The 47,369-nt window shown below is 47.1% G+C and carries 35 protein-coding genes and 1 riboswitch; of the genes, 16 read left to right on the top strand and 19 right to left on the bottom strand.

Translation table 11 applies throughout. The features are described from left to right. Positions 1-43 precede the first annotated feature (43 nt). On the bottom strand, positions 44-427 hold the full coding sequence (locus tag ACFQ2O_RS02255; RefSeq protein ID WP_377522579.1) for a hypothetical protein: 384 nt from the start codon (positions 425-427) through the stop codon (positions 44-46). Between the two features lie 199 nt (positions 428-626). Here ACFQ2O_RS02255 and ACFQ2O_RS02250 point away from each other — a divergent pair, with 199 nt between their 5' ends. The 8 genes from ACFQ2O_RS02250 to ppk1 all read left to right on the top strand — a co-directional run bounded on the left by ACFQ2O_RS02250 (position 627) and on the right by ppk1 (position 9,490). Next, complete coding sequence (locus ACFQ2O_RS02250; RefSeq protein WP_377522578.1) at positions 627-1,280, top strand: SIMPL domain-containing protein; 654 nt, start codon at positions 627-629, stop codon at positions 1,278-1,280. 321 nt (positions 1,281-1,601) lie between these two features. Continuing rightward, a complete protein-coding gene (gyrB, locus tag ACFQ2O_RS02245) occupies positions 1,602-3,560 on the top strand; it encodes a DNA topoisomerase (ATP-hydrolyzing) subunit B (protein WP_377522575.1) in 1,959 nt (652 codons plus the stop codon). Positions 3,561-3,856: 296 nt separating this feature from the next. Next, positions 3,857-4,711 (top strand): ABC transporter ATP-binding protein, encoded by an 855-nt coding sequence (locus ACFQ2O_RS02240; RefSeq protein ID WP_377522571.1) that lies wholly within the window; start codon positions 3,857-3,859, stop codon positions 4,709-4,711. Further along, positions 4,695-5,468 (top strand): hypothetical protein, encoded by a 774-nt coding sequence (locus tag ACFQ2O_RS02235; RefSeq protein WP_377522569.1) that lies wholly within the window; start codon positions 4,695-4,697, stop codon positions 5,466-5,468. The genes ACFQ2O_RS02240 and ACFQ2O_RS02235 overlap by 17 nt, the downstream gene beginning before the upstream one ends. 16 nt (positions 5,469-5,484) lie before the next feature. After that, positions 5,485-5,865, top strand: a complete 381-nt coding sequence (locus tag ACFQ2O_RS02230; RefSeq protein WP_377522567.1) for a GntR family transcriptional regulator — start codon at positions 5,485-5,487, stop codon at positions 5,863-5,865. 7 nt (positions 5,866-5,872) lie between these two features. Next, complete coding sequence (locus tag ACFQ2O_RS02225) at positions 5,873-6,613, top strand: hypothetical protein (RefSeq protein WP_377522564.1); 741 nt, start codon at positions 5,873-5,875, stop codon at positions 6,611-6,613. A 45-nt stretch (positions 6,614-6,658) separates the two neighbouring features. Beyond that, positions 6,659-6,958: a hypothetical protein gene (locus tag ACFQ2O_RS02220; RefSeq protein ID WP_377522561.1), complete on the top strand. Its 300-nt coding sequence runs from the start codon at positions 6,659-6,661 to the stop codon at positions 6,956-6,958. Positions 6,959-7,390: 432 nt separating this feature from the next. Continuing rightward, positions 7,391-9,490, top strand: coding sequence for a polyphosphate kinase 1 (gene ppk1 / locus ACFQ2O_RS02215; RefSeq protein ID WP_377522580.1), 2,100 nt, complete (start codon positions 7,391-7,393; stop codon positions 9,488-9,490). Between the two features lie 121 nt (positions 9,491-9,611). Here the strand turns inward: ppk1 and ACFQ2O_RS02210 are convergent, their stop codons facing one another. Continuing rightward, positions 9,612-10,511, bottom strand: coding sequence for a Ppx/GppA phosphatase family protein (locus ACFQ2O_RS02210; RefSeq protein ID WP_377522558.1), 900 nt, complete (start codon positions 10,509-10,511; stop codon positions 9,612-9,614). A 125-nt stretch (positions 10,512-10,636) separates the two neighbouring features. After that, entirely contained in the window at positions 10,637-11,995 is a 1,359-nt protein-coding gene (locus ACFQ2O_RS02205; protein ID WP_377522556.1) for a peptidoglycan DD-metalloendopeptidase family protein, read from the bottom strand. Positions 11,996-12,158: 163 nt separating this feature from the next. Here ACFQ2O_RS02205 and ACFQ2O_RS02200 point away from each other — a divergent pair, with 163 nt between their 5' ends. Beyond that, positions 12,159-12,992, top strand: coding sequence for a murein L,D-transpeptidase catalytic domain family protein (locus ACFQ2O_RS02200; RefSeq protein ID WP_377522553.1), 834 nt, complete (start codon positions 12,159-12,161; stop codon positions 12,990-12,992). Here ACFQ2O_RS02200 and ACFQ2O_RS02195 read toward each other — a convergent pair. The 12 genes from ACFQ2O_RS02195 to treZ form a co-directional block, all read right to left on the bottom strand. Next, positions 12,989-13,546 carry a thioredoxin family protein gene (locus tag ACFQ2O_RS02195; protein WP_377522551.1) on the bottom strand — a complete coding sequence of 186 codons (558 nt, stop codon included), beginning with the start codon at positions 13,544-13,546 and terminating at the stop codon, positions 12,989-12,991. The genes ACFQ2O_RS02200 and ACFQ2O_RS02195 overlap by 4 nt on opposite strands. A 126-nt stretch (positions 13,547-13,672) precedes the next feature. Next, on the bottom strand, positions 13,673-14,587 hold the full coding sequence (locus ACFQ2O_RS02190; protein ID WP_377522549.1) for a pirin family protein: 915 nt from the start codon (positions 14,585-14,587) through the stop codon (positions 13,673-13,675). A 258-nt stretch (positions 14,588-14,845) separates the two neighbouring features. Then, entirely contained in the window at positions 14,846-16,066 is a 1,221-nt protein-coding gene (locus tag ACFQ2O_RS02185; RefSeq protein ID WP_377522547.1) for an outer membrane beta-barrel protein, read from the bottom strand. 85 nt (positions 16,067-16,151) lie between these two features. After that, positions 16,152-17,195, bottom strand: a complete 1,044-nt coding sequence (locus ACFQ2O_RS02180; protein WP_377522546.1) for an alpha/beta hydrolase — start codon at positions 17,193-17,195, stop codon at positions 16,152-16,154. A gap of 170 nt (positions 17,196-17,365) precedes the next feature. After that, entirely contained in the window at positions 17,366-17,965 is a 600-nt protein-coding gene (locus ACFQ2O_RS02175; RefSeq protein ID WP_377522544.1) for a hypothetical protein, read from the bottom strand. A 143-nt stretch (positions 17,966-18,108) separates the two neighbouring features. Continuing rightward, positions 18,109-18,663, bottom strand: coding sequence for a DUF7010 family protein (locus ACFQ2O_RS02170; protein WP_377522542.1), 555 nt, complete (start codon positions 18,661-18,663; stop codon positions 18,109-18,111). A 67-nt stretch (positions 18,664-18,730) separates the two neighbouring features. Beyond that, positions 18,731-19,252 (bottom strand): hypothetical protein, encoded by a 522-nt coding sequence (locus ACFQ2O_RS02165; protein WP_377522540.1) that lies wholly within the window; start codon positions 19,250-19,252, stop codon positions 18,731-18,733. A gap of 84 nt (positions 19,253-19,336) precedes the next feature. Then, positions 19,337-19,786, bottom strand: a complete 450-nt coding sequence (locus ACFQ2O_RS02160) for a hypothetical protein (RefSeq protein WP_377522539.1) — start codon at positions 19,784-19,786, stop codon at positions 19,337-19,339. Positions 19,787-20,005: 219 nt separating this feature from the next. After that, positions 20,006-21,517, bottom strand: a complete 1,512-nt coding sequence (malQ, locus tag ACFQ2O_RS02155; RefSeq protein ID WP_377522538.1) for a 4-alpha-glucanotransferase — start codon at positions 21,515-21,517, stop codon at positions 20,006-20,008. Positions 21,518-21,522: 5 nt separating this feature from the next. Then, positions 21,523-24,222 carry a malto-oligosyltrehalose synthase gene (treY, locus tag ACFQ2O_RS02150; protein WP_377522536.1) on the bottom strand — a complete coding sequence of 900 codons (2,700 nt, stop codon included), beginning with the start codon at positions 24,220-24,222 and terminating at the stop codon, positions 21,523-21,525. Positions 24,223-24,224: 2 nt separating this feature from the next. Beyond that, positions 24,225-26,648 carry a DUF3536 domain-containing protein gene (locus tag ACFQ2O_RS02145; protein WP_377522534.1) on the bottom strand — a complete coding sequence of 808 codons (2,424 nt, stop codon included), beginning with the start codon at positions 26,646-26,648 and terminating at the stop codon, positions 24,225-24,227. 3 nt (positions 26,649-26,651) lie between these two features. Beyond that, entirely contained in the window at positions 26,652-28,490 is a 1,839-nt protein-coding gene (gene treZ / locus ACFQ2O_RS02140) for a malto-oligosyltrehalose trehalohydrolase (RefSeq protein WP_377522533.1), read from the bottom strand. Positions 28,491-28,705: 215 nt separating this feature from the next. Here treZ and ACFQ2O_RS02135 point away from each other — a divergent pair, with 215 nt between their 5' ends. The 3 genes from ACFQ2O_RS02135 to glgB are packed head-to-tail and all read left to right on the top strand — an operon-like array spanning position 28,706 to position 36,389. Then, positions 28,706-30,682, top strand: coding sequence for an alpha-1,4-glucan--maltose-1-phosphate maltosyltransferase (locus ACFQ2O_RS02135; protein WP_377522531.1), 1,977 nt, complete (start codon positions 28,706-28,708; stop codon positions 30,680-30,682). 54 nt (positions 30,683-30,736) lie between these two features. Continuing rightward, positions 30,737-34,072 carry a maltose alpha-D-glucosyltransferase gene (gene treS / locus ACFQ2O_RS02130; protein ID WP_377522528.1) on the top strand — a complete coding sequence of 1,112 codons (3,336 nt, stop codon included), beginning with the start codon at positions 30,737-30,739 and terminating at the stop codon, positions 34,070-34,072. Further along, positions 34,065-36,389 carry a 1,4-alpha-glucan branching protein GlgB gene (glgB, locus tag ACFQ2O_RS02125; RefSeq protein ID WP_377522527.1) on the top strand — a complete coding sequence of 775 codons (2,325 nt, stop codon included), beginning with the start codon at positions 34,065-34,067 and terminating at the stop codon, positions 36,387-36,389. The genes treS and glgB overlap by 8 nt, the downstream gene beginning before the upstream one ends. Positions 36,390-36,596: 207 nt before the next feature. Here the strand turns inward: glgB and ACFQ2O_RS02120 are convergent, their stop codons facing one another. Further along, a complete protein-coding gene (locus tag ACFQ2O_RS02120; RefSeq protein ID WP_377522525.1) occupies positions 36,597-37,196 on the bottom strand; it encodes a DUF2179 domain-containing protein in 600 nt (199 codons plus the stop codon). A gap of 90 nt (positions 37,197-37,286) precedes the next feature. After that, complete coding sequence (locus ACFQ2O_RS02115) at positions 37,287-38,375, bottom strand: mechanosensitive ion channel family protein (RefSeq protein ID WP_377522524.1); 1,089 nt, start codon at positions 38,373-38,375, stop codon at positions 37,287-37,289. 277 nt (positions 38,376-38,652) lie between these two features. Here ACFQ2O_RS02115 and ACFQ2O_RS02110 point away from each other — a divergent pair, with 277 nt between their 5' ends. Continuing rightward, positions 38,653-40,872 (top strand): bifunctional alpha,alpha-trehalose-phosphate synthase (UDP-forming)/trehalose-phosphatase, encoded by a 2,220-nt coding sequence (locus ACFQ2O_RS02110; protein ID WP_377522523.1) that lies wholly within the window; start codon positions 38,653-38,655, stop codon positions 40,870-40,872. A gap of 275 nt (positions 40,873-41,147) precedes the next feature. Here the strand turns inward: ACFQ2O_RS02110 and xseB are convergent, their stop codons facing one another. Further along, positions 41,148-41,411, bottom strand: coding sequence for an exodeoxyribonuclease VII small subunit (gene xseB, locus ACFQ2O_RS02105; protein ID WP_377522521.1), 264 nt, complete (start codon positions 41,409-41,411; stop codon positions 41,148-41,150). Next, positions 41,404-42,963 (bottom strand): exodeoxyribonuclease VII large subunit, encoded by a 1,560-nt coding sequence (gene xseA / locus ACFQ2O_RS02100; protein ID WP_377522520.1) that lies wholly within the window; start codon positions 42,961-42,963, stop codon positions 41,404-41,406. Before xseA ends, xseB begins: the two co-directional genes overlap by 8 nt. Before the next feature lie 298 nt (positions 42,964-43,261). Beyond that, positions 43,262-43,371, top strand: a riboswitch (SAM riboswitch). 311 nt (positions 43,372-43,682) lie between these two features. On the opposite strand from xseA, the gene ACFQ2O_RS02095 reads away from it, so the two are divergent. From ACFQ2O_RS02095 to ACFQ2O_RS02085, 3 genes are read left to right on the top strand one after another with little or no spacing between them, the layout of a single operon-like run. After that, on the top strand, positions 43,683-45,005 hold the full coding sequence (locus tag ACFQ2O_RS02095; RefSeq protein WP_377522518.1) for an O-acetylhomoserine aminocarboxypropyltransferase/cysteine synthase family protein: 1,323 nt from the start codon (positions 43,683-43,685) through the stop codon (positions 45,003-45,005). A 7-nt stretch (positions 45,006-45,012) separates the two neighbouring features. Beyond that, a complete protein-coding gene (gene metX, locus ACFQ2O_RS02090; protein ID WP_377522517.1) occupies positions 45,013-46,074 on the top strand; it encodes a homoserine O-acetyltransferase MetX in 1,062 nt (353 codons plus the stop codon). Next, positions 46,055-47,302: a homoserine dehydrogenase gene (locus ACFQ2O_RS02085; protein ID WP_377522515.1), complete on the top strand. Its 1,248-nt coding sequence runs from the start codon at positions 46,055-46,057 to the stop codon at positions 47,300-47,302. Before metX ends, ACFQ2O_RS02085 begins: the two co-directional genes overlap by 20 nt. The last annotated feature ends 67 nt before the right edge of the window (positions 47,303-47,369 follow it).

Raw genomic sequence — 47,369 nt, 5'->3', positions numbered from 1 at the left:
ATGTATTATAATAAAATATTCAAAGTAGAGTAATAGGCGATTTCTACACCTGAGGCGGATGAAAAGGTGCATCCAAGGCGGCGAAATAAGCTCCCGGCTCATAAAACACAGGAGGGGCCGGAGCAGCAGGTGCAAAGGGCGACAGCAGTATTAAAACTGATAGCGGAACATCTTCTACGGCATGGTAAGAGGAGATCAGGTGCTGTAGTGTCTCTTTTTGTTTATCCAGCGAATAGGTTTGCTCGAGCTGCTTGCGGAGGTGGCATTTGCCGTGGCACTGTAACTGTGGCTTATCCTGATTAATGCAGAGTACTTCAGAAATATATGTATAGTCAAGTTGGTAATACACTACCGGAGCCAGATAGCGGAACGTTGTCATCAGGTAGATGACCAGCATACTGAGGCCGAAGAGGTAGCGTTGCCACATGCTGCAAAGGTAGGGCAGCAGGAATCCTTGTGCAAGTATAAATAAGGGGGCTACTGCTACAGTGCTTCTTTTATGTAACAGCTTCCGGAGAGGCACATTGAAAGGCAGCAAAAGTTAACTTTTCTGTATTTTGAGTAGCCGGCTTCAGGTATGGCATACTTTTCGTTAAGTATCTGCTATATAGAAAAACGCTATAACTATGAAAAGATTATTTAAAGGGCTTGTGCTTGCATCGCTGTTTGTAAGCATTCTCAGTGTTAGTAGTTGCAGCACACCAGCTGGGCAGGAAGAAAATTACCTGCATGTAATTGGCGAGTATGAGCAGCCTATGCCTGATGCCGGTTTTCGTCTCAACCTGTCTTACAATGGCCCAATGGATATGCGGCAGAAATTTAACAAATGGGCTGATTCGCTGCGGCACGAGGTGCCAAGTATGGTACGCACCAACGAGAACATATACCTGAATTATATGCCTGAGCAGATGGGAAAGAAAGTAAACCCCAATATGTTTCAGACTAGCGTAACGTATAATATTATCGTGCCTGATAGTGCCACCTACGGCCGCATTATGCAGGATGCGCTGGACCACCGGTTTTCGTTTAATGTAAATGTTAGCAGTACCTTTATAGATGATGCACAGCGGCAGAAGCTGCAGCAGGAGATGTTGGAGAAAGCACTTGCGAATGCCCGGCTTAAACTGAATAACCTGAGCAGCGGCGAAGGGAGCTACAAGATAGTAGGGATTGAGGAACTGGATAATACGCAACCGTACGGACCGGAATATTATGAATTTAACCGCCGGATGGTAGCACGAATAAAGGTTAAAGCTAGGTTAACGGCGGAGCAGGAGTAAGTAGGGCAAAAGATTTAACTAACAGGAGCCGCAACCAAAGCGGCTTTTTGCATTTAATGCCAAGCTATACTTGTATATAGCAGGATAGAAGATGGGTATGACAGATATTGTTGTAAAAGCTTTTTGTATTTTTTGTAGCTGTTAGTTAGCGCTTTAGGCACCATTGCAGGAGGTATTTTGTTTAAAAATAGGAGCTTATACTTGTGCTATGTCGGCAGCGCTAAACCTACCCTTTGCATACACGCTACACATGGCCCGAAAGTATAGTTAAAATTAAATAAAAGTGGTAACTTTACCTATTCAATTAGCCTATAACACCCAATGAGTGACGTAAAAGATATAGCAAAAGCTAACGATTATTCAGCAAATAGCATTCAGGTACTGGAAGGTCTCGAAGCGGTTCGTAAGCGCCCGGCCATGTACATCGGCGATATCGGCATTAAGGGCCTGCACCACCTGGTGTGGGAGGTAGTAGATAACTCTATTGATGAAGCCCTCGCCGGCCATTGCGACGAGATATCAGTAACCATAAACACAGACAATTCTATCACCGTTTCCGATAACGGACGGGGTATTCCAACTGATTTCCACACCAAAGAAGGCCGCTCTGCCCTGGAGGTGGTAATGACGGTGCTGCACGCGGGTGGTAAGTTTGATAAAGACACTTATAAAGTATCTGGTGGTCTGCACGGCGTAGGTGTTTCCTGCGTGAATGCACTTTCAACGGATTTGCATGTAACAGTGCACCGCAACGGAAAAATATACGAGCAGCATTATAATATAGGCGTGCCGGCTTTCCCGGTGCGTGAGATAGGTGAAACCGATAAAACAGGTACTACTGTTCGCTTTCAGCCGGATGCCTCCATCTTTACCACCACAGAATACAAGTATGACACCATCGCCAGCCGCCTGCGCGAGTTGTCTTTCCTGAACAAGGGGATACGTATTAACCTGCAGGACCTGCGTGAACTAAACGAGGAGGGACAGCCACTTTCTGTTTCTTTTTTGTCTGAAGGTGGTTTGAAGGAGTTTGTTGCTTACCTGGATGAAACCCGTGAGACGCTTATCCCGGAGCCGATTCACGTAGAGAGTGAGAAAAACGGTGTGCCCGTGGAGATTGCCCTGCAGTACAACACTTCTTACACTGAGAACATCTTCTCTTATGTAAATAACATCAACACCATAGAAGGTGGTACGCACGTAGCTGGTTTCCGCCGCGCGCTTACCCGTACCCTTAAGGCTTACGCTGATAAATCAGGTATGCTGGATAAGGTGAAAATTGATATTGCAGGTGATGACTTTAGAGAAGGTTTGACAGCGGTTATCTCTGTGAAAGTGCAGGAGCCACAGTTTGAAGGCCAGACTAAAACCAAACTAGGTAACTCCGAAGTTTCTGGTGCTGTGGACACGGCCGTTGGTGAGATGCTGAATAACTATCTGGAGGAGCATCCGAAAGAGGCGCGTATTATTGTGCAAAAAGTTATACTTGCCGCGCAGGCACGTTTTGCAGCCCGTAAGGCTCGTGAGATGGTACAACGCAAGAGCGTACTGTCCAGCACCAGCCTTCCTGGTAAACTGGCCGACTGCTCTGACAGCAACCCTGAAAACTGCGAAATTTACCTGGTAGAAGGTGACTCAGCAGGTGGGTCTGCTAAGCAGGGGCGTAACCGTAAATTCCAGGCAATTCTGCCGCTTCGTGGTAAAATCCTGAACGTGGAAAAAGCCCAGGAGCACCGTATCTACGAAAACGAAGAGATCAAGAACATGATCACCGCTCTTGGGGTGAGCTTTGGTACGCCAGAGGACGACAAGGCGCTGAACATGGTAAAACTGCGCTACCACAAAGTAATCATCATGACGGATGCGGACGTAGACGGTTCACACATCCGTACCCTGATCCTGACGTTCTTCTTCCGTTACATGAAGGAATTAATAGAGATGGGCTATGTATACATTGCGCTGCCTCCGTTATACCTCGTGAAGAAAGGCAAAGAAGAGCGTTACTGCTGGACTGAGCAAGACCGTCTTGAGGCCATACAGGAGCTAGGAAAAGGCAGAGAAGAAAGCGTGGGCGTACAGCGCTACAAAGGTCTGGGAGAGATGAACCCAGAGCAGCTTTGGAGCACCACCATGGATCCGGACACCCGAAGCCTGAAGCGTGTGGACATTGAATCAGCTGCCGAGGCCGATCACCTGTTCTCCATGCTAATGGGGGATGAAGTAGGTCCTCGCCGCGACTTTATTGAGCGAAATGCCAAGTATGCACGTGTAGACGTGTAAGTACTCATAACTTATATTTTGGAAAGGCCAGCTGTTACAGCTGGCCTTTTTTATTTCCCCAAAGTGTTAGCATACTGGTACTCCCGATGACTAATACGGTAAGCTTTATTGTTATAATGCAGGCTTGTATGCCATAGGAGTGCGCCAGCGGCTATTGTTCCTGATGTTTTGCTAAATGACTGTTTCTTAACTGCTTAATAAGCCTTTGAATTTATTTCCTGGAAATATAGGAAATGTAAATACTGTTGCTACCTTTGTAGTGTACTATGTAACTAATACACTATACAGGTGACGGTATGATACAAATCGAGAATTTAAGTTTTGGCTACTCCAGCAAATCGCTGCTCTTCCAGAACCTGCAGCTCTCACTGCAGCGGGGGCATATTTATGGTTTGCTAGGCAAAAACGGCGCGGGCAAGTCTACGCTGCTGAAGAACATGGTTGGCCTTGCTTTTCCGAGGGAGGGTAGTTGCCTGATTGATGGTAGAAATGCTGCCAGCAGGTCAACGGCTTTGCTGCAGGAGCTCTATTTCCTGCCGGAAGAGATTTATGTACCGTCGCTTACTTCTGCTCAGTATGTGAAAAACACCGCCTGCTTTTACCCAAAGTTTAGCGAAACTGACTTTTATAGATACCTGGCTGAGTTTGAAGTGCCGCGCGAAGCTGTGCTAAACAAGATGTCTTTTGGACAGCAGAAGAAAGCGTTAATTGCTTTTGGTTTAGCTACTAACACAAGCCTGCTAGTAATGGATGAGCCAACCAACGGCTTGGACATACCTTCCAAAGTACAGTTCCGGAAAATAATTGCCTCAGCGCTCACCGAAGACAGGTGCATGATTATCTCCACACACCAAGTCAGAGACCTGGACAGTCTGATAGATACGCTGGTGGTGCTGCACGAGCGCGAAATCGTGCTAAACGCAGACCTTGATACCATTGCTGACAGGCTCACCTTTACCAATCTCTCATCTACCGAAGGTATGGATGTGCTGTATGCAGAAGACGCTCTGAGAGGAAAGCACGTGATCATGCCAAACACAGCAGGTACCTACAGCAAAGTAGATATGGAGTTGCTCTTTAATGCGATCATCAGCGGTGATAAATCACTTTTGAACTTCTTAAATAAACCTGAGTATGCAAAACCATTTTAGCTTTCGCCGTTTTAGTTTGTTGTTTCAGAAGCATACTTCTGAGCATATCAAAAGCTACCTGATGTCGCTGGGGGTACTTTTAGGTATACTTGCCTTGTTTATCGGAGGTGCTGCCTACCTAGATCATCAGCCATTAAGTGAGACGGCGCAGGGGGTATTCTTTGTGTTGTTTCTGTTTGGTGTCGGTACTGTTTTTACGAGTAGTGTCTTTGCGAACTTGGGCGATAAAAATAAGTCTATTGCCTTCCTGACGCTACCAGCCTCACACTTTGAGAAGTATCTGGTAGGCTGGGTATACTCTTTTCTGCTCTTTGTGTTAGTTTATTTAGCCTGTTTTTATCTGGTTGACTATGTGGTGCTAAGTATGGAAGCTGGCGGTGAAACACCTCGCTTACTCAATGTGTTTTCAACGAAAGAGGGGATGTATATGGCTTTTGTTTATTACGCCCTACTGCATGGGCTGGCAATTTGGGGAAGTACATTCTTCCAAAAAGGACATTTCATCAAAACCGCATTTGCCTTTATAGTAGTAGCAGGTGTTCTGATTATACTAAACGAGCAGCTGATGCAGCTGGTGTGGGGGCGCGATATAAACGGGGCAATGCCTTTTACAAGTATATCTTTTAAAGAAGGGGAGGAACAAGCGAGTGTAGCATTTCCGGAAGCGTATTCAACCCTCTTAAGTTTTATACCATTGGTGTTGGCAGCTCTTTTCTGGGCGGCGTCTTACAAGCTGCTGCAGGAAAAGCAAGTATAGGTAAAGAAGAAAAAGTATGGAATTTAGAAATAATGAAGCGATCTATTTGCAGATAGCATCCTATGTCAGCGAAAACATTCTGCTGGGCAAATGGGCACCAGAAGATAAAATACCCTCGGTACGGGAGCTGGCAGTAGAGCTGGAGGTAAACCCTAACACTGTGATGCGCACCTATGAATTTTTGCAGAACCAGGAGGTAATCTATAATAAGCGAGGCATTGGCTTTTTTGTAGCACCAGATGGGCTAAAGAAAATCATTGCCTACCGAAAGCTAAACTTTCTGCAGCAGGACCTACCCGAGTTTTTCAGGAGCATCTACCTCTTAGAAATCAGCCTGGAGGAGGTGCAGGAAAAATATGAGCAGTTTATTACAGAAAATTACGAACTAAACCAGTAAAGGCATCATGAAAGCAAGTAGCAAATTACTTTTAACAGCTTTATTGTTCTTTATAGCTACAGTGGTGGCCTATAACGCAGTTCTTACAAAGGAGTATAAAAAAGGAACTTACAAAGACCCTTACCAGAACTACAGCAGCTTAGACCATACAGGTTTTACAGCTATTGATGTTCGCGGAGCCAACTACATGCGTGTTAAAATCATACCGGGCGAGTATAAAGTATGGGTGCATAAAAGTGCAAAAGACTTTATCAAGGTAAAGCAAGAGCAGGATCGGTTGCTGGTAGGTATGGCGTTTGATGAAGAAGTTCGTAATGTAAGCGCCCCATACTACGTAATTATATCAACGCCTGATCTTAAACACCTGCAAACGGATGCTTCTTACACAGTAAATGGCAAAGAGCTGTATATGGATACTGTGGGTGATGGAAAATTTAATGGCGTTACAGTCTACGTGCAGGACTTAAGCATGGATAGCCTGAATCTAGTGCAGAGCCGTGCCAGCAAAGTTATGTTATCTAATAATAAGCTCGGAGCTTTGAAGGCAACTGTAGGAGAGCAGGATGGCAGCCAGTCTATACTTGAGCTTAGCGGAAGCAACCAGGTACAGCAGGCAAACCTTGACATCAAAAACAGAAGCGAACTGCACCTGGAGAACGTGCGCATCCCAAAGCTAACTTATACTTTCTCTGACAACACGAAAGTAACTGTTTCAGGCGCTTCACTGGCTTCTGTGCTGAAGAATTAAGTATCGCATTCGACAAATGAACTGCCATTAGTACAATCTAATATTATGAAGAAATATTTTATACTTACCTGCTTAGCTACTTTTGCTGTGTTGGCTGCTGTAATAGGTTACCAGCCAGAGAAAAGGAGCATAGCAGAGCCTGCAGTTACTAAACCAGTCAGCAACAAATCACTTACTTTGGAGGAGCAACTGACGGAGCTATGGGATGCAACAGCGGAGAGTTTAGTTGTTGTAAGGGCTTTGCCCTACTACCTGCTTCTGGACAGCGAAGATAGAGAGACAAACGAAGACACACCTAAGATAACGTCGGAGGATGTGATTGATTTTCTGAAAGCTGTTTTGTAGCAGCATGATTGATGTTTCAGTACAGTTGCCCTCTTTCCAAGTATAGGTTTGGTTTACTTATCAATAAAATAGAAAAAAGCAGCAGTTTTAGACATAAAGGGTGGATAGCGGTTAGAGCCGCTGCCTGCCCTTTTGCTTTTTCTGTGCAAGCTAAACTTTATATAGTGCTTTGCTTGCCTACAGCTTTACGGCTGCGAGTTTAAGTTTGGAAACTCGCTATAGATTTCTTCCTTTGGAGCTCTTATATTTTTACCTTTGTATGCCCTTGAGGTAAGTATAAGTAGGCACAGCGCAGGAAACCAAGCCCTGAATTAATTTTTGCCGTAATATGAAGGAATAGCTATACTTTCTCCTTATATTTTGAGTTTGAGAAGTAGGCGGGTTTAAAGTACAATTTCTGTGCTTCCTAAACCCTTGAAAACACCAGAGAACATGCTGATTAATAAGGTTTCTGACCAGATAAAGAGAAGTAAATACATTAGTCGCGACCTTAGCTGGCTGCGCTTTAATTACCGCGTACTTGACCAAGCCCGCGACACTGACAAATGTCTGTTCGACAGGCTGAAGTTCCTGGCTATTACCTCCTCTAACCTCGACGAATTCTTCATGATCCGGGTGGGGAGTTTGTACAATTATCTCGACTATGGCAAAGAGCGGCTTGACTATTCAGGCCTTCGCGAACTGCCGTTTCGGAAGAAGCTGCTCGACTATGCCCATCGGTTTGTGAACGACCAGTACCTGACGTTTAACAATGAGCTGAAGCCGCTTTTCGCTGCAAACGGATGCGACATCCAGAAGCCGGGCGAATTGACCGAATTAGAACAGAAGAAGGTAGATTCCTACTTTAAGAATACCATCTATCCGATGCTCACGCCCATGGTGTTTGATAACTACCATGGCTTTCCGCTGCTGATGAACCAGCTGCTTACGTTTGGGGTGGTTACCAGAACCACTGATGAAGGCAAGCCGCAGGACCGCGTTACGTTTGTACAGATACCGCAAAACTTAACCCGCTTTTACGAGATTAACCGCAAAGACAAAATTGTATTTGTGCCGATAGAGGATATCGTGCGGTGGAAGATCAAGAAACTTTTCCGTAACGTGGAGATTGTATCGGTTAACCTGTTCCGCATCACACGAAACGGAGATTATACACTGGAGGAGTCGGATGACCTGGAGGCAGATTTTGTGCAGGAGATAAAGTCAAAGCTAAAAACGCGCAAAAAGGGGCGTGTAGTGCGGCTGGAGGTAGAGCGTAATCCGTCTCAGTTTATGATGCGGATATTAAAGGAACGCTGGACGATTGATAATGCCAACGTGTTCACGATTAACAGCCTGCTGGACCTGCGCTGCTTGTGGCAAATTATCAACCACCGGCACTTTAGAAACAGAGGTTTTAAGCAACCTGCTTCCATTTCTCCACGAAGCCTGCCCAATGACGGAGTAGATCTTTTTGAGTATTTGAAGGAGCACGATGTTTTGCTGCATCACCCTTACAACAGCATGGAGCCAGTGGTAAACCTACTGGAGCGAGCCGCTGAAGACCCAACAGTGCTAGGAATTAAGCAGACTATTTACCGCCTGGCAGATCAGTCGCGTGTAACAGCCGCATTGCTGAAAGCCGCTGAGAATGGAAAGCACGTATCGGTGCTGTTCGAAGTAAAAGCTCGCTTTGACGAAGAAAGGAACATAAAAGAGGGGGAGAGGCTGGAAAAGGCGGGCTGCTTTGTAATCTACGGCATCAGCAAGTATAAAACACATACAAAAATGCTGATGATCATCCGGAAAGAAGGCGAAAAAGTGACGCGTTATGTACACATTGGTAGCGGAAACTATAATGAGTCTACCGCACGCCTTTATACGGACGTGAGCCTGCTCACCACCAATGAGATCTATGCGCATGATGTGTCGGAGTTTTTTAATGTGATTACCGGGCATTCGCGCCCGAACGATTACAAGTACCTGATGACCTCACCCAAAAACATGCGTAATCAGCTGATTGAGTTGATTCGGCAGGAGGCACGCAATGCAAAGAAAGGGTTGAAGAGTGGCATTGTCATTAAGATAAACTCCCTGGAAGACCGTGAGGTGATTGATGAGTTTTATAAAGCATCGAAGGCTGGTGTTCCGATTAAGCTGATTGTGAGAGGGATTTGCTGTCTGCGCCCCGGCCGAGAGGATCTGAGCGAAAACATATCCGTTAAAAGTATAGTGGGAGAGTATCTGGAGCACGCACGCCTGTATTACTTCCACAGCAACGGAGCTCCTAAAGTATACAGCGGAAGTGCCGATTGTATGGTGCGTAGCTTTGATCGCCGCATAGAGGCTCTGTTCCTGATTACGAATGAAGAACTGAAACGCGAGGCAATCAGAATCCTATACTATAACCTGCAGGACAACCAGAACTCGTATACCATGCGCGAGGACGGGACTTATATTAAGCGCCGGAATGGAGCTAACGAAGATGCTGTAGACCTACACAAGCTATTCTACAGTAAAAACGCTACAGAAGAAGAAGTGGAGTTATTTTAATGGCTGAAGATAAAAGGCGGAGGCCGGAGTAGAATAAACTGCTCCGGCCTCCGCCTTTATGGTTTTTTATTGAGCTATAAGTAGCGACAGATCAGGTTTAAGAGGAGGCAGGTTTTTGCCTCTAGCTAATCTTTGTAATCACGAATCTCTCCGGATGATACTGCTCATAAAGTGCATGCAGCATGCCATCCTTCAAACCTACTGCAGGCACAACCATGGTTTCCACTTTGGCCCATTTCATGGCGGAGAGGTAGATTTCTGAGGCAGGCACAATCACATCAGCACGATCAGGATTGAGCATCAGATCTGTGATACGCTCGTTCATGCTCAGGTTAGATAAGCGTGTGGCTACTTCTTCTATCTGCTTTCTGAAAATAGGCTTTCCTGCTGTTTTTCCAGCTAATTCAAATAGCTTATTGATATTGCCTCCGGTACCTATAGCACGGGCTATATGATACTTTTTAGCGTTGGTTTCAATCCAAAGCTTCATTTTATCCCATAACTCACTGGAGTCACGGCCATGCATGTGGCGTATAGAACCTTGCTCAAAAGATTGAGAAGCCATCTTCTCACGATTAACATAGATGTTGAATTCGGTACTGCCACCCCCCACGTCTATGTGCAGGTAATTGCGCTCATCCAGAAAGCTGAAGATAACCTTGTTGATCAGGAAAGCTTCCGTTTCTCCATCAATAACCTGTATTTCCAAGCCAGTTTCCTGCTTCACGTGCTCAATAATCTCTGGGGCATTAAGTGCTGAACGCATGGCAGAGGTAGCGCAAATCATGTAATGGTCTACATCATGCACATCCAGCAGCAGCTGGAAAGCCTTTAAGAGTTTTACAAATTTATTTACCTTAACATCACTGATATAACCGGTGTTAAACACATCCTCGCCAAAGCGGATAGGATAGCGCACATATTCTACCTTTTTAAAGAAAACATTTCCGTTCTGGTTCAGCACGCTGGAGATCTGGCATCTCACTGCGTTAGACCCAATGTCAATAGCAGCTAACTTCAATTTTTACAGAGTTTGGTTTTTTCTTACGTGTAAATATAACAATAAATAAGTAGCAGGCAGCAGGAGTTGGTGACAGATAAACGCACCTAGTGTAGATCATCTCTGCTGTTCAAAAGTGCCTGCTTCTACCGAAGGCTCATGGTAGGCGTAAGGTTTATCCAACCAAGCTGGCCATCGGCATTTCGCACAAGCTCAAAGCCGTTGTAAGTACCAAGTATAGCAACGCTGGTTCCAGCGCTGATGCTGTCTTTGGCAGCAGCCTGTGCGTGTGCCTCATCCAGTAAGTCAGTATCAGAGGTTAGCTTTACCAGGCGAACAGGCTTTGTGGCAGGCTCTGTAATGCTGTTGGCAATATAGGCTTCAGATCCGTTTGGCAGCTGTACCCGGTACCAACTGGCTGTGCCTCCTGTTACCAGCAACGGGGTGTGCTGCGGCAACTGCAAATATACTTCAGAGCTTGTGCTGGGCTGTAACCTGATGTTGGCGTTTTTAGTTGCCACCCGAATCCAGTGGCTTATCTGAGTGGCATCAATCCTTACCGGAGGCAGCTTTTCAGCGGACTGGTATACGTAAGGGTAAGGGTTAGTGGCCCCCTGCCCATAGCGGTAAATACCAAAGTGCAGGTGTGGGCCTGTTGTTCTGGCATTGCCTGTATTGCCGATTAAACCGATGGTGTCACCGGCCTGCACGCGCTGACCTGCCTGCACTAATTGGCTGTCGAGGTGCGCGTAGTATAAGCTTTGCCTGCGGTCTGAATCAGTTAGCCACACCACTTTGCCGCCTCTTGGTGTCGTGTTTACCTGCCGGATAACGCCGTCTGTAGCTGCAATAGCGGGTGCGCCTCTTTTGGCAAACACATCTATGCCTTCGTGGCGGCGTGCGCCTGCATCGCGTGGGTCGCCCCAGATGCTGGCTATGTTCCGGCTGCTTTTACCTGCCACCGGAAAAGCGAGTGTTGGTTCTGATTGTATGGTGAGGGTGTACTGGCCGCTACGAAGAAGTTCCGGTTGTACCCGCAGCAGATGTTGTTGCTCGTCTTTTACCTCGTAAGCCAGCGTGGCCGAGGTAGAGTCTGCAAAAGCTACATGAGAGATATTTCCGTTACCGGTTTCGTACAAATCCATAAAAACCTGTAACTGCTCCCGCGCCTTTACCTCCAGGTTTACAACCAGGCGTTGCCCTCGTTGTGTCTCTACACGATAAGCCAAAGCACGGGGTTTGTCGGCTGCAAAATAACCTGTCTCCTTGAAGGGTAAAGTAACTGTGATAGAATCTTGTAACGCCTGTTGCCCTGCCTGCAGCCACTGCTTGCCCAAGGCTGTCTCATCCAGTTTCGCGTCTTTCAATTTAGTAGCATACTTCTCGTACGGCGTCTGGTTTCTAAAAACACCTCTTAAGGTTTGTTCTTTACCACAACCAGCCAATAGCAAAAGCAGCAAAGTGTAAAATATATAGTTGATGAAGCTGTTTCTTTTTGTAGTCATAGTAGGAGCTATACTTGGTTTTATACTTACTCTAAAAGGTTTATAGTCAAAAATGATGCCCTTTATCTTTCTTTTATACGTTCTGAATGAGCATCGTATGAATTTGTATTAAACCGTGGCAGCTGCAGTCCGTAAACTAAAGGGTAAACAAACTTATTACCTGATGAGAAAGCCAAGATGGAGATACATGCGCAAAAAATTGAGCAGAGGTCTGTTGCCATTGTTTGCACCACTCGTGCTTACACCTTTGGCTACGCCAGTAAATACCGGGTCTTCCATGCCTTTGCCTAACGCAGATCAGCTACAGAAAAGAATCACGAACCTTAAACTGTTAAAGTTTAACCAGGTGTCTTACAACCTGTATGCCCATATGAAGTTGCAGGACGAAGGCTTGCGTTTTGAAGTGTTTGATAAAGCCCTTACCGGCTATTATAACATGAAACGCAACGGGGAAGTGGCAGACAAGCCTTATATTACCATCGTTGATTTTACAAAATCATCAAATACCAAACGCCTGTGGGTGGTGGATGTGGAAAAGAAAGAGCTACTGTTTAATACCTATGTATCGCATGGGCGTAATTCGGGCCAGGAGTTTGCCGAAAGCTTCTCAAACGATAACGAATCCTTTATGAGCAGCATCGGCTTCTATGTAACCGAAAACACCTATTACGGTAAGCACGGTTTATCATTGAAACTAGAGGGACTTGATAAAGGCTTTAATACCAATGCAAAAGACCGTTGCATTGTGATGCACGGTGCAGAATATGCTACAGAAGAGTTTATAGAGCAGGCCGGTCGCTTAGGGCGTAGCCTGGGTTGCCCTGCCATACCTATGGAAGAGCACGAAGACATTATAAAAGTAGTGCAGGGTGGTACGGCCATGTATGTACACGCGGCATACGATCAATACACATCACAGTACCTGGACCACATGACGGCTATGGCAGAGCTGGTTAATGAAAACAAGAAAGACTTACCACCTCTGAACCAAGGTTAGTTAACACGCCATTTAATGCCACAACCTATAGCCGGTACCTGATGCGCTTGCACGGGTTGGTTAGCTAAGAGTGCATCCAGCGCAGCGCTTAAATCTTTGCCAGTTACAGGTGTATCTTTGCCAGGTCTGGCATCGTCAAACTGGCCGTGGTAGGTGAGGGAGAGGTTGCCGTCATAAACAAAAAACTCTGGCGTGCATTCTGCTCCATAGGTGCGGGCTACCTGCTGTGTCTGGTCATATAAGTATGGGAAAGGAAGTTTAAGTTCATTTGCCAGTTCTTTCATCTGCTGCGGCCCGTCTTGCGGTGCAAGGGTAGCATCATTGGCATTTATGGCTACAAATTTTACTCCTTTTGCCTGATAGTTTTCAGCGAGCTGTATTAAACCTGGCAGTATATGCTGCACGTATGGGCAATGATTGCAGATAAACGCGATGACTGTCGCTTTTGTTGAGGCCACATCTTGCAGCGAGAAAAGCTTATCCGAGACGGTATCGAGAAGAGCAAAATTATGCGCTTTAGTGCCTAAGGCTACCTGTGTTGTCTGCTGTGCCATAGTTCCGGGCTTTTAGAAGGTGAACTGCTACGATACTACTTCAACTAAGATAAGGCTTTACCCTGGCATAACAAAAATTAGGCTGGTAGATTAGCTTAAGTTTTATACAAGTGGAGCTGCATCTACCTAAGAAAGTGCCTGAGGTGAAGGGCTACCTGCCGGCTTTGAACGATCTTCTGGCAAGGGCACAAACTCTTCGTTATCGGATGGAGGAAGAAGTATACGGCCTGCTTTCCAATCCGCTTTAGCCTGCTCTATCCGCTCTTTTCGGGAGGAGACAAAATTCCACCAGATGAATCTTTCTCCTAGTGGTTCGCCACCCAGCATCATAAGTGTGGATGCTTCTTTAGCAAGTATAACCGGATCTACGCCTTTGGTGAAAACAAGCATTTGACCAGCTGTATAGGTGCGGCCAGAAACCTCTATACTTCCTTTAGCCACATAGATGCCTCTTTCTGTGTGGCCTGTAGGTAAGCCAAAGCGGCCGCCTGGCTCCAGTACCACATGCAGGTAAAACAAGGGCGAGTGCGTCTTTACTTTATTGTTCAGGCCAAAGGCATCACCTGCAATCAATCGCATCCATACACCTGTGTCTGTAAAAATGGGGAGCTGCTCTGGTTTATAGTTGTCAAAAGATGGGGTAGCCTCTTCGTCTTCTTCAGGCAAAGCAACCCATGTCTGTATCATTTCCAGCTGACCACCAGCCAGTGTAGCCGGGTCTTCAAACCGCTCTGAATGTGCAATGCCGCTTCCTGCTGTCATCCAGTTTACTTCGCCAGGGCGAATGACCTGCTGCACCCCCAGGCTATCGCGGTGCGTAACCTGGCCTCCAAATAAGTAGCTTACCGTTGATAAACCAATGTGCGGGTGAGGCAGCACATCCATAGAACTGGCCTGCTGCGGCTCAATGTTTACCGGGCCGGCGTGATCCATAAAAATGAAAGGCCCTACCATTCTTTTAAGGCGAAACGGAAGGATTCGCTGCACACGCATACCTGGTCCGATAGATGCTCCCCTGGCCTCAATAACAATATCTAGCATGGCTTATCCTGTTAAGTTTTTATGTTTAACGAAGAATACAATAGTTCGGGTAGCATATAATTACCGATTGAGGTTCAGGTCATGCTACGGTCAAACTTCTTTATTTCCCCGAATTAAATTACAGTTATACTACAAGCAACCACTGTGCTCTTTTAAATTAATTAAAATGACACTTCTAACACTTTTTTAAAACTGCTACCAATAACGTACTGCTGTTAGTTTGTTAAAGTGATGTAGGGTAAAAAAGCAGGCATAAATTTAGAATTGCAACCCTACCTGCAGTAGCACATCAGATCGTTGGCCTTCTAGCTGTCCGAAGCCATAGTCATACATGGCACCTACGGATACAAGCTTTTTACCAAACTTTATATCTACACCAGCGCCTGCAGTAAAATAAAACTTCATGCGTTCAAACTTAATACTTGTGTCCACCGGCTGCGTGTAAACAATCTCCTGAGATGATGTCTCTGATAAAAGAGCAGAACGATAGGTATAGGTGCCTTTCTGACTTAAGTAAATGGCGCTACCAGGACCAAACTTAAAGAATGGCAGCACTGAACGCTCTTTGCTGTAAAAAGAGTACTTATATAACACAGGAACCTTAAGCGCTGTGTGTTTTACGTTCATCTTATATGTGTATAGCAGGGGAAAAATGGAGCGCTCTGTATAAGAGTCATATTCTACAAAGTTTAAGGAGGGGGCTAGTTGCAACACATGTTTATTTTCCCCTATAAAGTTTAAGTGCAAATTAAGTACAGCTCCGATTTCATAGGTAAAGCTTGTGCTGAAGTCAAGCGATTTTACAACATCATAATCGCTGATATACATGTTGTAAGGCGGCGAACTAAGATTTGAAATTCCTGCTGAGGCGAACACGCCAAACGAAGTGGTGATATCTGGTAACGTCTTTTCCTCGAACAACACATATGTTTGAGATGGAGCACTGAGCTTTTGGTAAGCTATGGCAAGGGCTACTAAATCTTTTCTGCTATAAGCCATCTTATCTATTTTAGAAAGTAAAGATGGTTGGTCTTTGAGCAAGAACTTTAACTGCCTTTTATACACTTGTGGCTTTGCCAGCTCTATGGCTACAGTGTCTTTTGAGATCACATAGTAGTCTTTTGTATCATCTTTATAGTAAAACAGGCTCACCGGTCCTTTCAAAACACACTCTACAAACGTTTGGCTGCCAAAGTCAAAATTTACTGCAGTGCCAGATACGTAGTACTTTCCCTCATCAAAGCGATATGCTTTAATTTGATCAGGGCTATACGTTACTTTCTGCTGGTCAGCTTCTTGTTTGAAAATGCAGCTTCTGGCGTTAGCGGCATCTCGTCTATAGTTCAACAATCCCTGGATGGTATCATTTTGCTGCGTTATGATATAGCCTGGCCTGAAATCGGACTGGGCTTTGGCTTCCAGAAAGATGAATAGAAATAAAAACAGCGCAATGAGTCGGGTGGGTATTAAGTTGTTCATAAGTAGTTGTAGGAATCTGACGTTGGAAGGAGTGTGTAGTTAGCCTTGTATACTTTTTGGCTACGTAAAGAACTTGTCGATTTTACTAAAGGACTTTCAAAGCCTTTTTAACTGCTTTATACTGCGCGTCAATCACAGCTTGGTTATGGCCATGTGCAGCACCCGGCACAAGTATAAACTCTTTCTTTGGGGCTTTTACCTTATCAAAATATGCTTTGGTGAGTTCTTTGGGAGTTAAAATGTCTTCCTCTCCCTGGATGAAGTATACCGGGACTTTATAGTGCAGCCCATCCTGCATGAAATTTACCCCAGCCCCCATGGATTTAATCCCCATGGCTTTATGGCCAGCAAAGTAGAGGAAGGAATAATCGTCTCCGTTATACCTGTCTTGCGCGTCCTTTTCGTTGTCGTAAGCACTTGTCAGCTTCCACCAGGAGGCGGGGGCAGGAGTTGCATTCTCTCGCTCATACTTTTTGATGATGCGCATAAGCTGGCCTGATTTCCTGGCCTCTCCGTAGGGAGGAGGACCCAGACTCTCTAACTTGTCCAAGGATTCCTGGTCTTTGGCGGACTGCGCTAGTTTAGATACCGTGTTGAACGCATGCAGGAATCCTGCTTCCTCATTTACTATTTGCGAGTGGCCTACATAGGCAGAAAAAAGATCCGGACGGCTTAGAGCCATTTTTGCACCTAGTATTGATCCCCAGGAGGTGCCTACAAGAGTTATTTTCTGCTTCCCCAGATGCTTGACCAGGTACTCAGAAAGCGCAATTCCGTCGGCTGTCATTTGCTCCACAGTTAGTGGGTTCTCTATCCAGTAATCTTCCGTTACTGTTTCAGGGGCGTTTTTACCAAAGGTTCTTCCTGCGCCTCGCTGGTCCCAATACACCAGCACAAAATCCTTTTTCCAGTAGCCGTAGATGGCATCGTCATACTGGCTCATGGTACTACCCGGCCCCCCATGCAGAAACAGGATAATAGGTTTGGTTTTGTCTTGCCCACTGATGGTTACCCACTGCTCTATGCCGCCAATGGAAATAAAGCCTTCCTCGTTTATGGCTTTTGTTTGTGCGGCTAACCTGCCCGACACGAAAGTGAGAAGTAGAATGAGTAAAAGTTTCTGCTTCATATTGCGTTAAAAGTAAGGAAGATGATTAAAACTATGTTTTTAGTGCTGGTAACGGTTTACTTGCATGTGCAGTAACTGATTAAATGAACTTTCCTGTCTGACTTGAATCAAGTTCTTTAGAGGCAAAGAACTTCGGTCTACCACTACACCCGCTATTGCCCATACCATAGTTAGCGGTTTAGGCTTTTATTTAACTTACTTATTAATTTCATTGCCAGCATTATCATCACCGGTTTGATGAATCTATAGATAAGGAGTCCAATAGCTGCCAATATAAGTATAAAAAGGGTTGGCAATATTGCTCCAAAGGTATAGGTCATGCCAAGAATAAAGCCCAATATAAATTCAGAGTAATATATGGGAATAATTAGGCTGAGCATTAATATAATGTATGGAACATTGTCTAAAAAGGGGCTGTATCCATTAGCGAATGAAACTGCTATCAAAACTCCTAATGCTAAACCTGTTATAAAAAGCTTTAAAACATAGCTTTGTAGAATGTTCGTTTGATATCCTTGTGAAGATTTTTTGTCAAATCTCTTTTCTGTTCTACCTAAAAGAAGCCAAGTAAGAATAGGAAGTAATAATCCGCTCCACCAGTTGGAAATTACAGGTAGGTTTTGTTGTTGTAGAATATGATGACTGGCAACACCACCATGAAGATGCTCCCAAAAAAGGAAAAAGAGAATAAAAACAGTTACAGTGCCTGTAATAAGTGCCTTATTTTTTGACCTGTTTCGTCTTTGAAGGGTCTCATGATTTAACATCATTCTCTATCTCTTATGATTGTCTGTTTGACTTCCAACAGTGCTCGGCTATGAGCAGTTAGGGATTTTACACCCATACTTTTAGGTTTAGCAGTGAACTTTGATTTATGTGTAGTTTTTTGAGCAATCATCCAAATACTAATTGCTTATGACTCATGTCGTGGTGTTGTTTTTCTTGTTTTGAGAATTAATAAGGTCAATATGTATATGAGTACAATTGCGAATGGTATTGCTATAAATCTATATTCTGGCAAAAGATACCAAAGAGCTACAATTGCTATAGTTCTTGTCATTGCATGGAAAATGCCCGCCCAATGCTGTATTATCCATGAAAAGGGCAACCACATTAAGCCAGTCAAAATTCCTACAGTCATTGGAAGAGAAGAATAGTCAACGAGGAAAAAGGGTATAGCTATCGAGTAGACTAGAATGGCTTGTCCAGCGGTAAAAAGGAAAAGTGCATCGAACTCATTTTTTGGTTTACTTTTATCCAGAAAATTTTCACCCGTGAATTTGGAGAGAAACAGGCCTAAATATACGATGCTGCCGGTTCCAATGAAGATTGCCCAAACCGCTACGAAATCCGAAAAGAAAATTCCGGTAAATCCAATAATAGCCCAAACACTTAACCCAGCTAAAGGCGTGGCGAGAAATCTTTGATTGGAAAACTCAATTCGCTGTTCTTCAAGTGTTCTTTTCATTGGTCCAGTTTTTTCAAATGCCCTATAATGGTCTTGAACAGGCTAAGGGTGAGGCGTCAGCCGAAGCCTATACTTTGTTTCCTGAACGAGATTCTTGTTTTATTTCTAGTAGGATACTGCTTTGTGTTGTAAAATACATACTCACCCAATCTCCAACTTCAAATCTGCCATATACTTCTTCTTCTACCTGTATTCTTTGATTGTCTACTACTATAAAATGTTCAATAAGCTTTGGCTGTGAAGAGGAATCAGCCGCAGGATTACCATGCCACCCCCAGTTAGTATTTGTAGGCTTATCTGTTATCTGTCCTGAATATGTTCTCTTTGAATCATTCTTTAGGTCTTGCAGATAGGCCTTAAGCGCATGATATAAAAAGGCAGCAAATCCAGAGACAACGACTAAAAGTAAAATAGAGACCGCTGTACTCTTTACAATAAGTTGTCTGTCACTCATTTGTATGTATATGATAGAAGCACCGATTATTATGGCTATGATGATACCTACGGCTAAAAAACTTATTATAACTTGTTTCATCTCAAGCTTTATTCTGCTTTTGTCAGTACTATTTAGTTTTTCTTCTTCTATCATTTTTATGACAGCTAACGTCTTGTATAAACGACGAGGAGGCTATCGGCCGCTTTGGCGTTTATACCTTGTTGTAGTGCGTTGTTTTTATAGTATGTTGCTCGTATACTTCCCTATACCATTCAAATTAGCAACCCCTTCTTCTCTTTCCGCAAGAGATTTTAATTCCTTGCAAAAGTTGTCTATTGCATTTGGCTCTACAATCAACTCCATGGAGAGTTTGTCTTTTTCTTCTTTTCTATATTCAGTTGCGACATTCTCTTCCATCGTTATAAGCACGCCACATTTCCCTGTTGGACCAATTTTATAGAAGTCCATTTCAAAGAAAGCATAGCTATCCTTTTCTCCACATGAATGAGTTACTCTGTCCTTATTGAAAGGAAATCCATCAAGTTCATTTGCAAACTTGAGCAATGAATCGGACACTTCGTAGACTTCTGTTATCCCCGAATATCGTCCGTTGCTTGCAGATGCACGCAACTCAATCAAATGCTCGTCTTCCCAGACTACTTCAAGTGTTAAATTATTTTCTTTCATTACTTTCCAATGTTACCTAACTACTGTATATAAGGAGCTGTTCCGGTTATTGGCCCTTTAGCTGGAGTGAATAAACCCTGTTTGCTACTTTATGTAAATTGCGGTAGGAGCTTCGACTTCTCTTCTATACATTTCAAAGTCAATATATAACTTTCCTTTAAAAACAAAAAAGTATAGCCCACGCATGAGCTATACTTTTGCTGTTATATTTATCAAAAATTACCTGCCGAAAAGCTCGGTCATTTCTTTTAGCTCCTGTACATGCTCTTTGGTAAACTGCCCTGGTTGCAGGCGCCATTCCCAGTTTCCGGAGCTGGTGGAGGGCTTGTTCATAGTGGCATCTTTGCCCAGGCCCAGCACATCCTGTACCGGCACTACAGCCAGTTGCGCCACCGACATGTAAGCCATCCATACCATTACCTTGTGTACATTATCTTCGGTAATTTTATGGAGGCTATATTTGCTGAGTAGCTCCAGGTCTTTCTTATCGGCATCTTTGTACCAGGCAAGCACGGTGCTATTGTCGTGGGTGCCGGTGTATACTATACTTTTGCGGGTGTGATTGTGCGGCATAAAAGAACTTTCAAAGGCTTTCTCGTCGCCCACAAATGCAAAGAGCAGCACCAGCATGCCCGGCAGGTCAAATTCTTTGATCAGGTCGCGCACAGGCTGGTCTATCTCACCCAGGTCTTCGGCGATAATCGGCATCTTCGGGTACTTCTCCTGCACCAGGCTCAGTATCTCATGCCCCGGCGACTGCTTCCATTCTCCGTTTACAGCAGTTTCATCACTGGCAGGTACTTCCCAATAGGCCGAGAAAGCACGGAAATGGTCGAGGCGCAGCACACCGAAGAGGAGTAGGTTATGGTCGATGCGGTCTATCCACCAGCCATACTTTTGCTTGGCCAGCGCTTCCCAATCGTATACAGGTGTGCCCCACAACTGTCCTGTTTCGCTGAAAAAATCCGGTGGCACACCCGATACGGCAGTGGATTTACCTTCTTCATCCAGCTTAAACAGCTGCGGGTGGCTCCAAACATCGGCACTGTCGTGGCTCACGTAAAAAGGCATATCCCCAAAAAAGGTGATGCCTTTGCTGTTGCAGTATTGCTTCAGTTTTTCCCATTGGCGATAGAAGATAAACTGCAGGAACATTTCAAACTCAACCTCCTCGCTCAGTTCTTCGGCCAGTTCATTTATAGCCTGCTTATCACGCTGCTTTATTTTCTCGGGCCACTCCACCCAGCTTTTATGCTCGTAATTTTTCTTGAAAGCCACAAAGTGTGCAAAATCCTGCAGCCAGAGTTTGTGCTCTTTCTGGAAATCGGCAAAGTCTTTCCACAGCTTGTCAGGCAGCTCGTCGCTAAAGTTGTTATACGCTTGCTGCAGCAGGTTCAGTTTATACTTGCTCACTTTGGCAAAGTCTACGCGGGCATCATCAAACTGCTCGTCGTGCTCCAAGTCTCTGTCGTGCAGAAGCCCTTCTTTTACCAGTAGCTCGGGGCTGATGAGCAGCGGGTTTCCAGCAAAGGCGGAGTGGCTGCTGTACGGTGAGTTACCATAGCCTTCTTCAGTTGGGTTTAGCGGCAGTATTTGCCAATAGCGTTGCCCTGCCTCCTGCAACTGGTCAGCAAAAGCATAGGCTTCCGGGCCTAGGTCGCCGATGCCAAAGGGGGAGGGGAGGGAGGTTATATGGAGCAGGATGCCTGCACTTCGTTTTTCAATAATCATACTTCTTAAGCAATTAAAAGTGCGACAGGGAATGTCTTTAGTACTTCTGCTACGGGCACGGTGCCGGAGGCGTTTAGTTTGTCCTGCCCGAGTACGTTTTGCCATTGCTGCGGCGCGTTTTCCGGCAGCACGATGGCGGTGTCACCCCATACGTCCTGGCCCAGCGGCAGGTCGTGGCTTTCGACGAGACCTACAAGTAAAAGCGGCACAGCTACCAGCACCCACTGCCCCTGGTAGTGGCGGGCAAAAGCCAGCAAGTGGTTCTTTTTCTCGCCATGTACCTGCAGCGGAATGTAGTCCCCTTTGTCAAACACAGTCTGTAAATCGCGTTTTGTTACCAGTGCTTTGTGCAGCAAGTATAACTTAACCCGCGCGTCTTCCGGGTGATGCAACAGCTGCTCGTGCAGTTGACTTGTACCTTCTTTATCTTGCTGTTTTAGCTCCTGCAGGTAGCGCAGGCGTTGGTCATAGTCTACAGGGCGACGGTTATCCGGGTCAACCAGGCTCAGGTCCCAGAACTCCGTGCCCTGGTACACGTCTGGTACACCGGGGCTGGTCACTTTCAGTAGCGTCTGGCAGAGAGAATAGATCCACCCATAGTGCGCCAGCTTCAGGAAGAAAGGCTGAAAGGAGTGCATAAAGTCTTCATCTTCCATTAGCAGTTGCCTTACCAAATCCTGCATGGCCTGTTCATAGCCCTCGTTCGGTGCCGACCAATCTGTATTTACCTTTGCTTCGCGCAGAGCTTTTTGAAGGTACTCCTGCACACGTTCAATCAGCGTATCGTCTACCTCACCGCCAATCGGTAGCACACCAATCAGCGTCTGGAACAGGAAGTATAAATCATTGGTGGTAGGCTCGGAAGTATACTTCTTCGTGATCTTTAACCATAGCTGTACTTTTTCATCCCATTCTTCCGGCACCTCGCTCAGCACGTTCAGGCGCATCCGGGCACCTTCGCCCCGTTTGGTGTCGTGGGTGGCGGTGGTGTTAATAGAGTGCGGGTACGTGCGCTGCCTGTGCTGCATGCGTTCATGGTAATCATCTGCTTCCAGGTGGAATATATCCGGGCTGTTGCCCACTTCGTTCAGCGAGATCAGGCGGTTGTAGTTATAGAAGGTGGTGTCTTCCACACCCTTTGCTGCCAACGGACCTGTAAACTGCTGGCTACGCATCACAAAGTATAGCTTGTTATTTTTTGTTTCGTCAGTATCGTCTGGGGTAGCGGTAAAGAGCGTGTGCAGGTGGTTCAGCTTTTCTTCTGATGCAGGGGCCAATTTAAGTGCCTCCGAAAATGCCTCATCCACTACTTTCATTTCGTGCTGAGAGAGCGGGAGTTTGTTCCCGTAGATGCAGTATACCGGCCAGGCAACCAACAGCGCAGACAGTGCCTTGCGCCATGCCTCTTCCTGCTCCAGCGGTATCAGCTGGCGCTCCTGCAGTATGCGCAGTAAGTTCTCTCGTTCACCCTGCATGTAGTTTTTCAGGATGAACATTTTTTTATCATACACCAACTGCTCATAGTTGGTAGGCGCGTTCGGCACCAGGCGGCGGTAAATCTCGGTGAGTTTGCGTCGGCCTTTGCCCGAAGTATACAAGTTGCTCACCCAGGCCAGAAAATCGTATCCGCTATTACCTTCTATTGGCCAGCGCTCCGGCATATGTTCTTCACCTTCCAATATTTTCTCCACCACCAGGTACTGCTCTGGTCCCACCAGCGCGCGCAGGCGCTTCAGGTAAGTATTTGGGTCGAAGAGGCCATCTACATGGTCTACGCGCAGGCCCTGTACAAGCCCCTGCTCGCACAGCTGCTTTATAAACTGGTGATACTGCTCAAACACCTCCGGCCGTTCCATGCTCAGGCAGATCAGGTCGTTCACGGTAAAGAAGCGGCGGAAGTTGATCACCTTCTCCGTTTCCTGCCAGTGGCAAAGTATAAAATGCTGTTTGTTCAGCAGCTCCTGTAGCCTGGTTTTATCCTGATTTATACCTTGGATTTGCGCTTCTACTGCCTGGCGAAGTGCTTCGGATTTGAAGAGTTTCTTTTTAAAGTTGCTCCAGGCGGCAGGCGTTATACTAGCCTCTTCTTCAAAAGGCGCCAGCTCTTTCAGCAATTGCTCTACCTGCGTGCTTACTTCCGGGTTACCCGAATTCTGAACCACTTCCTGCAGTAAAGGCTTATAGCTGGCTACGCTTAAAGGGTAGCCGCTATCGTAATAAAACACCTTTAGGCCCTTCTCGTCTAGCTTTAGCTCCAGTTGCTTGTTTTCCAGCACCTGCTCCAGCGGGTCTCCTAAAAAGGGCACCATCACCTGCCCGTTAAAGTCCGGGTGGTTAAAGTCGATGTCGAAGAAAGTATAAAAGTGCGACTGCGGGCCTTTTTCCAGCACATCCATCAGCCAGGTGTTCTCCGGGTGGTAGGCCATGTGGTTGGGCACGATGTCCTGCAGCCAGCCCATGTTGTTTTTCTTCAGCTCCTGGGCAATCTCCTTCAGCTCTTCTTTCGTGCCGATTTCGGGATTTATTTCATAGGCAGCCGTTACATCATAGCCGTGCTCGCTGCCAGGCTTTGAGGTAAAAAAAGGAGCAGAATATACGGTGCTTATGCCCAACTCATGCAGGTAAGGCACAATCTGGCGAATGTCGCTCAGTTTAAAGTTTGGATTCGTTTGCAGCCTGTAGGTTGCAGATGGTATATAAGTCATTTTTATACTTTCAGGTTGAGGTTGTTGTAAAGCTTTTCAAACTTCTCGCACCACTTGGTGGCTTGTCCGTCGCCTTTATCGGCGTGTTGTCTCATCTCTTCGTAGCTATCCTGCTGCATTCTAAACGCAATGTTCTGGGCCTGCCAAAAGTCTGTTTCCAGCTTAGAGCTTTCCACTACCTCCAGCAGTTTTATCAGCAGGTCTATGTTTTCAGTTTTAGTTGGATTTTCCTGCACCTGCTTCATTAACTGGTCAATGCGCTGCGTCAGGGCAAATTCCAGGCGGGTATAGTTCAGGCGCACGTTCATGCGCTGCACCTCCGTTAGCAGGCGTTTTATTTCGTTTGTGTCCGGTTTCTCAGACTTAAACTCGCGCAGCAGCCGGGTATTTACAATGTAATCTACGGTGGTTTGCAGTGGGCGCGGCAGCTTCATGCCATAGGTTTTGATGGCAGAAATTAGTGGGTAGTTGTTGTCGTAGATCTGCTGAAAATCACTCTCCACACTCTCCATCGTCTGCGACAGCACCTGATCCAGTATGTTTTTCTGATCATCCTTAAACAAATGCCAGAAGGAGTAACTGTGCGATTCAAAGTGCTTATCCAGTAGCATGATCACCTCGCTTACATTCCCCCGCTCAAAGGCAGTTTGCAGCTCTACACGCAATTTTTCGTAATCCTCCGGGCTCATGAACTCCCGCACGCCACCAAACAACTGGTGGTCGCCGAGGTGCAGCACGCCAAAGGTGATGATCTCTTCTTCCCAGGTTATTTTCGACTTGATTTTCGCGCGCCCCACCGCCAGCTTCTGCCGCCCGGCTTCAAAGTAATCGTACGCCTCTGAGGTAGCTGAAAAGCTGTAAAGGTCAAAGCTCTCGCCATATTCCTCGAAAACGGAAGAAACAGCATAGTGGGCTCCCACTCGCAGCAAATCTATGATAGCAGGCTTAACCTCCTTGATGTAAGCTTGTGCCGCATCGCCTTCTTCTGGATCGTTGCTTTTGGCTTCGCGGAGCAGCTCAATAAACTCCGGCTCCAGGTCCTGTCCGCTAATGTCTTTTGCTAGCTGTATCGTGCGTGCGGCATAGAAAATATCCTGCACCGTTTCGATACCTGTTACTTCATCAAAAAACCAACCGCAGCTGGTATAGACCAGCAAGGTGTGGTACTCCATCTCCAGCAGCTTCAGAAAGCGTACTTTCTCCTGCTGGCTCAATTCCCGTGAAGTATGGCTCCTGATAAACTCCTGCACGTTTCGCTCTGAGCGATTCATAATTACCTGAATGTAGTCGTTGCGGGTGGCCCAGGGTTCAGCGCTAAGTTTTAGCATTTCCTGCTCATAAAGCGGAGCTACTTTATCGCGCAGCCAGTCGAACGCCTCACGCAGCGGGCCACGCCACGCCTGGTTCCAGCCTGGGTTACCGCCCGTGTTGCAGCCGCAGTCGCTGCGCCAGCGCTCTACGCCATGCGCGCAGCTCCACGAGCTTTCCTCTATAATCTGCGCCTCATAGGTGGGCGGGTGCTTCTCCATATACTCGCCATACACGGTGATATGCGCCAGCTCTTCCTCCAGTATATGATCTATGGCAAAAGAAAGCGCCATCTCACCGAAGCGGTGGTGGTGGCCGTACGTTTCTCCGTCGGTGGCGATGTGCATGAGCTGCGGCTCTTCCGGGTTCTCATCCAACGTGCTGGTAAGGCGCTTGGCAAATTCATCCCCCCGCTCCAGCAAGCGCTGAAAAGCTATTCCCTGCGATACTGGCCCATCATAAAAGAACAGCACCATCTGGCGGCCCGAAGGTAGTTTGCACACGTATGGCCGCTTCGGATCTATGTTTGCACCCTCGGCATTCTGCCACTCTTTATCCCCAACCTTCCGGAAACCCTTGGCCTGGTAAGGAGACAGAATGGTGAACTTGATGCCATGTTCGGCTAGTACCTCCAGGCTGGGTGTATCGGCAGCGGTTTCGGCCAGCCACATACCTTCCGGCATACGACCAAAGCGCTTCTTAAAATCATAGATACCCCAAATCACCTGCGTCTGCTTGTCGCGCTTGTTGGCAAGCGGCATAATAATGTGGTTGTATACCTGCGCTATGGCCGTGCCGTGCCCTGAGAAACGCTTCTGGCTACGCTTATCCGCATCAAGTATAGCCTGGTATGTTCCCGGGTCTTTTTTCTGCATCCACTCCAGCAGGGTAGGGCCAAAGTTAAAGCTGATGTAACTGTAGTTGTTAATGATATCTACAATATTGCCTTGTGCGTTTAAAATGCGAGATGCAGAGTTACGGGCATAGCATTCATCTGATATCCGCTCGTTCCAATCGTGGTATGGCGAGGCAGACTCCTGTCGTTCTACTTCGTTTAGCCATGGGTTTTCGCGAGGGGGCTGGTAAAAGTGCCCGTGTATACAGAGGTATCTATTCATGCTTTATATTTGGTGTTCATGAATAATCATGGAGGCGGCAGGAAGATTTACCGTAGCGCCCTCCTGTAATATTTCCTGCGCATCAGCACCCGGGCCACCCCACTTTTGATCGGCTGAGTGCAACACCGTTTTCCAGGAGCCTTTTGCTGCGGCTAACAAATTAATCGTCTGCGGTTGATTGCTTATGTTAAACAAGCAGTAGAGCGATGGGTTCTGACCATGGTGGATCATGTGCAGCACCAGCTGCTCGTCCTCCATCTTTACCTGCATGTTTGGCTTGTCAGGCTTGGCCAGGGCAGGGGCAGTTTTACGCAGTCGGATCAGCTCTTTATAAAACTCCCTGAGCTTGTTTTGCTGCTCATCCGAAGTATAGCTGCGCTGCAGTTTGGACCGGTTAAAAGTATCTTCGCTCTGCGGGTCCGGTGCTTCGCCTTTAGAGGCAAAATAGGCGAACTCTTCTTTGCGGCCTTTGCGTACAGCTTCTACCAGGTCTTTGTCTGTGTGGCTTACAAAGTATAGGAACGGGTTCTTTTCGCCATACTCTTCGCCCATAAACAGCATCGGCACATACGGCGACAGCAGTACCAGTCCGGCAACCGGCTTCAGCATCTCAAACGATACCAGCTCTGTGAGGCGCTCGCCCAGCATACGGTTGCCTACCTGGTCGTGGTTTTGGGAGCCTATCACAAAGCGCTTCGCCGGAACACCGGTGGCGTCGGTGCCGAGCGTTTTCTTGCGATGCTCAGAGTATAAACCGTTGTAGACAAAAGTATGCTCCAGCGCTTTTTGCAGTTGCTCAGGTTTGCCGTAGTCTTCAAAATAACCTTCGGTTTCGCCGGTTACTAAGGTGTGGATGGCGTGGTGATAGTCATCAAACCACTGCGCATCGATACCATAACCGCCTTTTTCTATAGAGTTGATCAGGCGCACATCACTCTGGTCACTCTCAGCTATCAGCAAGTATGGCCGGCCTTCCTGCTCTTCCAGTTGACTTACCTGTTCGCGTAGTTCCTGCAGAAAATGCTTGGCTCCGGTATCATATATGGCATGCACGGCATCCAGGCGCAAGGCATCTACATGGAAGTCCCGCAGCCACATCAGCGCGTTCTGTAAAAAGAAATTGCGCACATGGTCGGAGTGGGCGTCGTCAAAGTTCAGGGCATTCCCCCAGGGGGTGTGGTACTTGTCGGTAAAGTATGGGCCGAAGTCGTTCAGGTAGTTTCCTTCCGGACCCATGTGGTTGTACACCACATCCAGCACTACCGACAGCCCCTGCGCATGGCAGGCATCCACCAGCTTTTTCAGACCTTCCGGTCCGCCATAAGAGTTTTGGGTGGCAAACGGATATACGCCATCGTAGCCCCAGTTGCGGTCTCCGGGAAACTGCGCAATTGGCATGATTTCGATAGCCGTTATACCTAAGTCTTTCAGCTCCGACAGATGCTTAATCACACCTTCAAAAGTACCTTCTTCGCTAAAGGTGCCTACGTGCAGCTCATAGATGATCAGCTGCTCCAGCGGCAGGCCTTTCCACTGCTTGTCCGTCCAGTTAAAAGACTGGTCCACTACGGCAGATGCTTCGTGGGGTCCGTCGGGTTGGTAGCGCGAGGCGGGGTCAGGGCGGTGTGTCTCATCATCCAGTACAAAAGTATAGCGCGTGCCGGGGTTCGCCATCTCACTCAGGCCGGTCCAGTAGCCAAAGGCTTCTCGTTGCAGTGTAACTTGTATGGGTTCGGGTTTGTGCAGTTGTACTTCTACCTTTTTTGCCTCCGGTGCCCACACTGTAAATACTGTTCCCTTATCCGGGGTATAATTTGCTCCTATATCTCTTAATATCGCCATAAAACATATCCATTTTTCACAGCACGTATTAACTGGCAATGTGGGTATTAAGTTGTCCATTTTTAGCCAATGCAAGGGATTTTTGCGGCAGATATTTGGTGCGTTGGCTAGCCATATAGATCAACTTACATAGGCGATAGAGTAATATAAAATATAGACCGAAACATATTTACATAAGATAAGTACGTACAACGGTTAAAGCAGATAGAATCTACATGGAACAACTTGAAGGAACAAAGCGCGTCGTAATTGAAAATGTAAAGCCACAAATTAACTGCGGAAGATTTCCTGCAAAGCGAGTAGTGGGGGAGGAGATGATCGTTACAGCAGACATTTTTGCTGATGGTCACGATGAAGTGAAAGCTCAGGTGATATTCCGTAATACTAGTTCTGGACAGGATGAGTGGACAGCAGTTCAGATGGAGTTTCTTGGAAACGACCGTTGGGAAACTGTTTTTACCCCAGAGGAAATGGGGCAGTATGCGTATACTATCGAAGGCTGGATTGACCATTTTTATACTTGGCAGAAAGGGCTTAAAAAGAAATTTGAAGCCGGCCAGGACGTAGGAGTGGAGCTACTGATAGGAGCAGAGTTAATAGAAGGAGCTGCCGGAGCGCATGAAGGTGAGCTGCGCGACAAGCTTTATAGTGTATCACATGAGCTTCGCAACGGTGGCTCGCCTATTAATGCTGTAGCGCTTGCTACAGGCACTGAGGTGTCGCAGCTAATGGCCGAAAATGGCGTGCGCGATAATATTACCACCTATGAAAAAGTACTGAAGCTGAACGTGGAGCGTAAGAAAGCGCTGTTTAGTTCCTGGTACGAATTCTTCCCGAGATCTACCTCCCAACTGGCAGGGCAGCACGGTACTTTCAAAGACTGTGAGCGCCTGCTTCCGCGCATCGCCGAGATGGGCTTTGATACAATTTACCTGCCGCCTATCCACCCGATAGGGTATGCCTTCAGAAAAGGGAAAAACAATAACCCAACTTCACAGCCGGGAGAGCCAGGGTCACCTTGGGCTATAGGTGCTGCCGAAGGAGGCCACGACGCCATACTTCCGGAATTGGGTACTTTAGAGGATTTCAGGCATTTAGTGCAGCAGGCAAAGGAGCACGGTATAGAGATAGCGCTTGACTTTGCCATACAGTGCTCACAAGACCACCCGTATGTAAAAGAGCATCCGCAGTGGTTTAAGTGGAGACCAGACGGAACGGTGCAATATGCTGAGAATCCGCCAAAAAAATACCAGGACGTACTGCCGGTAAACTTTGAGACAGAAGACTGGCAGAACCTGTGGCAAGAGCTGCGCCGCGTGCTGCAGCACTGGATTGACCAGGGTGTGGTGGTTTTCAGGGTAGATAACCCGCATACCAAAGCCTTTGGTTTTTGGGAGTGGGTGATTGAAGATATTCACAGAGACCACCCGGAGGTGATTTTCCTGGCAGAAGCCTTTACACGTCCGCGGGTAATGGAGCGCCTGGCAAAAGCTGGCTTTACACAATCATATACATACTATACTTGGCGCAACACTCCTGAGGAGTTGAAGGAATACATGGAAGAGCTATCGCAGACAGAAATGCGTGATTACTTCCGACCGAACTTCTGGCCTAATACTCCTGATATTAACCCGCCAGTGCTGCAGGAGGGCGGTGAAGCAGCGCACATTACACGCCTGGTAATGGCGGCCACTCTTTCATCAAACTACGGCCTGTATGGCCCGGTTTACGAGTTTGGGATTGCCACGCCGGTGCCCGGCAAAGAAGAGTACCTCGACTCAGAGAAGTATGAGATAAAGCATTGGGATTGGGGCAAACTTACAAAGATCAGGGAGGTAATCACCTCGATCAACAGAGCTCGAAAAATGAATACGGCGCTGCAGACCACCTGGAATATAGCCTTCGGTAACACCGATAATCCGGCATTCGTATGTTATGCAAAGTGGAGCAGCGACTTTAGTAACAAGGTTATTGTAGTGGTGAACCTTGACCCCGTGAATACACAGGCAGGTTGGGTGCAGGTACCGCTCAAAGAGCTTAACATGGGCAACGGCCAGTATGTGGTGCGCGACCTGCTGACGGAGCGTAGCTATACCTGGACAGATGAGTGGAATTATGTGGAGCTTCGCCCGCGCGAAATGCCGGTGCACGTGCTGCGTATCGAAGAAGCTAACCCTGGCCATACTCTATAAAGCTATTGCCCAAAAGATCATCAACGAAATAAAAGAACCCTTTTGACCACAAACATGGCAGACGAAAAATTCGAGTTTGACGACAACATACATTGGTACAAAGATGCTATTATCTATGAGCTGCACATAAAGGCTTTTAACGATGGCAATGGCGACGGTATCGGCGATTTTAAAGGCCTGATGCAAAAGCTGGATTACCTGGAAGACCTAGGTGTAACGGCCATCTGGCTGCTGCCCTTTTACCCATCGCCGCTAAAAGACGACGGTTATGATATTGCAGATTACCTTAGCATTAACCCGTCTTACGGCAACATGCAGGATTTCAAGGCCTTTGTGCGTGAAGCCCATAAGCGTGGTTTGAAGGTAATAACAGAACTGGTAATTAACCATACTTCTGACCAGCACCCCTGGTTCCAGCGTGCACGCGCAGCCAAGCCTGGCTCTAAGTACCGTGACTGGTATGTATGGACCGACGACCCGACCAAGTATAAGGATGTGCGCATCATCTTTACCGATACGGAGCAGAGCAACTGGAGCTGGGACCCGGTAGCGGGACAGTATTACTGGCACCGTTTCTTCTCGCACCAGCCAGACCTTAACTACGATAATCCTGCCGTACAGAAAGAGGTGTTCAAGGTACTTGATTATTGGTTTGATTTGGGTGTGGATGGCTTCCGATTGGATGCTGTGCCTTATTTATTTGAACGCGAAGGTACCAATGGAGAGAACCTGCCTGAAACGCACGATTTTCTGAAGAAGCTGCGCGCCCACGTGGACAACAAACACCAGGGCAAACTGCTGCTGGCCGAGGCGAATATGTGGCCGGAGGAGTCTGCCTCCTATTTTGGCGATGGCGATGAGTGCCACATGAACTACCACTTCCCGGTGATGCCGCGCCTGTTCATGTCGCTGAAGATGGAAGACCGTTACCCGATCATCGACATCTTTAACCAGACGCCTGCCATACCGGAGAGCTGCCAGTGGGCTATGTTCCTGCGTAACCACGATGAGCTGACGCTGGAAATGGTAACCGACGAGGAGCGCGACTACATGTATAAAGTATACACCAAAGACCCGCAAGCTCGCATTAACTTAGGTATCCGTCACCGTTTGGCTCCGCTGTTGGGCAACGACCGTGCGAAAATAGAGCTGATGAACGTGCTGCTATTTTCTATGAAGGGCACACCGGTGGTATACTATGGTGATGAGATTGGCATGGGCGATAACTACTACCTCGGCGACCGCGATGGCGTGCGTACTCCGATGCAGTGGAACGACAACCGTAACGCCGGTTTCTCAGAGGCCAACCCGCAGAAACTATACTTGCCGGTTATCATCGACCCAGAGTATAAGTATGAGTCGGTGAATGTGGATACACAGAACCATAACAGCAACTCGCTGCTCTGGTGGATGCGCCGCATCATCAACATGCGCAAGCGCTACAAAGCGTTTGGCCGTGGTGAGATGAAATTCCTGAACCCAAGTAATTCTAAGGTGCTTGCTTTTATACGCGAGTATGAAGACGAAACCATACTTGTAATCACAAACCTGTCGCGCTTCCCGGAAGCCGTAGAACTTGATCTGCAGAATTATAAAGGCCATATTCCGGTGGAAGTGTTTAGCAAGAACAAGTTCCCGGCTGTTAAAGACGAGCCATACCTGTTTACCATCGGAGGACACGGCTACTACTGGATGGAACTGAAGCCGCAGGAGGTGCCGCAGCATGCTGACGGTGACCAGGCCAAGCCGGCCATGAAGCTTAACAACCTGAAGCAACCGATGGATACCCGTACCATGCGTGAGTTGGAAGCTAAGGTGTTGCCGCAGTACATCTGGCAGCGTCGCTGGTTCGGTGGTAAAGCCCGTACCATGCAGCGTATGCAGATTGTGCGAAACATGCCATTATCTGTAGGTAAGTATGGCGCTGCATTGCTGTTTGTAGAGGTGAGTTATAACGAAGGCTTGCCAGAGCTCTACCAGCTACCAATTGCCTTTGCCACCGGAGAGCAGGAGCAGGAGGTTCGCACCAGTTGCCCGAATGCTGTTATCGCGCGTGTTTCTGTCGAAGGTAAAGAGGGTATATTGTATGATGCGCTCTACGACGAAGAATTCCGCCAGACGCTGCTGCAACTGATGGTAAAGAAAAGAAGAGTACGCCAGGATGAAGCAGAACTGGTTGGCATCAGCGACAAGTCTGTTGCTACCAACCTGCGCAATTCTGAAGGGCAAGCTACTTCTAAAATTCTATCAGCAGAGCAGAGCAACACGTCTATCATTTATAACAACATCTTCTTTATGAAGGTGTACCGTAAACTAGACAGAACCATAAACCCTGATGTGGAAGTGGTGCGCATGCTGACCGAGCAGGTTGGTTTTGAAAACACGCCACGCTACCTGGGTTCTGTAGAGCAACACGAGCCGGGCAAGCAGCCAATGGTGCTGATGATGCTACAGGAACTGGTGCCAAACCAGGGCGATGCCTGGAGCTACATAGGAGATTCTCTCAAGCGCCTTTATGAGCGACTGCTTACCCAGAACGACCGCATCAAAACGAAACAACCTGCAGGTACGCTTGCACATCCATTGCCGTTCTCTGAAATACCAGAGGAAGTACAGTTGCAGCTGGGTGGTGCCCATGTAGAGCGGGTAGAACTGTTAGGGCAGCGAACGGCAGAAATGCACCTGGCACTCGGCTCTATCACCAACGACAAAGACTTTACGCCAGAAGAGTTCTCGCTGCACTACCAGCGTTCCCTGTACTCATCGCTAACATCGCTTGTGCGCAGCAACTTTGATAGTTTGCAGAAACACCTGCCAAACCTGCCGGAGCAGGTGCGTGATGAGGCAGAAGAAGTACTGAACATGCGCAGTGAGATTCTAGAGCGTTTAAAGATGATCTTCGCCCACAAAATAGACACGCAGAAGATACGCACGCACGGCGACTACCATTTAGGGCAGGTGCTGTTTACAGGCAAAGACTTCTACATTATTGACTTTGAGGGCGAACCAGCACGTTCCTTCAGTGAGCGCAGACTTAAACGCTCCGCCTTGCGCGATGTGGCCGGTATGATACGCTCGTTTCATTATGCCGCTTACAGTGCCTTGTTCCAGCAAGAAGGACTACGTCGTGAGGATGCAGAATACCTAGAAGGCTGGGCAGAGCAATGGTACCATTATGCCAGCGGTTTCTATATGGATAATTACCTCCAGAAGACCAAAGGCACCGGAGTTATTCCGGCTAAAGAAGAAGACTTCGAGATCCTCATACGTACTTTCCTGCTGGAGAAAGCAATTTATGAGCTAGGATATGAATTGAATAATCGTCCGGATTGGGTGCTCATCCCTATCAGAGGCATTAAGTACATCATGAAAAAGTATAGAAATGGCTAAGAAAAAAGAAAGCACAACCACCGAGACTAACGATAAAGCTAAGGAAACGGCTGCTAAAACGTCTAAGCCAAGAGCTACGCGTACTAAAAAGGAGCCAATGGCAGCAGAAGACGCTAAGTCAGACGCGACAGGCAATACAAGTGTTAAGCGCACGCGCAAAAAGGCAGCTGATATGCCTGTGGCTGAGATGGGATCTCCTGTAACAGACACTGGCGCTGATGCTGCTGCGCCTAGGCGGGGCAGAGGCAGAAAAGCAACGAAAGATAACGAGATAGCAGTGCCTGTTGCCTCGAAAGATGGCGTGCAGGAACTGGCAAAAGTTAAACCTCGTGGCCGTGGTACGGCTAAAGCCACCACAACGGTAGTAGAGGAAAACCAGGAGGCAAATGCTGAACAGCAGGATCGCCCGGTATGGTATGCCAGCCGCTTTACTGAATTTGATATTTACCTCTTTAAAGAAGGTAAGCATTACTCGCTCTACCTCAAGCTGGGTTCGCACCAGATGGAGATAGCCGGCAAAAAGGGTACTTACTTTGCGGTGTGGGCCCCTAATGCCGACCAGGTATCGGTGATGGGTGAGTTTAACGGCTGGAGCCGCGAAGACCACCAGTTGCACCTCCGCATGGATGACTCAGGTATCTGGGAAGGCTTTGTGCCTGATGTGCATGCTGATACCATGTACAAGTATCACATCAAGTCGAAGTACAATTTATACCACGCCGAGAAAAGCGACCCGTTTGGATTTCGCCGCGAAACACCGCCACATACCGCCTCTATTGTGGGCGACCTGAACTATGAGTGGCAGGATCAGGCATGGATAGACAGGCGCAAGAACATGGCGGGGCAGGCACAGCCTATGAGCGTGTATGAACTGCACCTGGGCTCCTGGAGACGAAAGCCGGAAGAAGATAACCGCCCACTTACATACCGGGAGCTGGCAGAAGAGTTGCCAGCCTATATCAAGCACATGGGCTTTACGCACGTAGAGTTTATGCCTGTCATGCACCATCCGTTTAACGGCTCATGGGGCTACCAGATTACAGGCTACTTTGCAGCACACAGTTTACTTGGGTCTCCGGAAGATCTCATGTACCTCATCGATAAGCTGCACCAGCATGAAATTGGTGTGATTGTCGATTGGGTGCCTTCGCACTTTCCTTCAGATGAGCACGGTCTGGCCTACTTTGATGGCACGCACCTGTTTGAGCATGCTGATCCACGCAAAGGATTTCACCCGGACTGGAACAGCTACATCTTTAACTATGGCCGTAACGAGGTACGTTCTTTCCTGATCAGCAATGCGCTGTTCTGGCTGGATAAATACCATGTAGATGGACTCCGCGTAGATGCTGTCGCTTCGATGCTTTACCTGGATTACAGCCGAAAAGAAGGAGAGTGGATTCCGAACGAACACGGCGGCCGCGAAAACCTGGAGGCTATCTCCTTGCTTAAAGAGTTTAACCATGCCGTGCATGAAAACTTCCCGGAAGTATTAACCATTGCAGAAGAATCTACTGCGTGGCCTGCTGTAACAGGAAGTCTTGATAATGGCGGCCTTGGCTTTAACATGAAATGGATGATGGGCTGGATGCACGATACGCTAGACTACTTCTCCAAAGATCCTGTTTACCGCCGTCACCACCAGGGCGAAATTACGTTCAGTATTATCTATGCTTTCTCTGAGCATTTCATGCTGCCTTTATCACATGATGAGGTAGTGCATGGCAAAGGTTCTTTGATTGATAAAATGCCGGGAGACGAGTGGCAGCGTTTCGCAAACCTTCGTGCCCTTTATGCTTACATGTATGCCCACCCTGGTACTAAACTGTTGTTTATGGGAGCAGATATAGCACAGGCAAAAGAGTGGAACCACGACAGTAGCCTGGACTGGCATTTGCTGGAGCATGGTTTCCACCGAGGCATTCAGGATGTGCTAGGGGAGCTGAACGCTGTTTATAAAGCAGAGCCAGCACTGTACAGGCACAGTTTTAGTCCGGAAGGATTTGAGTGGGTAGATTATAACGATGCGCACAATTCTGTGCTCAGCTTCTTGCGCAAAGGAAATAGCCCTGAGGAGGAGATGCTGGTGGTGTGTAACTTTACGCCCGTGGTACATGAGCATTATCGTCTGGGTGTGCCGCATAGTGGTACCTGGGTGCAGGTATTTAACTCTGATGATGCGCGCTACGGAGGTAGTAATGTGCACAATGAGGGGCCAGTTCAGACAATGCCGGAGCCTTTCCACGGAAAGGAGCATTCTATTACGCTGAAGGTGCCGCCACTTGCTGTTTCTTACTATAAACTCCACCGCGCTTAGTATTTGTTAGGCGCTAGCAGCTAGTTGTTTAGAGTAACAAGTATAAAAAGCCGAAGCCGAAGTATGATTTATACTTCGGCTTCTTTTATGACGAATTCCTTTAATCTGATTAAGTAACAGCAAGCCTCCGTTTGCGCCAGTAATAGCTTCTCTTGATAGGATTGCAACTGCAAAATTGCTTATCTGAGGTAGTCCAATAACTATAAACTACTTTCCTTTTCGAAGCGGAAAATACTTTCTGAACCTGGTTTGCTCGCTTGGTTCCTCATGCGGAATAGTTACCTCCGAAACTGAGCGAACGTCTTCTATAGAGTAGAATGCCTGTGGATTGTAGTCGCGTATAATGCCAATCACCTCATCCATCTTCTTACGTTTCACGATCAGAAACAAGAGGTTTACTTTCCCGCGTGTTCCCCGGGCATCGATGCAGGTGAGGCGGTAGCCGTGGCCGGATAGGCGTTCAATTAATTTATCAGCAGGCTCCACTGTAATAACCCGTACTACCATTTGCCCCAGCGCCAGTTTCTGCTCTACGCGCAAGCCCAGAAAATTACCCATTGCAAAGCCTCCTGCCCATGCTAAGTAGGATGCCACATTGCTCAGGTTCTCCATTACCTGTGTGATAGCGATCAACCAAATCAGTACCTCCAAAAAACCTAAAAGAGGGGCAATCTTTTTATCGCCTTTCGATATAAAAACTATACGAAGCGTGCCGAGTGTAACATCGCATATGCGGGCGAAAAAGATAAGAGCAGGTATAATCACCCATTCTACAATTGCTGGGTCTATGCCTTTAAATAAGTCCATGATTTAATTTGATGTTGTTTAACCTTGGGAGCAGTTTCATACATATAATGAAACCGGCCATGGTTGATTTCGATTATGCCTGAAGTGTGTTTAAGATAGTTCTGCAAGAGGAGAGAGGTGATCCCCCACAAAAACAGATCGCGTTTTAGGTAATGACTCAGGATAGTTTTTCTGTATAAAATCAATGAGATGCTCCCGCACATAACAGCGCAGATCCCAGGCAACACCAGAGCTATGTGCACTCATCAGGGCACGTAACTCCATTGTTCGCTCTTTAGAGTCTGTTACCTGTAGTACTGACACGCGCTTGTCCCAAAGTTGTGTTAGTGCTAAGATACGATCAAATTCCTTACGAAGCGGCTCTATGGGTAAGGTATAATCGGTATAGAGGTAAACGGTGGCCAGTATATCAGAACCGGTGCGTGTCCAGTTCTGAAACGGCTTCTGGATAAAGTAATTCAGCGGCAGAATAAGGCGGCGGTTATCCCAGATCCTCAGCACGACATAGGTAAGTGTAATTTCCTCTACCCGGCCAAACTCATTCTCCACCACCAGCACATCATCCAGGCGTATAGGTTGAGTAAAGGCAAGTTGTAAACCGGCAAGCAGGTTGGCAATGGAAGTCTGTGCTGCAAATCCTATTACCACTCCTGCTACTCCGGCAGAGGTTAGCAAGCCGGTACCCAGCTTTTGCACGGGCTCAAAGCTCAGCAGTATCAAAGCGGTAGCCAGAAAAATAATAATGACAACCATAAGCTTCCGCATGAACTGTAGCTGTGTAATCAGCCGTCGCTCCCGGATGTTATCTTCTTTTTCAATGGCATACTTCTGCCGCACCAGATCACGGCCTACGTCAGTGAATTTTATTAAAATCCAGGCGAAAACAATTATATCTAGAATTTCTGTCAGGCGCTTAAGCCCCTGTAGTGTACCGGGTGAATAAGACAGCGAAGGCAGCAGAATAGATACGCAAAGCAGGGGTAGGAACAACGAAAAAGGCTTGCTCAGGTGCTTTGTCAGTAACTTGACCAGGTAAGGATTGTCAGTTCTGTTATAGAGGTTCAGTAATCTGAACAGCAGTAGTTTAACTATAAGGCCTACCAGAATGGCTGCTGCTATATAGGCAAGGCCAGTCAGATAGTATTCAAGGCTATTGTAAAGTACCTGTAGGTTTTTCATAGGGTGCGTGTGTACAGGGCATGGAAAGATCAAAGTGAAAATACTGTGGATCGGCTCTAAAAGTTATCGTGCTGTCCTTTAAATAAATATCGCTAAATATTTAAATGCTAATAGGTATTGTGCTATATTAGAGAACGTAGAAGCCTTTTTTACGTATGCAGATTTAGGTTGATGTGTGTCAACCGATGGAGATAAAACGTACTCAGCAGCTCTGTAGCGTATCACCGCACCTACTATTACCAGCTGCAAGCAGGGGCTGAGAAAATTACCACAAAGCATGGCAAAACTTATTATTGTTTCAAACAGGTTACCTGTAAAACTACAAGAGAAGGATGGACAACTAAGTTATCAGGCAAGTGAAGGCGGACTTGCAACGGGCTTAGGCTCTTTCTATAAAAAAGAGAACAACCTCTGGATAGGTTGGCCTGGCCAAGTGGTATCTGAAGAAGATAAACAGGAGCGCATTATTGATGATCTCAATAAAGAAAACATGCATCCCGTTTTCCTGACTGAAACTGAAATAAAAGAATTTTATGAAGGGTTCAGCAACGAAACCCTTTGGCCTACTTTCCATTACTTCAGCCAATACGCTGTCTATAGCCAGCAGCTATGGGAAACATATGTAAAGGTGAATCAGAAGTATTGTGATGAGGTGGTAAAGCAGGCCGGGCCGGAAGATACCATCTGGGTACACGATTACCAGTTGCTATTGCTGCCAAGTATGCTCCGCGAAAAACTGCCTGACAGTACCATTGGTTTCTTCCAGCATATCCCGTTCCCTAGTTACGAAGTATTCCGCCTGTTGCCTTGGCGAAAAGAGCTGCTGGAGGGCATGCTTGGCTCTGATTTGGTAGGTTTCCATACCTACGATGACATGCGCCACTTCCTCAGTTCAGTAAACCGCATTGTAGGCTACGGCAGCACACATGGTTGGATTAATACACCCACTCGCTCGCTGCTGGTAGATTCTTTCCCGATGGGGATAGACTATGATAAGTATGCAGGAACAGCTGCTTTGGAAGAAGTCAAAAGAAGGGAGAATGTATACCGTGGCAACCTTAACGCCGAAAAAGTTATACTTTCTATCGACCGTTTAGACTACTCTAAAGGGATAGCGCAGCGATTAGAAGCTTTTGAAAAGTTTTTGGAAAAGTACCCGGAGTTTCAGCAAAAGGTAACTTTACTGATGCTAGTGGTACCAAGCCGCGATGCTGTAGAGAAGTATAAGGAACTGAAAGAGGAGGTAGACGAACTGGTTGGACGCATCAACGGTAAGTATAGCCGCATTAGCTGGAACCCGATACAGTATTTCTACCGCTCATACCCACTCGAAACACTATCAGCATTTTACCGCATGGCAGATGTAGGGCTGGTGACACCGATGCGTGACGGCATGAACCTGGTATGTAAAGAGTTTGTGGCCAGTAAGCTCGACCAAAAAGGAGTATTGATACTTAGTGAGATGGCAGGAGCTTCTAAAGAACTTTCTGACGCCATTCTTATCAACCCGAACGATATTAACCAGATGGTGGAGGCGCTACACCAGGCGCTTACCATGCCGGAAGAAGAGCAGATTACGCACATGCGCAATATGCAAACCTCGCTTCAGCGCTACAACATTCACCATTGGGTAAGCATGTTCATGGACCGCCTGTCGTATGTGAAGATCAAGCAGCTATCGCTGGCTACGTCTTACCTCGACGAAGCTATCTTTATGGAGATGAGCGACGCTTACGACTCATCCAGCTCACGCCTGTTCTTCCTGGAGTATGATGGCGCCTTAGTTGATTTCCGTAACCGCCCACTCATGGCTAGACCGGATGATGAACTGATGGAGTTACTGGAAAGCCTGAGCAGCAGCCCTAAAAATAGGGTGGTTGTAATGAGCAGCCGCGAGAAGGCTACGATGCAGGATTGGCTGGGCCACCTGAACATCGATATTATTGCAGAGCACGGCGTCTGGATAAAACAGAAAGGCACCGGTTGGCAAACCATGCTTAGTTTAATGGATGACTGGAAGAAAGATATCCGCCTGATTCTGGACCTGTACGTAGACCGTACACCGGGTTCGTTTATAGAAGAAAAAGAATACTCGCTGGTATGGCATTACCGCCGCGTAGAAACAGGTCTTGGTGAGCTGCGTGCCCGCGAATTGGCCAGCCATCTAAACTTCCTTGCATCCAACAGCAACCTGCAGGTGCTGGATGGTCAAATGGCTGTGGAGGTGAAGGCACAGGAAATCAACAAAGGCAAAGCATCAAGCTATTGGCTGAGTAAGTTCCCGCACAAGTTTGTGATGGCCGTAGGTGATGACTGGGGTGATGAGGACATTTTCAAAGCCATGCCACGTGAATCGTATACTATAAAAGTCGGCAACTCGTACTCTGTAGCTAAGTATCATGTGGATACCTGCAAAGAAGCACGCGAAATGCTGTCGAGGCTGGTGCAAAGCCGTAGTCAGGAGCAATCTTCTGGCGGTGCTTTGATGACTGGTTGATAGCAAAGTATAAAATAACAGAAAGCCCCATCTGTAGTGTACAGGTGGGGCTTTCTGTTTTATGGCTTATTATACTTGCTGATGGTCTAGAGTAAGTAGGGTATGGCCTACCTCATCATTTCCTGCTACTGTCATTTCGAACGTAGTGAGAAATCAATCTATCGGGAATTCTGGAAAGATCTCTCCTGACGTCGAGATGACAGGAATGAGGGAAAAAGAAATTGTCTAAAGTTTATCAGCTTGATAAGGTTTAAAAAGCCACTTTTCAATTTCTCCTAAAACAATGTATTGCTTGCTGGTTTGCTGTCCTTCTGCTTTGGCTGTTCCGGTACCTCGCAATTCTCTTCGTTAAATACCTGGTCGATGGCTTTTTCGGCTTTGCGCAGCTTTTCCTTGCACAGCTTAATCAGCTGCGACGATCGCTGTACCTTTTGCGTCAACTCATCTACGTCTACGGCATCATTTTCTATGGCACGTAGTATTTCCTCCAACTCCTGCGTTGCTTCGCGGTAGGTCATTTGGTTCAAATCCTTACTCATCAGTATCAATAGTTACAACTAAGCTATGGATGGAGCCGTCCTGCATTTTGGTTTGCACCACGTCTCCATCTTTCACGTCTTTTACACTTTTAATTATTTTCCCGTCTACTAAAGTCAGCGTGTAACCACGCAGCAGCAGCTTTTCTGGGTTATTGGCTTCTACACTCATTTCCAGCAGCTTTAGCCTGTGGTTCTCATGCTGCATTTTGTTTTTTACACCATACGTTAGCTTGTCGCTATACTTGGTAAAGGTTAACTGTTCCTGTTTCAGTTTGTCGTTAGACTCCGTTTCCAGGCAATGCACCAGGTGGTTCAGCTCGTGCTCCTTCATGTGCAAGTAGCGCTGGCTTTTGCCTTCCACGCACACCGATAGCTCCTGCAGCAGCCGCTCCTGCTCGTATAGCAAATCTTTTGTTTCGGAGTTAAGGTCTTTTTCCAGGTTACTTACGTGGTGCTTCTGCGCTTCGATGTAGGACTTTGGTTTAAGCAGCAATCCGCGGGAGAGTATCTCCAGTTTATCCTTTCGTGCCTGTAATATCTGTTTGGTGTTATTGTTTACCCGATGGCTGAGGCGCTCCAGCTGGTCATGTGCCAGTTTCATCTGCTGTGCCGAAAACATCCGGATGCTATCGAACAAGCTTTCGCTGTACTCTTCGGCAGCTCTGAACCTGTCAATCAGGAAACCCGCTACGGCCGTAGGTGTCTTCAGGCGCGTGTTCGCTACCAAATCGGCTATACTTTCGTCGCGCTCATGCCCAATACCCGTCAGCACCGGCAACGGAGATTTTCCGATGGATGCGGCTATCTTATAGTCATCAAAGCAGCTTAGGTCTGTCTGGGAACCACCGCCACGAATCAGCACGATTACATCATATTGATCTTTATACTTGCTGATTTTGGCAAAAGCACTGGCTACAGAAGCCGGAGCCTCGTTGCCCTGCACAGTGGCCGGAAACAACGTTGTGCTGAAGGTATAGCCGTAGCTATTGTTTTGCAGCTGATGCACAAAATCCTGGAAACCGGCAGCCGTGGCAGAGGAGATAATGGCCAAGCGCTGCGGCACCATCGGCAGCTCTAGCGCCTTGTTCGCCTCCATCAGCCCCTCAGCTTCTAAACGCTTCAAGGTTTCCTGCCGCTGGCGCGCAAGGTCACCGATCGTATAGTTGGGATCAATGTTGGTAATGTCGAGGCTAAGGCCATAAAGCTCGTGAAACCGCACTGTTGCCTGCAACAGCACCTTTAGCCCTGCCTTCAGCGGCTGGCCTGTTTTTTCCTCGAAGTGGCGGCCCAGCATCTGGTAACGCGAGCCCCAGATAGTAGCGCGGGCCTGTGCCAGCATTTGCCGGGCATCGTCGCCTTTATCTACCAGGGTAAGGTAGCAGTGGCCTTTGCGGCGGTCTACGTTTACCTGTGCTATCTCAGCCACCACCCAATAGCTATCTGGAAAAGCAAGCTCCAACTCCTCGCGTATCTGCTGGTGCAGGGCATGCAGGGAGAGGGGGCCAGGTTGTTCCTGGTGGCTTATACTATGGCTGATATAGATATGGGACATCGCTCGCTCAATAAAATTTCACCTGCACTACCAGCAGATTGCCGGCTCCTAAGGCTCTAAGATAAAGCTTTCTTCACAAAAACACAGAACACCAAATATGTAAAATCATGATTTAAAGATAAATAGAGACCCTGATGCAAGCGGCTGCAAGTATAGTTAAATAATGTATGGCCTCTAATGCTTTAATTTTCAGGAGGATAAAGTATGTGTTGTGAAAAAATGTTGTTTTTGTTTGGCTTTTTAAAAATTCGTCCCGTATAATTGCAACATCAAGTCAATTGTCCCTTTTGCGGATATTGATTTATAAAGAAGCGTGGAGAGACAGGCTCTATGAAGCGCTAGCAACCTAACTACCGTGGTTAAGGTGCTAATTCCTGAGTTCGGCAGGGTGCCGGACGAATATAAATTGATACGAAAATGAACAAGGGAATTAAGCCAACACAACTCGTAGTATCATTTGCACCGGCAGGGTATAACCTGTCGCAAAATCTTTATTTAGCTCCTGCTAAACAATTTGTCATGCGCACGCCCATGTGCAGCATGTGTTACTGTTGTTGATCATCCAAGTATAAAAATCCTGTTTTCAGAACGGCTTAGTGGCAGATGTTAAGTCTGCTGCTATGGCTACGCTGTAAACAAATCAGGCTTTTTGCGGCTCAACAGCATCCTTTCTTTTAGTTTATATTTTCCCAAGCTAACCTTATTAAATCAGCATAATTATGTCACAAGCATTGCATTTCGAAACACTACAGCTACACGCAGGCCAGGAAATAGATCCAACAACACAGTCGCGTGCGGTGCCTATTTACCAGACTACTTCTTATGCTTTTAAAAACGCCGAACACGGTGCTAACCTGTTTGCACTCAAAGAATTTGGCAACATCTATACCCGCATCATGAATCCTACCTCTGATGTGTTTGAAAAACGCATTGCGGCGCTGGAAGGTGGTGTGGCGGCCGTGGCAGTAGCATCAGGACAGGCGGCGCAGTTTATAGCTCTTAACAACATACTGGAGGCCGGAGATAATTTTGTTACCACAAATTACCTGTATGGCGGTACTTACAACCAGTTTAAAGTATCGTTCAAGCGACTGGGTATAGAGGCAAGGTTTGCTGAAAGTGATGAGGCAGAAAGCTATGAAAAATTGATTGACGATAGGACGAAAGCCATTTATGTAGAAACCATCGGCAATCCGCGTTTCAACATTCCGGATTTCGAAGCCATTGCCGCACTTGCTAAGAAGCATGACATTCCGTTGGTGGTAGATAATACGTTTGGTGCAGGAGGTTATTTGTTCCGCCCGCTGGAGCACGGCGCTAATGTGGTGGTTGAATCTGCTACAAAATGGATTGGAGGCCACGGCACAAGTATAGGCGGTGTGATTGTAGACGGCGGTAACTTTAACTGGGGCAACGGCAAATTTAAACAGTTTTCGGAGCCAAGCGAAGGCTACCACGGCCTTAACTTCTGGGAAGTTTTTGGATCGGACGGACCTTTCGGTAACATAGCTTTCGCCATACGTGCCCGTGTCGAAGGCCTGCGTGATTTTGGCCCTGCCATTAGCCCTTTTAATTCTTTCCTGCTACTGCAGGGACTCGAAACACTTTCGCTGCGCGTGGATAGAACGGTGCAGAACGCGCAGGCGCTGGCTGAATGGCTGGAGCAGCATGAGCAGGTAGAGAGTGTAAATTACCCAGGCCTTGAGAGCAGCCCATACCATTCGTTAGCTAAGAAATACCTAAAGCGAGGCTTTGGTGGAGTATTGTCTTTTAAGCTGAAAGGCGATCAGCAGCAGGCAGAGAAATTCGTAAACAGCCTGGAACTGGTTAGCCATTTAGCTAACGTGGGCGATGCCAAAACCCTTATCATACATCCTGCTTCTACCACGCACCAGCAGCTGTCAGAAAAAGAGCAGCTAAACGCAGGCGTGGAGCCAACGCTGCTGCGCATTTCCGCAGGCATCGAGCATATAGAAGACATTAAAGCAGATATAGCGCAAGCCTTTGCTAAAGTACAGGCAGAAGAGCCAGCCGCAGTTTAAAATTACTATGCCAACACCTCAGTTATTTCACCATCAACAAGAGTTTCAGCTGGAGTCCGGAGCTACACTTCCGGGCTTCCAGCTGGCTTATACCACTTATGGTACGCTAAATCCTCAGCGTAGCAATGTTGTGTGGGTGTGCCATGCCCTTACCGGCAGCTCAGATTTTACCGATTGGTGGTGCGATCTTTTTGGAGAAGATAAGTTTTACGACCCGCGTGAGTGGTTTGTGATTTGCGCCAATACACTTGGTGGTTGCTATGGCTCTACCGGGCCGCTGTCTATCAACCCAAAAACTTTACAGCCATACTTCCATACATTCCCGCAGTTCACGAACCGGGATGTAGTGCGTGCTTTCGATTTGCTGCGGCAGGAGTTGGAGCTGGAGCGCATCCATACCTTGATTGGTGGCTCGCTGGGTGGGCAGCAGGCGCTGGAGTGGGCACTGGTGCAGCCGGATGTATTTGAGCGGCTGGTGCATGTGGCCAGTAATGCACGCCACTCACCGTGGGGTATTGCCTTTAACGAAACGCAACGCATGGCTATTCGCCAGGACCCGAGCTGGGAAAGCAGCACAGCAAATGCAGGTAAAGAAGGTATGAAAACGGCACGTGCTATTGCCATGCTTTCTTACAGACACTATAAAACTTACAACGAGTCGCAGCAGGAGCCAGGGCATAGTATAACGGAAGATTTCAGGGCGGCCAGCTACCAAGTATACCAGGGCGAAAAACTGGCGCAGCGGTTCAATGCCTATACTTATTGGCTGCTTTCAAAAGCTATGGATTCGCACAACGTGGGGCGCGACAGGGGAGGAGTTGAAAAAGCACTGACACAGCTAAAGCCCCGGACTCTAATTGTAGGTGTAAATTCAGACTTGCTCTTTCCGGTGGAGGAGCAGTATTTCTTGCATGAGCATGTAGAAAGCTCCTCATTCTACCTGATCAACTCCAGCTACGGCCACGACGGCTTTTTAGTGGAATTTGAGCAATTGACAGAGGCCATCAAAGATTTTTATCAACAGGACAAGTTAAAAGCAGCATTAAACTATGAAGAACAACAGTGGTAAACGCATCGGGATATTTGGCTTTGGTTGCGTGGGGCAGGGCCTGCACGATGTGCTACAGGATAACACCCACCTGGAGGTAGTAAAAATATGTGTGCGTGATAAAGAAAAACTGCGAACACTGCCCAGCAACAGGTTTACGTATGATCCGCAGGAGCTATTACAAGATGAAACAATAGATCTCTTTGCCGAGCTCATCAGCGATCCGGAAGAGGCATTTTTTATAGTGAGGCAAGCGCTGAAAGCAGGCAAAATCATCGTATCAGCCAACAAGAAAATGGTATCGGAGAACCTGCCTGAGTTGGTAGAGCTACAGAAGCAGTATGGTGGCACACTTCTCTACGAAGCAGCCGTATGCGGCAGCATTCCGATTCTGCGCACGCTGGAAGCTTATTATGGAAATGAGCAGTTGCAAGAGGTAAGTGGCATTTTAAACGGCTCTTCTAACTACATTCTCACCAAGCTGGATGCCGAGGGGTTAAGCTATGACGATGCCCTGCAACAGGCTCAGGAGCTGGGTTTTGCAGAGGCAGACCCAACGCTGGATGTAGGTGGTTATGATGCCATGCATAAGATTAGCTTAATAGCCGCGCATGCTTTTGGTGCTTTGCCTGCACCGTCTGATATACTACGTGCAGGTATACAACATATAGCGAAACGCGATGTATCACTGGCTCAGGCGCTGGGCGCACGTATTCGCTTAGTCGCTTCAGCAAAGTTGGACATAAAGCATAAGCTGCTTGTACAGGTGCTGCCAACATTCGTCTTTCCTGAATCTGAGTTATACTATGTAGAGGCAGAGTTCAATGGCGTGCAGCTAAAAGCCAAGTATGCCGGTGATCAGTTTCTGAAGGGGAGAGGTGCTGGCAGCCATCCTACTGGTTCTGCTGTCTGGGCTGATATTTCAGCTGCCCTGGCTGGGTATAAATATACGTACCAGAAATTGGATCGGGCAGCAGTGCAGCTAGAAGAAGATGCCGCTTTGAAATTGTACCTGCGTACATCAAAGCCAACTTTATTGCCGGAATTAGCCTGGCTGGAACTAACTTCTTTTGGGGTTGATGCTCAAGCAGAGCAGCTGGTAGGCACCATCAAACGGAAAGATTTGCTGCAGCATTTGCAAGCGCTTGAAGCCGCTGATGCTTTTGTTGCAGAAATACCTACTTATGTTACTGTAGAAGAGCTTGTTAAGGCTTCAGTTCCTTTGCTGGAAGAAATAAGTGGCTACTGATTTTCTTCTAGCAAGCCATACTTATACTTTACTAACATTGATTTTATCAAGTATATAATTTGTACTA

It is taken from the genome of Pontibacter rugosus, from assembly GCF_042678745.1.
Taxonomy (GTDB): domain Bacteria; phylum Bacteroidota; class Bacteroidia; order Cytophagales; family Hymenobacteraceae; genus Pontibacter; species Pontibacter rugosus.
The sequence above is the reverse complement of the archived record's forward strand: the minus strand, read 5'-3'. Positions and strand labels throughout refer to the sequence as shown.

What these genes read in the sequence shown, in the direction of transcription:
- ppk1 (WP_377522580.1), top strand. Translation starts at nt 7,391, where the DNA reads ATGCTGATTAATAAGGTTTCTGACCAGATAAAGAGAAGTAAATACATT.
- ACFQ2O_RS02200 (WP_377522553.1), top strand. Translation starts at nt 12,159, where the DNA reads ATGAGAAAGCCAAGATGGAGATACATGCGCAAAAAATTGAGCAGAGGT.
- ACFQ2O_RS02185 (WP_377522547.1), bottom strand. Translation starts at nt 16,066, where the DNA reads ATGAACAACTTAATACCCACCCGACTCATTGCGCTGTTTTTATTTCTA.
- ACFQ2O_RS02170 (WP_377522542.1), bottom strand. Translation starts at nt 18,663, where the DNA reads ATGAAAAGAACACTTGAAGAACAGCGAATTGAGTTTTCCAATCAAAGA.
- glgB (WP_377522527.1), top strand. Translation starts at nt 34,065, where the DNA reads ATGGCTAAGAAAAAAGAAAGCACAACCACCGAGACTAACGATAAAGCT.
- ACFQ2O_RS02180 (WP_377522546.1), bottom strand. Translation starts at nt 17,195, where the DNA reads ATGAAGCAGAAACTTTTACTCATTCTACTTCTCACTTTCGTGTCGGGC.
- ACFQ2O_RS02135 (WP_377522531.1), top strand. Translation starts at nt 28,706, where the DNA reads ATGGAACAACTTGAAGGAACAAAGCGCGTCGTAATTGAAAATGTAAAG.
- ACFQ2O_RS02240 (WP_377522571.1), top strand. Translation starts at nt 3,857, where the DNA reads ATGATACAAATCGAGAATTTAAGTTTTGGCTACTCCAGCAAATCGCTG.
- ACFQ2O_RS02220 (WP_377522561.1), top strand. Translation starts at nt 6,659, where the DNA reads ATGAAGAAATATTTTATACTTACCTGCTTAGCTACTTTTGCTGTGTTG.
- ACFQ2O_RS02230 (WP_377522567.1), top strand. Translation starts at nt 5,485, where the DNA reads ATGGAATTTAGAAATAATGAAGCGATCTATTTGCAGATAGCATCCTAT.
- treZ (WP_377522533.1), bottom strand. Translation starts at nt 28,490, where the DNA reads ATGGCGATATTAAGAGATATAGGAGCAAATTATACCCCGGATAAGGGA.
- treY (WP_377522536.1), bottom strand. Translation starts at nt 24,222, where the DNA reads ATGACTTATATACCATCTGCAACCTACAGGCTGCAAACGAATCCAAAC.
- ACFQ2O_RS02160 (WP_377522539.1), bottom strand. Translation starts at nt 19,786, where the DNA reads ATGAAAGAAAATAATTTAACACTTGAAGTAGTCTGGGAAGACGAGCAT.
- gyrB (WP_377522575.1), top strand. Translation starts at nt 1,602, where the DNA reads ATGAGTGACGTAAAAGATATAGCAAAAGCTAACGATTATTCAGCAAAT.
- ACFQ2O_RS02225 (WP_377522564.1), top strand. Translation starts at nt 5,873, where the DNA reads ATGAAAGCAAGTAGCAAATTACTTTTAACAGCTTTATTGTTCTTTATA.
- ACFQ2O_RS02205 (WP_377522556.1), bottom strand. Translation starts at nt 11,995, where the DNA reads ATGACTACAAAAAGAAACAGCTTCATCAACTATATATTTTACACTTTG.
- ACFQ2O_RS02195 (WP_377522551.1), bottom strand. Translation starts at nt 13,546, where the DNA reads ATGGCACAGCAGACAACACAGGTAGCCTTAGGCACTAAAGCGCATAAT.
- ACFQ2O_RS02110 (WP_377522523.1), top strand. Translation starts at nt 38,653, where the DNA reads ATGGCAAAACTTATTATTGTTTCAAACAGGTTACCTGTAAAACTACAA.
- metX (WP_377522517.1), top strand. Translation starts at nt 45,013, where the DNA reads ATGCCAACACCTCAGTTATTTCACCATCAACAAGAGTTTCAGCTGGAG.
- ACFQ2O_RS02175 (WP_377522544.1), bottom strand. Translation starts at nt 17,965, where the DNA reads ATGATGTTAAATCATGAGACCCTTCAAAGACGAAACAGGTCAAAAAAT.
- malQ (WP_377522538.1), bottom strand. Translation starts at nt 21,517, where the DNA reads ATGATTATTGAAAAACGAAGTGCAGGCATCCTGCTCCATATAACCTCC.
- ACFQ2O_RS02115 (WP_377522524.1), bottom strand. Translation starts at nt 38,375, where the DNA reads ATGAAAAACCTACAGGTACTTTACAATAGCCTTGAATACTATCTGACT.
- ACFQ2O_RS02235 (WP_377522569.1), top strand. Translation starts at nt 4,695, where the DNA reads ATGCAAAACCATTTTAGCTTTCGCCGTTTTAGTTTGTTGTTTCAGAAG.
- xseA (WP_377522520.1), bottom strand. Translation starts at nt 42,963, where the DNA reads ATGTCCCATATCTATATCAGCCATAGTATAAGCCACCAGGAACAACCT.
- ACFQ2O_RS02145 (WP_377522534.1), bottom strand. Translation starts at nt 26,648, where the DNA reads ATGAATAGATACCTCTGTATACACGGGCACTTTTACCAGCCCCCTCGC.
- ACFQ2O_RS02120 (WP_377522525.1), bottom strand. Translation starts at nt 37,196, where the DNA reads ATGGACTTATTTAAAGGCATAGACCCAGCAATTGTAGAATGGGTGATT.
- ACFQ2O_RS02165 (WP_377522540.1), bottom strand. Translation starts at nt 19,252, where the DNA reads ATGATAGAAGAAGAAAAACTAAATAGTACTGACAAAAGCAGAATAAAG.
- xseB (WP_377522521.1), bottom strand. Translation starts at nt 41,411, where the DNA reads ATGAGTAAGGATTTGAACCAAATGACCTACCGCGAAGCAACGCAGGAG.
- ACFQ2O_RS02085 (WP_377522515.1), top strand. Translation starts at nt 46,055, where the DNA reads ATGAAGAACAACAGTGGTAAACGCATCGGGATATTTGGCTTTGGTTGC.
- ACFQ2O_RS02250 (WP_377522578.1), top strand. Translation starts at nt 627, where the DNA reads ATGAAAAGATTATTTAAAGGGCTTGTGCTTGCATCGCTGTTTGTAAGC.
- ACFQ2O_RS02255 (WP_377522579.1), bottom strand. Translation starts at nt 427, where the DNA reads ATGTGGCAACGCTACCTCTTCGGCCTCAGTATGCTGGTCATCTACCTG.
- treS (WP_377522528.1), top strand. Translation starts at nt 30,737, where the DNA reads ATGGCAGACGAAAAATTCGAGTTTGACGACAACATACATTGGTACAAA.
- ACFQ2O_RS02190 (WP_377522549.1), bottom strand. Translation starts at nt 14,587, where the DNA reads ATGCTAGATATTGTTATTGAGGCCAGGGGAGCATCTATCGGACCAGGT.
- ACFQ2O_RS02095 (WP_377522518.1), top strand. Translation starts at nt 43,683, where the DNA reads ATGTCACAAGCATTGCATTTCGAAACACTACAGCTACACGCAGGCCAG.